The sequence below is a fragment of the Mesorhizobium sp. WSM4983 genome (assembly GCF_029625765.1).
Taxonomy (GTDB): domain Bacteria; phylum Pseudomonadota; class Alphaproteobacteria; order Rhizobiales; family Rhizobiaceae; genus Mesorhizobium.
On record NZ_JARTVM010000016.1, the window covers coordinates 1 to 57,671 of the forward strand.

A 57,671-nucleotide genomic window follows, 5' to 3' on the forward strand; every position below is an offset into this window, starting at 1 on the left:
GATGGATGCTGAAGCGTGGTAACTCCAGTCTCCTCGGTCCGGTCCGAATGGACAACCTCTCGAAAGCTCACACCTAGGATGGGTGCTGCCACGCGGCTCGGACTCAGCGTGCATTATCACGTAAATGTTGAGAGAATGAATGGCGCCGCGAAGGGCAATTCCAGCCGTCCAAAGCGACAGGCGTGTCGCGGCCTCGACATTGCAGTGGCGCTTACCTAACACGGCCTCACACTGCCCTCTAAACGGCCCCGAATTTGAACTGACGGCCCCTGGCCGGTTCATCGGGCAGGTCAAGGGCTAGGTGTAGTACACAGGGCTCATAACTTTCAGTTTCTAGTTGGTACGATGGGCCGTGGACGGTCGATGCAGACTTCAAGATGGCGAACGAAGCTCTCCATGCGTGCGTTGTCGAGGCAAGTGCCTTTGCCATGCTCGCGACTGGAGAGATTTCAAAATGAGCCTTGTAAGCGGAGAATGCCGCCGACGCTGTTCGGCTTGCTCGTGCCCTTGACGGCGGTAGGCTCGGCAGGGCCGAGGCCAGAGTTGCCGTAGTGGTCGTAATCGACCTCGGCTGTGACCGTGAAGCCGGGAACGACCATGTAGGCGACGTTTGCAGCCACACCAGCATCCTTGAGCTGATCACCCGAGACCTGAAGGTTGAACGAAGTTTTCTCGTCAAACTCGTAGGTGGCGCCCGCCCAGAAAGCCCACTGGCCGTTCCAGATTTTGTACGAGCCGCGCCCATGATTGGCAATTGCGCCGTTTGAGTCCTCGTTGAGACTGGCATTGGAACCGTAGCCGAAGAGTCCAAACAGCGACAGCTGGTTTGTGACAGCGACGTCGACGCGGATCTTGCCGGCAAAAGCTTCGTAATTGCTGTCATAAGCCGCGACGCCGATGATCGAGCCCCAGCCTTGCGTGTATTTCAAGCCGGCGACAACGTGCGGAATATAGCTGTCGATAGTACCGGCTGAGCCCGATCCTTGTTCGAGCGAAATCACAGTCGAAATGCCGTTGCCGGCGTCGAAGTGGTACTGAGCCACGTTGGTGTCGAAGCCGGCCGACGGAACGAGCATACTATCGAGAACGTTGCCAGCGTAGCTTGCAAACGTATCGAAGGCCGACCCCTCCTTGCCAACTCGCAGGCCTCCCAGCTCGACCCAGGCAGAAGCCAGTGCGAGGCCGCTGTTGAAATCATAGTTCTGAGGACTGTCATGCGAGTTAGCGCTGTTGCCAAAATTCACCTGGGTTTCGGTATAGGTCGTCAACGCGCCGAGCTCGGTCTGCTGGCCGGTCCAAGTTTTGAACGTGAAGCGTGTGCTGTTTCGCCAAGTGCCTTGGTCCTCGCCAGTTCTCACGTCCGAGGTTCTTGCGCTGTCATACGATCGGACGTCACCCAGGCCGATATCGTAACGGACATAGCCGCCGATGCGCAGGCAGGTCTCGGTGTTGGGAATATAGGAATATCCCGAGCCGAGGACGTCGCAGATCTTGATGTACTCGGCCGGTTCCCGCTCGGCGCCAGCTGCTCGACCGACGGAAATGGTCATCAGAGCAGTTAAGCCGAGAAGAGGACTCTTGATGTACATGTCTAGATCTCCATGAAGGAATAAAAAGGATAGAGGCGAAAGAGCAAGCTTTTCCTCTAAATTTTGTGCGTGTTGTCTCCAATATGTGGACGCCAAAGCGCTTGACACGAGAGGTGAGCCAGCGTAAAAGCCACATGTACTTATAATAGTGTTTTCTGCTAGGAGATTCATTATCGTTTACATGTGAAACACTCCGGTCGGACCGCTGCAGCTCTCCGAATAGAGCAGCAAGCGACATGCCAACCTGAAGCGTAGATGCGGCCGACACCAAAATCGGGCCGACGCGCCTTCGTCTCGCTGGAATCACTTTTTTTGAGGGTCACTGCGAAAAGAAATGTGCGACACGGTTCGCCATGTTCGATATGTGACAGTCTCGTTTAACAGCGACGGCTTCCCGTCTGACCGCAACGGAGGCCGCGCCATCCGCTACCGAGAAGGATCACTGCGCGTACGCTCCGCAAGGGCTGCGCCAGGAACAGAGGGCGTGCACGTCCGAGGCGTCGCATGGTGGCCGCAGCACCTTTTCGCCGCTGTAAGTTCGCCGTGCAGGTACATTGCGCGGCCGGAAGCGAGAGGGAGCGCACCCTGAAACGGCTGCCTACGGCTCGCCTCGAGTAATTGGCGATGAACAGTATTCTCGAGAACTTAGTCTCGACGGAAAGAGCAACGAAAGGAAGCCGCTTGGACGAGCACGATCCGAAGGAAGAACCGATCGAGACCATTTTCCGCAACGGCACAATCACTGCCGTGGGTATCCTGCTTGCCTTTTCCCTCGGCTTCCTCACTCATTGGGCCGCGAACCCCTTGCCATGGCAACTCTACGATCTGTTCGCCGTAGTGCCGATCCTGCTCGGCATCGCACTGCAGATGAGAGCGCTGTCCATGCTGCTCGACATGAGTTCCTTGCGGCGCCCCATCTACGAACGCGCCAATCGCATTTTCATGGTCGGCCTCATCCAGACCGCGTGTGGCGTCGGCATGGCCATCTTGGTCGATCTTTTCGGGATATCGGTAGGGGGCACGCTGCCCGGCGCTTGACGACAAGCCACACCGCTCTTCGCTCGAAGCGACGTCAAGCCGGGGAACCTTGTGCACCCCCTAGCGGCGTCCTCCTTTCATCAAATGAGCCGACGTCAGCTTTAGAGCGTCTCGGTGGCTAAAGCCGGTATGGTTTTTCGGCCGGCAGGGAAGGCCGCTGGCTGGACCTGGATGGCGTCTGAACGAGGCTTGACAGGTCCGTTGCGTCGGACATGAATTTCGCATTGCAAAGTTCTTCCGCAGACGCCTCAAGCACACTGCACTGGCGTCACGTACTCAGACGTTGAATGCGGCACCGCACCATCACCTCAGGCGCAACCATGGCACGCGCGCTCCCCGGCGTGGTTGACCCCATCCTGTCCAAACGAGACTGCGACATAAGCGGGACGCACTGACTTAGGTCAGAGACCAGGACGAGCGCGCAACGAAAGAATGATGGATGAGCGACGTGGGATGACAGCTCCTTGCACACCTCAATCCTGACAAAGTACCGGGACCCCCGGCCGCCTTGGTATACCATCTATCCGACTGTGCCAGACTTCTCTGCGGCAGTTGGTGCTGACGATTATGAGGAATGGCTGGGGGGCCTCCCGGCCGACGAATCGGTGTCGCTCTATTTCCACATTCCGTTTTGCCGATCCATGTGCTGGTATTGCGGCTTCCCTACCGCGGTCATCCGTCGCAACGGCCCGATCCTTAATTATTTAGCGGTGCTGCGTCAGGAGATCAGTTTGGTGTCGGAGCAAGTGCGGCAAGGGCTGCCGGTGAGCGATGTGCATTTCGGCGGCGGAACGCCTCACCTTATCGGGCCAGCCGAGCACTTGGCGCTGATGGAATTTCTACGCCGCCACTTCGCTTTCAGCAAAACTGCTGCGATCGCCGTGGAGATCGATCCCCGAACGTTCACACCGGAAATGGCCGAAGCCCTGGCAGCTAACGGTGTCAACCGCGCGAGCATCGGATGCAGAGCTTTGATCCCGATGTGCAAAGGCGATCAATCGGATCCAGAGTAAGGTGCAGACGGCCGCTGCAGTCCAAAATCTCCGCCGGCATGGCGTTGGCCATATCAACTTCGACCTCATCTTCGGTCTACCGAAACAGACTGTGCAGTCCTGCATCCAGACCGCGATGGCTGCGGTCGCCATGCGCCCCAACCGGCTTGCGGTGTTCGGATACGCGCATATTCCTTCCGTGATAAAGAATCAGCGCCTAATCGAGCAGGCAGGTCTACCGGACGGCGATCTTCGCGCCGAACAGGCTGCAACTGTCGCCGAGACACTGGTTGGCGCTGGCTACCGGGAGATCGGGCTCGATCATTTCGCTCCGCCGGACGACGAACTTGCGCTAGCGCCAGAAGACCGGGCGCCTACGGCGTAATTCGCTGGGATACTCGGCCGATACTTGCAAAACGTGATCGGCTTCGGCGCGTCGGCTATTGGCCGAGTCCGCGAGGGGTATGTTCAGAACGAAGTAACACGGGATTCTTACGCCCGGCACATCGCAAGTGGACGTCTGGCGACATCAAAGGGTCACCGTCTGACCGACGATGACCGGGTGCGCGCAGCGATCATCGAGCGACTGATGTGCGATTTGGAGGCCGACGTGCCGACCATCTGTGCCGCCCACGAAATCGAACCAGCTCGTTTTCTCGATTCAGTTGAGAGTTTGGTGACGCTGGCTGAGGAGGGGATCCTGGACGTCGAAAACGGCTTCATCCGCGTGCGGCCGGAGCACCGCTTTGTTGTTCGCGCCGTTGCTGCTGCATTCGATGCTTTTCTCGCGAATCGATGAGTTGAGGCCACGACGCCGAAAGGCATCAGACCTTGTTTGGCGCTCGTCGGCATGGGCTCTCGCAGAAGACTCCGCAAGCGTATGCAGGGGACTTCCACTTGACGCCGCGTTCACCATCATCTCGCCTGGGTGCGCGCGAAAGCGCACAACCCGGAGCACGCTGCTCTCGGTGTGAGGCTGTGCTCTGCAAAGCACCGGTGATCCACCCTGTCCCTGGACAGCAGCTTGATGGCGTCATCTTGGAGGACGAGAAAAGATTGTCGAGGTACGGGTACGAATTGCCTCGGTCGTCCGTTCAATCGAAAGCACTGTCTGCGGAGGCACCTCTCCTTCATGCAGTGACAGGAGATGCTGGGCGACTTCCTTATCTGCTGCGGTGAGTCGATGATTTAGGCGGAGAAAGTCCATCCAGGTGGGGGTGCGGAATGTCTCCGTCCAAAGTGACGGTGTTTGCAGATTTCGCTGGAGCGTCCAGTTTCGTGCACCGGCACGGCTCTGGACGTGTCGCCGCGTGCGCATGGAGCCCAGAAAGGCCTCGATATTTTCCTCCGATATCAAATACTCGACCTTGGCCACGATAGGGCCACTTCTGGGTTTCAGATCGAGAGCCACGTCCGGCGGATGAAAAACTGAACTTTCTTGATCGGTTTCTTCCCAGGGACGGACCGGCAACACGATCCCCGCTGCTGCAACCAGCAACAGAGCGCCTGCGGCGCCCTCCAATGCTGAGGTCAAGGAATAGTTTTGCGCGACAGAACCCCAGATCCAGCTGCCAGCAGCCATACCGCCTGCGCTCAAGGCGTAGTAAATGGAGAGCGTGCGGCCTACAACCCACCTTGGGCTTGCCAACTGCACCGACACGTCAATGCCCGTCCAGGTGATAAGCCAACCCGCTCCGCCGAGCGCCAGCGAAATGGCCGCCACAGGAAGCGACGATGTAAGGGCAAGGGAGAGGCAACAGACTGCACAAGCCACAGAGGCGAAGGCCACCAGCCTGTTTTGAGACGTGACCTTCCTCAAGAAGCCGTTGCCCATACCCGCGATGAAAGCACCCATGCCGAAGCCGGCCAATAAGATACCGTAGACAATTGGCCCACTCTTCAACTGATCCCGGACGACGAGGGGGAGCAACGCCAGAATGGAGATGCTTGCCAACCCGAAAAGAGCGGCTCGGGCGGTCGCTGCCCTGATCTCCAAAGACATCGCCGTAAAGCGCACTCCGTCATGAATTGCCGTCGTCATTCTCTCACGAGGGAGAGGCGAAGAGCGGACCTCCCATTTGGTGCGCCATATCGCGCTTATGGGCGCCAGATCACTCACCGCAGCCAAGGCGAAAGCGGCCAGCGGCCCAAAGACGGCCAGGATCACGCCCCCCAAGGCTGGACCAACGCTGCGCACAATGTTGTATCCGACGGACATAAGCGTCACTGCGGCCGGAATGTCGCGTTTGTGAAGGATATCGCCGACCGAAGCGTGCCAAGCCGGATCATTCAAGGCAAAGCCGCAGCCGGCCAGGAAACCTAACCCGAGAATCAGCCAAGGACTGACAAATCCCAGACCCACAGAAATCATCAGCGTCGTCGACGCCGATGCTATCAGGCAGTGTCCCGCAAACATCACCCACCGGCGGCTGAAGTTGTCGGCAATGGCTCCGGCGAAAACTGAGAGGAAGAACACCGGCAATGTGGATGCGGCCTGGACGAGTGCCACCATGAGGTCGGACGCTGAAATCGTTGCCATAAGCCAACTGATGGCGACCGTTTGCACTAGCCAACCGAGGCTGGAAATCTGGGTGGCCGCCCAAATTGAGCGAAACACCTTGTTTCGAAATGGGGCGAGCGTCTTTGAAACGGGCGGTTGGGGATTTTCGCTCTGCATGAGGTATTGCTGGCCTTCGATGAGCGCTGCGATTTGAGCAAGCGGGTCGATACTTAGACATCGCGGAGCACCGCACGGACCCCAGCTCTATGGAGCTTGCCGGCGACTATTTGCGTATTGAGCCATTCTCATAGTCTCATTCATGAGCAGTCCTGTGCGCAAGCATTGCTTTGCTAAATTCCCACCACAAGCGCGCCGCCGCTGAGACCCGCACCCGCTGCCGCCAAGAGGACTTTCTCGCCAGGCCGAAACGGCTGCGCCCGATGGGCCAGCGACAATGAGAGCGGGATCGTCGCGGCGGAAGAGTTGCCATATTCGGCGATCGTCTTGACGATCGAGTGATCAGCGATGCCGAGGTTCCTGCCGACCGCGTCGAAAATGCGCGCATTGGCCTGATGCGGCACGAAACGATCGAGGTCTTGCGGCCTCAGTCGGGCAGCAGTGAGCGCATCTCTCGAGCAGGCGGTCATCATCTCCACGGCCTTGCTGAATACTTCACGGCCGTCAGTGATCGTCATCCGTGTCTGCGCGAGGTCGAGGTCGGCATGGAACGGAGTGTTGCTTCCCCCGGCGGGAATCTGGATTAGCCCGTAGCGCGAGCCGTCGGAATCCACCGAAGCGCCGAGAATGCCTCGATCCGGGTCATCGCAAGGACTGATCACCATGGCGCCGGCGGCATCGGCAAACAGCACGGCGCTGGCGCGCTCGGCCAAATTGATGCGGTGGCTGAGGATGTTGGCGGCGATGACAAGGCTCGCTTTGCCGTGCAGGCGGGTGAACCCGTCGGCGAACATCAGCGCATAGATGAAGCCGGCGCAGGCGCCGGTCAGGTCGATCGCTCCGGCGCGGCCTAGCCCCAGCCGATGTGCGACCAGCGGCGCGCTTGGCGGCAGAAGGTGATCGGGCGTCGACGTGGCGAGCAAGAGTAGACCGACGTCGCCGCGGTCGATACCGGCATTGGTCAGCGCCATGTCGCCGGCAGAGGCGGCAAGGCCCGACAGCGTGTCTTCGTCTGTTGCCCAGAAGCGCGAGCGAATTCCGGTGCGCCGCTCGATCCAGCCGGGCTCAAGCCCGAGCCGGTCTTCGATTTCCGGGTTCTCGACCTTGCGCGTCGGCGCATGATGGCCGAAGCCGAGAACGCGCGACGATAGGTTCATGGCCGCGAGCCGAAGCGTTCGCCGGCCTCCTCTATCGCGTCATAGAGCCCGTCCAATTCGTCGCTGGTGATGCAATAGGGCGGCAGAAGATAGAGGACATTGCCGAGCGGGCGCACCAACAGGCCGCGCTCAAGGAAAAAAGCGCGCAGTTTTGGCCCGATCTCGGCCAGATAACCGGCTGAGCCGGTGCGTAGGTCGAGTGCCGCGATGGTGCCGGTTGTCCGGCAGTCGGTGAAATATGGATTGTCCCGGAAGCGTTGCAGCCCCGCGGCCTGCCTCGCGCTCAAGACCGCGATCCGCTCGGCCACCGGCTCGTCACGCCAGATCTCGACATTGGCAAGTGCTGCCGCGCAGGCGATCGGATTGGCGGTGTAGGAGCTCGAATGGAAAAACGTCTTCTTGCGATCCTCCGAAAAGTGAGCGTGGAAGATGGCATCGGTGGCGATCGTGGCGGCCAGCGGGATGGTACCACCGGTCAGACCTTTCGAGGTGCACAAGATGTCGGGCGAGACGGACGCCTGTTCGCAGGCAAACATGGTTCCGGTGCGCCCCCAGCCGGTCATCACTTCATCGGCGATCACGAGCGTGCCGGAGGCTTCGGCGATCCTCTTCAATTCGGCAAGAACCCAGGCCGGATACATCAGCATGCCGCCGGCGCCAAGCACCAGCGGCTCGACGATCAGCGCGGCTGCGCGCCGGTCGCGGCTAACGGCCTCGAACCGATCCAGCGTTTCCTGCTCGCGCCCGGCGGCCGGGAAGGGGATGGTGTCGACCTCGAACAGCAAAGGCTCATAGGCGGCGTTGAAGACGCCACGGGCGCCGACGCTCATCGTGCCGATGGTGTCGCCATGATAGCTGTGCTCCATGACGGCGATGCGCGAACGCGACGCGCCGATGTTACGGAAATAGCCGAGCGCCATCTTCAGCGCGACTTCGACTGAGGTCGAGCCACTGTCGGAATAGAACACCCGGTGGAGGCCGGCGGGTGCGATGCCTACAAGCGCCTCGGCCAGCCGTTCGGCCGGCTCGTGGGTGAAGCCCGCGAAGATGATCTGGTCGAGGCTCGAGGCGGTCGTCTCGATGGCCTTCATGATGCGGGGGTGGCGATGGCCATGGGTGACGACCCACCAGGAAGAAATCGCATCGAGGATGCGGAAGCCGTCGGCCTTGTGGAGATAGGCGCCTTCAGTCAGCACGATTTCAGGGAGCGAGGGCTCTAGCGCGTGCTGCGTGAACGGATGCCAGACTCGAGACTCCGCCATCAGTCGCCTCCGGCAATCATGGCCAGGTCGAAGCCGGAAATCATTGCATCTCTCAACGTTTCACCCGTCAGCGGACCGAGGTGCGGCAGCCTGCCCAGCTGCGGCACGCCGCCGAATTCCACGATTGTCCTTTGTGTATCGGCCACCTCTTCGCCAATGAAGGCAATGCCGATGAGCGGGATGGAGCGGGCTCTCAGGGCCTCGATCGACAACAGCGTATGATTGATGGTGCCAAGCGCGGTGCGGGCGCACAGTATGACCGGCAGCCGCCATTGTTCGAATATGTCAATGAACCTTGTCTGTCGATTGAGCGGCACCATCAGCCCGCCGGCGCCTTCGATGACGAGCGGTGTCGGCAGGACCGGAAATGAAAGATCGTCGGCCTCGATCGCGACGCCGTCGATTTCGGCTGATCGATGCGGCGACAGCGGCATCGTCAGTCGATAGACTTCGGGCAGCACGCGTCCGTCGGGCAAGCCGGAAAGCCGGGCGACGACCTCGCTGTCGGTCTCCTCGTTGAGGCCCGATTGCACCGGCTTCCAGTAGAAGCCGTCGAGCAGCCCGGCAAGTCCGGCCGAAAACACTGTCTTGCCAATTCCAGTGTCTGTTCCGGTGACGACGATGCGTTTGGTCATGCTGTGGCCAACACTCCGACGAGAGCCTCGACCATGGCGGAAATGTCGGCTTCGTCGACGTTGAGAGTCAGCGAAATGCGCAGGCGCGACGTACCCTCAGGCACTGTCGGCGGGCGAATGCCGCGTATGTCGAAGCCGCGTGCCTGCAGTCCTGCCGCCACCGCCATGGTGCGGCTGTTATCGCCGATCACAAGCGGCTGGATCTGCGAGCCGCTGGGCATCACGCCGCAGCGTTCGGCCAATTGCCGGCTCGCGAAAGCGACACGCTCGTGCAACTGAGCACGACGCATAGGCTCGTCAGACAGAATAGTCAGCGCCTCACGTGCCGCGACTGCCATCAGCGGCGATGGTGCGGTCGCATAGATGAATGGCCGGCACCGGTTGATAAGATAGTCGCACAGTGTTCGCGGTCCGGTAACGAGCGCGCCGGATGCGCCAAGCGCCTTGCCGCATGTGTGGAGCGTGACGATGTTGTCGCGGCCTTCATACGCGGCGGCCAGTCCCCGGCCGTCCGGTCCCCAGACGCCGGTGGCATGCGCTTCATCGACGACGATGAATGCCTGGTACCGATCAGCCAGCGCGACCAGGCTCTCCATCGGCGCACGGTCGCCATCCATGCTGTAAAGGCTTTCGAAGGCGATCCACACCCGCCCCATGCCGCCTTCGGCGCGCCAGCGGGTGATTGCGTCCTCGACAGCGTCGACGTCGTTGTGCGCGGCCAGCTTGAACTCAGCGCGCCCGGCCTGGGCACCCTCATGCATGCTGGCATGAGCGAGCTCGTCGAGGACCAGCAGGTCGCCTTTCTGCGGCAGGGCCGTCAGCAGAGCGAAGTTGGCGATATAGCCGCTGCCGAAGAACAGTGCACGCTCGGCTCCGAAAAATGCCGCTGCGTCCGCCTCCAGTTGCTCATGTTCCGGTGCATTGCCGCGCAACAGCCGCGATCCGGTGGCGCCCACTGGCGTGCCCCGCGCAATCGCCGTCGAAACCGCATCGCCCAGTCTTTTGGAGGCGGCAAGTCCGATATAGTCGTTCGACGAGAAGTCGAGCCCGGCGCGCGGTGCGAGCGTCCGCAACCGGTCCTTGCGCCCCAGTCCCCGCAAGGTTGCGTCATAGCGGGCAAGAATTGCCTCCTTCATTGCGTGGCGAGTTCCATAGGCTCAATGCCGAGGCGCCGGAACAGAAGGGTATCCTTGTCCTCGCCGGGATTTCCCGCCGTCAGCAGCGTGTCGCCGACAAAGATCGAATTGGCGCCGGCAAAGAAGCACAGCGCCTGCGTTTCGTCGCTCATCGCCGTCCTGCCGGCGGACAGCCTTACATAGGATTTCGGCATCATCACCCGCGCGAGCGCAACGATGCGGACGAAATCGATCGGATCGATGGCGTCGGCCGCGGCAAGCGGCGTGCCTTCGATGGGAATAAGCATGTTGATCGGCACGCTTTCCGGCGGCTCGGGCAGGTTCGCGAGCGTGACCAGCATGTCGATGCGATCGGTCTTTTCTTCTCCCATCCCGACAATGCCGCCGCAGCAGACTTTCATCCCAACCGCGCGCACGTGCCCAAGCGTTTTCAGCCGGTCGGCAAAAGTCCTGGTTGAAATAACCTCGCCATAGTAGCGCTCAGAGGTATCGATGTTGTGGTTATAGTAGTCGAGACCGGCCTGCTTCAGGCGAGCAGCTTGCTCAAGATCGAGCATGCCGAGCGTCATGCAGGTCTCCATGCCGAGGGCCTTGACGCCCTCAATCATGGCGACCACAACGTCCATGTCGCGCTCCTTGGGACTTCGCCACGCCGCGCCCATGCAATAGCGCGTTGCGCCGCCATCACGCGCCTTGGCCGCTTCGTCGATGACATGCTTGACGTCCACCAGCTTCGACGCCTTCACACCGGTTTCGTAATGCGCAGACTGGCTGCAATAGCCGCAATCTTCGGGGCACCCGCCGGTCTTGATGCTAAGGAGCCGCGACAGCTGCACTCGGTTTCGATCGAAGTTCTGGCGGTGGATCGTCTGAGCCAGGAACAGCAGATCGTTGAATGGCATGCCGTAGATGGCCTCGGCCTCTTTGCGGTTCCATCGCGGAGGCGTTCCGTCGACCGATTGCATGGTCTGGTTCACGTCGAACTCCGAGTTCATTCCAATCGTCATCGTCAAACCTTTGTTTGCTAGTCCGGTACGCCTTCTTGGCTTTGGGGCGCACTCGCTAAAGGCGAGCTGCGGCACGTCTTTCCAGCACCTCCTACGCCTGCCGAGCTGATGTTGCTCCTCACGCCGTAATCCTCAGTTCAAGTGCTTGCAGATGTTCTGGTGGTCCGGCATGTCCAGGCCGATGTCGAGGATCGGGGCGCTGTGCGTCAGCCAACCCATGGAGATGAGATCGACACCGGTCGCCGCAATCGCCGCCGCCGTTTTCGGCATCACCCGACCGGACGCCTCGGTGATCGTACGGCCATCCACTATAGAAACCGCGCGGGCAAGATCCTCGACCGACATATTGTCGAGCAGCACCGCGTCAACACCAATCGCGAGCGCTGCATCGAGCTGCTTCAGCGTGTCGACCTCGACCTCGACCTTCACCATATGCCCTGCTGCGGCGCGCGCCCGCTCTATTGCTGTGCGCATATCGCCGGCGATCGCGATGTGGTTGTCCTTTATGAGCACGCCGTCATCGAGGCCGAACCGGTGATTGGCACCGCCGCCGACGCGCACGGCGTATTTCTCCAATGCCCGCAGCCCGGGCGTCGTCTTTCGCGTCGATACAATCCTCGCCTTGTGACCGCGCACGGCCTCAACCATGGCCGCTGTGGCAGTGGCAATGCCGCTCAGCCGGCATAAGAAATTGAGGGCCGTGCGTTCGGCCGTGAGCAGGCCTCGTGCGGGTCCGGACAATCTTGCAATGGTTTCCCCGGCCCCAACCTCGCTGCCATCAGGGCGCCAGATCTGGATGTTGATCGCCGGTTCCACGAGAAGGAAGGCATACGAGACCAGATCGAGCCCGGCAACGACGCCCGCCTGCCTCGCTTTGAGCACCAACGTGGCAGTGCAATCATACGGGATAACCGCATCGGTGGTCAGGTCGCCGGATCTGCCCAGGTCTTCGAGGAGCGCAACGCGCACAATCGGTTCGATCAGGGTCGCGGGGAGGGGGGAGAATGAAGTCATATCAAGTGCTCCGTATGGTAGCCCGGCAATCGAGTGCGGCCGCGGCCCGCATTGCGCTGTGCAGTGTCAGCCGTGATGGGCGCACGTTGGCATCGTGGAGCGGGAAATCGGACCGACAGTGCGCGCCTCGACTCTCTTCCCGCCTCAGGGCCGCCGCGGCGATCATCAGTGAGACCAAAGCCGGACCAGAGGCAGCGACACTATTGGCTGCGATCGGCAGCAGGGTCGCCACCGCTTCGCGCATTGCCTCGCCGTCGCGGATGATACCCAGGGCGGCGGAGACAATCGGGCGGACCACGGAAGCGTCTGGTCGTGGAGGGACGAATGTGGAGCATCTGCGCGGTCGCCGGGTATACGACGTGCCGGCAACGCTTTCGGCAACCCAGCTCGCGGTGACCGCCGCTTCGGTGAGCGAGTTGCTGGCCAGGCGGTTGGCGCCGTGCAGGCCGGTACAGGCCACCTCACCGCAGGCCCACAATCCCTCGATGGAGCTGCGGCCGGCGCTGTCTACGGCGACGCCGCCCATGTGATAATGTGCCGCCGGGCGCACCGGGATCAGGTCGGTCGCTGGGTCGATTCCTGCGCTCCGGCACAATTCGGCGATGCCTGGAAAACGCTTGCCAAATCTCGGGCCGAGACTTTGCCGTGCGTCCAGGAATACGCGGCGTCCAACGGCAAGCTGGTGCCAAATGGCGCGCGCTACGACGTCGCGAGGCGCAAGTTCACCGCCAGGTGTGTCGGCGAGGAAGCGCTCTCCTCGCTCATCGATGAGCACCGCGCCTTCGCCACGCACGGCTTCGCTCACCAGCGGCATCGGCCGGCGCGGACCGTCGAGCGCAGTTGGATGGAACTGTATGAATTCCAAGTCGGCGAGTTCCGCCCCCGCCCATGCGGCGAGCGCCAGCCCGTGACCCCATGAGCCAGCGGGGTTTGTCGTGTCGCAAAACAGCCCGCCGACGCCGCCGGTCGCCAGCACCGCGCGACGCGTGGGCAGAGCGAGCGCGCCGGCTCGTCCTGCTGCGACCACGGCGATGACCGACCCGTCCTGCACGACCAGCCGGCGGACCTCCACATTTTCGATAATGGTGATCGAGGCTGTACGCCGAACCGCGGCGACGAGCGCGCGCACCAACTCGCGACCGGTGGCGTCGCCGGCTGCATGCACAATCCGCCGTCGCGAGTGTGCCGCCTCGAGCCCAAGTCGCAACGCGCGGTCAGGGTGCTGGTCGAAGTCGACGCCGAACCTTTGGATCGTCCTAATCGCTTCGGGTGCAGCTCGTACCACTCGCCGCACCGTGGCCTCATCGCAGAGTCCGTCGCCGGCAGCTATCGTGTCGCAAAGGTGAAAATCTGGGCCGTCGTCGCCCCCGAGACTTGCCGCAAGACCGCCCTGGGCAAGTTCACTGCAGGCTCCGGTTCCAAGCGGCGCGTTGGTCAAAAGCACGACCGGTTCCGGCGCCAGATGAAGCGCCGTCATCAGGCCGGCAATGCCGCCGCCGATGACGACCGGCGCCCCCGCGATTTCGCGAACCTCCAGACTCATAGGGAAAGCATGCGCTCGACCGCGCGGCGGGCGGGGCCGGCAATTTCGGGATCAATCCGGACCTCATGCCGGTTCTGCTCGAGTGCGGCGCGAATGTTGGCCAGGTTGATGCGCTTCATGTGCGGGCACAGATTGCATGGGCGAACGAACTCGACGTCGGGATGCGCGACCGCGACGTTGTCGCTCATCGAACATTCGGTCAGAAGGACGACACGCTTCGGTTTCTCACGCTCGACATAATCCGACATCGCCGCGGTCGAGCCGGAGAACTCCGCCTCCGCGACAACGTCTGGTGGGCATTCTGGATGGGCCAGCACGATGACGCCTGGATGGGCATCGCGCAGTTCCCGGATGTCTGCTGCGGTGAAGCGCTCATGCACCTCGCAATGGCCTTTCCAGGCGATGATCTCGACGTCTGTATCGGCTGCCACGTTCCTCGCCAGATATTCGTCCGGGAGCATCAGCACACGCGCCACGCCAAGCGATTCCACCACCGCCTTGGCGTTGCCGGACGTGCAGCAGATGTCGGACTCCGCTTTTACGGCGGCGGAAGTGTTGACGTAAGTAACAACGGGGACCCCCGGATACCGCAGCCGCATTAGCCGCACGTCGTTTGCCGTGATCGATTCGGCCAGCGAGCAGCCGGCGCGGAGATCCGGGATGAGCACGGTCTTGTTCGGATTGAGCAGTTTTGCCGTCTCGGCCATGAAATGAACGCCGGCAACCACGATGATGTCGGCGTCGACCGTCACCGCCTTGTGGGCCAACGCCAGGCTGTCGCCGACGATGTCTGCCACGCAATGAAAAATTTCGGGCGTCTGGTAATTGTGCGCCAGCACCACCGCATTGCGCTCACGCTTCAGCGCTAAGATGGCTTCAATATCGCCGGCGAACGCGGGCCATTCAACGGGTGGGATCACCCGCCGGACACGCTCATACAAGGACGCAGCCATAGGTAACGCCCCAGTCATTGGCGCCTCGATTATATTCGGTTTGACAATAAGGGAATATATCTACCTTGACTATAAGTATGTCAAGCCCGCGCCAGCGGTAATTTTGTCCCGGCGATAGCCCTGTCGTCGAGGACGGCATGCCGGAAGCGATAAAGCTTCGCCGGTCGGCCGCCCGTGTCGAGGGAGGTCTCCCCGGTCTCCTCAACAAGTTCCTGCTGCTCGACCAATCTCCGGAAGTTCGGCTTGTTGATCAGCCTGCCAGCCAAAGCTTCCACGGTTCGCTGCAGTTGCAGCAGCGTGAAGGAAGGCCGCATAAGCTCGAACACGACCGGCCGGTATTTGATCTTCGAACGCAGCCGCGCGATCCCGGTTGCCAGAATACGACGGTGGTCAGCGACCATTGGTTTGCCAGCCGCGGCCGCAATCGCGTCCCTGCCGCCACCGGCCTCCTCAATCAGAGCAGCTTCATAGAGCAACTCGTAGCGTTGGAGCGTGAGTTCCTCGTTCCAATGGCGGTCGTCGAAGCCGAAGGCTATCGCAGCGCGCTGCCGGCGCTCGCGTTGAGTGGTCGGCTCGCTGGCGCCGCCGGCCCACTCAATCAGGCGGGGCCGCAATCTATCGAGCAGCACAGGCGGCGTGCCGAAGCGGTGGTCCTCCCAGGGAAAATATTCGTACCAACTTTGCCAGCCGCACGCGGCCGAGTTCGTTGCCTGTTCCTTCCTGGTCAATGCGAGATAGCTGATTGAGATGACGCGCTGGTGGCGCTCAGTGCCGATGCGATCGCGATCGGCGAAGGTGTAGAGTTGCTCGATGTATCCAAGTGCATGGCCGGTCTGCTGCTCCACCCACCCCCTCAAACCCGACTGCAGTGATCGATGCTCAAGGGCAAAAGGTCCAGAAGGGAGGGTGTCCGCATGACCGACTGTGAGGACACAGGGCTCACTGTCGTTTACGGCGACCACGACGGCAGTCAGGTCCACTTTGGCTTCGTCAGCTTTGACGGCGGCTTTGCCTTTCTTGGTTCTTCTTGTCTGAGGATCCATGTTTGCGAAAGCGGGTTGGCCCAACGGAGCGCCTTAATCGATTGAATGTAACCTTGGAAGCCAGCACGTCAACACCGGAGTACTCAAGCGCTGTTTTTAGCTCTTCGCAGTCGCACAAAAATATGCCAAACGCGACACCCGCTGTTGGTAACGTAAGGGAAGGGGCCTCGGTTGAGCGCGGCTGGTGAGATAAAAGGGATGACTCCTCCAGATATTCGATCGCGAAAAGGCCAGACGCCACTTGTATGCTTGACGGCCTACACCACGCCGGTCGCGAGGCTGCTCGATCGCCACTGCGACATCGTTCTTGTCGGCGACAGCGTCGGCATGGTGCTGCACGGCCTGTCGTCGACGCTGGGGGTCACGCTCGACATGATGATCATGCACGGACAGGCCGTTCGCCGCGGCCTTGAACACGCGCTGATGGTCGTCGACCTGCCCTTCGGTTCCTACGAGGAAAGCCCAGAGCACGCTTTCGGCAACGCTGCGCGCGTGATGGGTGAGACCGGTTGTTCAGCGGTAAAGATCGAGGGCGGCGAGACCATCGCGGAAACCATCCGCTTCCTTACCGCGCGCGGCGTACCTGTCATGGCCCATGTGGGCCTGACGCCGCAGGCGGTAAACACGTTTGGAGGCTATCGTGTGCAGGGCCGGGGAGCCGATGCAGAGCGGATCAGGCGCGACGCCAGGGCGGTAACTGAAGCTGGCGCCTTCTCCTTGGTGCTGGAAAAGATACCGGAGCAGCTTGCACGGCAGATAACCGCCGATATCGACATACCCACCATCGGCATCGGTGCCTCGCCAGCTTGCGACGGCCAGATTCTGGTGAGCCACGATATGCTCGGGCTCTTCACCTCATTTCGGCCGAAGTTCGTCAAACGCTATGCCGAGCTCGGTGAGCAGGCTGAGGCGGCAATCGCCGCTTACGCCACCGATATGCGGAACCGGCACTTTCCGGCGGTCGAACATCTCTATGTCAACGCCTTGAAGGCCGGTGACTTCACATGAGCGTGCCGATCGCTCGAACCGTGAGCGAGCTGCGCGGCGTCGTTGCGCAATGGCGTCGCTCGGGTGCCACGATCGGTATTGTGCCGACCATGGGAGCCTTGCACGACGGGCATCTGAGCCTCGTGCGGAAGGCGCTCGAAAGGGCCGAGCGGGTGATCGTGACGCTGTTCGTAAACCCCAAGCAGTTCAACAGCCCCGCCGACCTGATTGCCTACCCTCGGACGGAAAGCGACGATGCTGCCAAGCTCGCTCTGCTGGGCACGCATCTGCTCTATGTGCCGGACACAGAGGAAATGTACCAGGTGGGCTTCGCCACGGCCGTTTCAGTGTCCGGCATCAGCGAATGCCTTTGCGGCGCATTCCGGCTCGGCCATTTCAATGGCGTGGCGACGGTCGTGGCCAAGCTCTTCCTGCAGGCCGGCGCTGACTTCGCCTTTTTTGGCGAAAAGGATTTTCAGCAACTTCAGCTTGTCAGGCGCTTGGTCCGGGATCTCGACATTCCGATCACTATTGTGCCCTGTCCGACAGTCCGCGAAGCCGATGGTCTTGCGCTATCGTCGCGTAACGTGCGGCTCTCCCCAGCCCAACGCGCCATTGCCCCAAAACTAGCATCGGTCCTGCTCGATACGGCCGAGCGGCTTGCACGCGGCTCCCCCATCCTGCCTACGCTTGATGAAGCGCGTGCAGCAATTCTGGCTGCCGGCTATCGCGAGCTCGAATACCTGGAGCTTCGCGGAGAAACAGACCTGCAATCGTTAGCAAGCCTTGACCGACCGGCACGCTTGCTTGCTGCGGCTTGGCTTGGCGACACGCGGCTCATCGATAACGTCGCAATATCACCCATCGGTAGTTGGTCAGGTGGGCGGAGCTCTCTCCAATCGGAAGCAGCACAGCAATTGCGGTGATGACGGCGGCGCGTCGTATGCCCTGCAGGGACAGGCCATCATTTAGAACCACGTCTCCGTCGGCTTCCAGCAACCTCCGCGAGGTACGCTAAGCGCAGATGCATCGCGTATTTGAAACCTTGGTCGAGCAACTCTCTGCAAGCGTCGATGCCGTCGATCTCCATGAGGCAATGGCGTCCGCCGCAGCCGGGTTCGACTTTCCGCTCTTCGCTTATTTCACCTACCCATCCGCTTCCGGCGACAGGCCGCGATTGATCTCGAATTATCCATCATCATGGACATCACATTACCTGCAACAGCGCTACCACAGCGTGGATCCCGTGATCCTGCGGGGACTGCGGGGCTGGGATACCTTCGACTGGGGTGTGGACCGCGATCACCGTTATTTGCCGACCTCTCAGCAGGAAGTCCTGGAAAAAGCAGCTGAGTTCGGCATTCGCGGCGGACTGACCATGTCGATGCATGATCATCGCGGCCGGTTCGCCGCACTGACCTTCGCCTCCAACGAGGCGCATCCGCCATTTCTGAGGTCGCTGACGCGCTACGAAAAAGCAATGCAACTGGTTGCGATCAACGTTCATATCCATGCCCGGCGCAGGCTCGCCGAAGATTGCGTGGTAGATGGCATAATGCTCACCCGGCGGGAGTTCGAGTGCCTGAAATGGGCGGCGTGCGGCAAGTCGGCCTGGGATATCAGCCAGATTCTCGGTGTCTCGAAACGCACCGTGACCTTCCATCAGGAAAACGCCAAGGCGAAGCTTGGCGTGCGAACCATCAACCAGGCCGTAGTGCGGATGGCTGCTCGGGCGAGATCCTGATCCTCTCCAAGTCTAGCTGTAAAGGTCTACAGGCTGCATTCATGACGGCTTTGCCCTTCGATTGCGTGGACACATCCCGCACGGAGACGACAATGATGCAGCTGATAACACCCGACTGCTACGCCGAGTTTGCGAGCGAACTCAAGGAAATGCACGGACTTAGGTATCGGGTTTTCAAGAAGCGGCTCGATTGGGAAGTGCAGACCGAAGGCGAAATGGAAACGGACTCGTTTGACAGCCTGAACCCCGTCTACCTGCTTCTCAAGGGGTCCGATTGGCGAACTTGCGGCTGCGTCCGCCTTTTGCCGACCACCGGACCGACAATGTTGCGCGATACGTTTCCGACGCTGCTGGATGAGATGGTGGTCCCTGCGAGTGCCGATATCTGGGAGAGTAGTCGTTTCGCGCTCGATCTCCCTGCGACAGCGCCGAAGGCAGCTGGCGGCCTGGCCCAAGCAACCTACGAGCTCTTCGCGGGGATCATCGAATTCGGCTTGGCCAACAATCTCTCCGGGATCGTAACGGTGACAGATACGCGCATCGAAAGGATCCTTCGTCTCGCGACCTGGCCGTTGTCACGTATCGGACAGCCCAAGCAGGTCGGCAACACCGAGGCAGTCGCCGGCTTCCTCGATATTTCCTACGCCAGTCTCTTGCGCATCCGCTGGAGGGGACGCCTCAACGGGCCGGTGTTGTGGCAACCAGTTCTCATCCAATCGGCATAGCGCCTGCGGATGCTCAGCCGTGACTTGAGTTAAGTCTGCTCACGGCCGCCACCGCCGCCGTGAGGGTGAGCGGACCCGCCCCACGAGCTTTCGACTGTTCCGGTCGATTGGCTCGCGCGGCCGGACTTTGGATTTCCGTAGGCGCAACCCGCAGTCCAGCGTGAGCACGCCAAAATGGCGCCCCTCCGCTTCGTCCAAAGAAGCCAACGTGGCTTCTGAGGTCGTCTTAGAATATTGGACCGGCCGCCGTGAGCGATCGCAACCTCAAAGCTTTGCCGGTATGCCGGTTTGGCCGGACCGTCGGCCAGTCGGAGCAGTCCCCCGATAAGGACCCGAGCTGACGCGCGGTCCAACAGCGCCCGAGCCTATGCTTTGTGCATTACCGTTCGGTTGGCCATGTCGTCCAAGACCGCATGAAGAAGGCTTCCAACCTCCTGCGCAGCGAGCTCTGGCGCAATTCCTACATCGGACAATTGAATGAGCATTTTCTTGGCGGCACAGCGCCAGAACGCGCTCGCCGCCTCGCCGTTCTTGGTCTCGAGGGCCTGGGCGATACTTTCGACCAATATACGTCGCCGATGCAGCGGAAATACGCAAATGTTTGATTCATGCATCAATCACCTCACAGATTCAGTTCCACAAAGAAAAACACCGGCGTCTTCAAAAGAGCCCCGCTAGCGCGGTGACGGTTCGCGGCGACATGACGAGTTCCACTTCCCCATCGACAAGCCATTGGGAGATGAGCCGCCGGACCGCATATCCGGGACCGCACATAAGGTGAACCACCATTGCTCATCCGGCTGCATTTTCCTGGGCCGTTCGACGAGGCGTTCCAGCCGAATTGACGTCCAATGACTTGATCTCTGAAAGGGCAGGGCGGTACGAATCACCCGACTGTTCCGCTGCTTACATTCCTGCGAGCTTGTGTATGAACGATTAAAGCGTGCCCGAGCCGTTCTTGGTGGCCGCCGCAGAAGGGAATCATGTCATCCGCTGCCTATCGTAGGCGGCGCGACTTCTAGCATGACTGCACTGCCCCGACAGGGCTTTGCAATCGCGCGTTTCGAAGCCTATGCTTTGGCATCGGCCGGCATTTACTTCGGTGCAGCCGACAGTAAGACGTACGCGCTCTTGCCCCGTTGGAAGAGAGCCTTGCCCGATCCCTCTTTCGCGACCAGGTGCTGAAGCCCTCACCCCGCAGGACTTCGCGCTTTTGCGACCATCGCTGCATCACGTCGAACCGGGCATCAAGGACAAGTTGGAGGTCGCGCATCAGCCGATCAAGAACGTATATTTTCCCGAGAGGGGCATCGCGTCGGTGGTCGCCACCATGACCGGCGGGCGGCAAGGTGAAGTCGGCATTGTCGGCTATGACGGGATGAAAGGAATTGCCGTCATTCTCGGAAAGGAAAGCACTACCTGGCGCCTGCCGGTTGAAAACCTTCGCCCTGCGATTAGCCCGTCGCTTCGCACCTCAGTGCTGGACTATGCCCACGCGTTCCTCGTCCAATCATGCCGGACGGCACTGGTCAATGGCCACTCCAAGGTCGAAGAACGGCTGGCCCGCTGGCAGCTGATGGTCCACGACCGTGCGGAAGGAGATAAGATCCTCCCGACGCATGAATTTCTGGCGACCATGCTCGCGCCCACCGCCCGGGGTCACCACGGCCCTGCAAATGCTTGAGTATCGAGGACTGGTGCACGCCAAGCGCGGCGAGATCACGATCATCGACCGTGCCGGATTGATAAAGCTCACACATGGCGCTTATGACAAGGAGGAGCAGCGTTATTTCGGCCTGGCCGCTGCCTGAAGCATGTCGGTTGAAACGGGTTCAGCCGACGTCTCCTTGCCCCTCACCAGGTCGCCCAAAAGCATCAGCGGTTTTGAACGAATCGCAGCGATTGTCCGCAATCGGACATAGGCTTGAAGGCGGTCGAATTCGTGCCATAAGTCGGGTTGGTCAGGGTTCAGGGAGGAATTCGTCATGACCAATTCGTTTCACACCGTCACCGTCGAAAAAGCCGCAGAAGCCTATGTCCTTTCCAGGGGAAGGGTCCGCTTTCTCTCCATGGCGCAGGCGATCCGCGCCATCCGAACACTAATGCCGGCATGCAAGGCCACCGACCGCGAGTTGGAGGAACTGTTGGCGGCCGCTTCCTTCGTTCATGGCGTGCCCGTCGCCTTCGACACAAAAACAGCCGATGGTGTAGAACCACGGCTGCATTCCTAAGAGGGCATGCCGCGCCATGCAGACTGTCAGAGGGCATTCGTCAGATGGTAGTCCGCTAACTTAACTGCAGAGTCTAAAGGACGTGTTCCAGCATTGCGAACTCACCGATCGCTTTGTTGCCAAAGCTGCCAGCAAGCGATCGCCTCATCCAGCCGTTTGCACCATCTCATCACAGACATCATCGCGATGCTACCTGTCCAGCATATGTCCAGCATTTCGCAAGGCGGCCAGAAGGAGCCTCGCATAGCCTGTGACATCGATCTGGGCCTGCATCGAAAGGGGCATGCTGGTCCAGTTCTCCAACGGTGCAATGAAAGGTGAGAAGGTGCCATTGACAAGGCAACAACAGCTAACAAGGCCCTCTCGGTCCAATGCCACCACACCGATCTTGTCGCCTGGATATCCAATGGCTGCGACTCGCTGGACCTCCAGGTCACCGTCCACCCGCACGTCAAAAAGAAGGCTACCACGGCTCCTCGTGGCTATCTCAGCCGCCTTCTCATCAAAGCTTGAAGAGAGCAAGCGGACGCTTTCCACCGCCATCTGGAAAATCACCAAATCCAGTTCATTCACGGCCATATGGGCATTTCCGCGCAACGGGTGGTGATTGCAATGACACATACTGCTTGTTCACAGATGTCGGTCACGAACGATCATTCGTCGGGTTCCGGTTCCGACCAACGGTGTCGCCACCTGATCGTGCTGCGGTTCGAACCTTCCGAACGCGAGCCGAGCGCGCTATGAGGTTGGAGTCTAGGTCTCGGACCCTGCCTCGCGGCCTGCTCATCTTTGGCAGACCCGTTGCAACGCCGCCGCGATGGCGCAAACGCCAGATGACGCTGATCCATCGCTTGATCGTGAACTGAGCTTCTGAACACCATTGGGACAGCAGGGTGGAAGGGCTTGACCAACGCTGCCCCCGTTTTCCAAGAGGACCCGTCCTCGATTGAATCTTTCGAGCCCCGTGCAGCGCGCAGCCAAATGATGACCATCTGGACCCAGCTCGCAGACCGCAAGGCAAAGAGGGAACCTTCCAGGCAGCCAAGCTGCGTCGACGCAAAGAGCGGCCTTTGGAGTTCCCAGAATCGACCCTTCCATAGTTGCGACAGGCAACCACTGCACGAGTGTGGGAGAGCGAATCGCAAGCATTGCGTGAGGTCCTGCGCGTTTTCCCCTCTTGCTATTTGGCACATCGTTTGCGCCGAAGTGGGCGCAGCGTTCGACCGGAGCACTGCATGGGAGAGGGAGGAGCCCCACCCCGATCCGGTCAAGGAGAGAGACGGTGTTGGTTCCAAGAGTTCCCCGCGCGATCTTAGCGCCCCGCAAGCGCCATTTTGCCCGGACCTACGTGCAGGTACTTGCCGCCATAATCCTGGGTGCCGCAATCGGCTATTTCCATTTGGAGACCGGCCACAGCCTGAAGCCGCTCTGCGATGCCTTCGTCGATGTCGTCAAGATAATCACCGTACCTGTCATCTTCCTGACAATGGCGACCGGCATTGCCGGCATGAGCGATCTGCAGAAGGTCGGCCGAGTTGCCGCCAAGGCGATGGTTTATTTCCTTACCTTCTCGACGCTAGCACTCCTTGTCGGGCTGATTGTCGCGAATATCGTTCAGCCTGGCGCCGGCCTCAACATCGATCCGGCCTCGCTCGATGTCGAAGCCGTTAAGGGCTATGTGGCCACGGCTCACGAGCAGTCCGTGACCAGCTTCCTGATGAACATCATCCCGTCAACGATTGCCAGTGCCTTCGCGGAAGGCGACATCCTGCAAGTCTTGTTCCTCTCGGTCCTGTTCCTCTCGATCCTGTTCGGCGCGGTCTGCCGCTACAACGGCCGCTCGCTCTTCTCTCTCGTCCGATACATCAAGGACGAGCTGCTGCTCGCAATGTCCTCCTCAGAGGCCGCGCTGGCCTCGCTCATGGAGAAGATGGAAAAGGCCGGCGCCACGCATTCGGTCGTGGGTCTCATTCCATTCAATCTGGACGGCACGAATATGATGCTCGCCGCCCTTTTCATCGCCCAAGCGACGAAAACTGATCTCCCGATCGGCTGCCGGATCCTCATGCTGTTTGTCGCATTGTTCCCTTCGAACGGAACAACCCGCATTACCGGTGCAGGCCTCGTCACAATGGCTGCAACGCTCTTTCTTGTTCCGGCCGCACCGGTCACCTCCGTGGGGCTTATTCTTGGCGTCGATCAGCTTATGTCCGAATGCCACGCGCTGACGGTTTTTCTCCGCAGCGTAGCGGCAACGCTGGCTGTCACCCGGTCCGGGGCGAGCGGGATAAACGACGATTCGGGGAGCGCCTCACTAGCGGACCGTTCAGCGCTCTGGCGGTGGACGGTCAAGTCGCCCGGCGTGGTGAACACAATTCCCCGTGCGAACGACGCTCAGCTATTGGGGTGGACCCGATGGCGCAAAGCCGTATTTGAGAAACCGCCAGATCGCACCGGCACCTGTGCGCCTGTAGCAACTGCGGGGCACGATCAAAACTGACCCATTTTACACCAAAAAGGCGGCCGTTGCTGCCACGCCGTCCATGGATTGGAGACTCATGTCTAAGCCGACTGCCATCACTGTCGCAGCTCTTCTTTTACTCCTCGCCTTGCTGGCGAGCCAATATAGCGCGAACCTGCACCGGCAGGCGTGGTCGACCGACAGGCAAAAGTGGAGCGGCGCATTCGACAACGATCTCCTTCGCCAATCGCCGGCAACCCGCAAGGCGATGCCGTTCTGGTCATATTCAATGACTACCACAACTGTCCGCATTGCAGACTGGCTGATATCAACTACCAAAAAGCCTTCAAGCATGAGCCCAATCTGAAGCTTGTGATCAAACAGTTCCCGGTCCTGGGACCGGATTCCCAATTCCCAGCCTTCGCCGCACTCGCCTCGAGAAAACAGGGAAAGTTCGACGAATTCCACCGCGCCCTTATGATTTCCCCCAGTTGAAGGGTCACTCTCAAGATCGCAGCGCGTGTAGGCCTTGACGTTGAGCAGCTCAAGCGGGAATGCAAGATCCGGCCATCGCAGATGAAATGCGCGCGTCCGCGCACTCGCGAAAGGTCTGCACTTAGACGGTACGCCCGCGTTGGTGGTCGGCGATATAGTGGTCGCCGACCTTGTGGACATGGCCAGCTTGCAACGCTTGCATCGCCGATGCGCGCTCAAAGCGTGCTGGCTCTCGTGCGGGGCAGCATCTGTAGACCGGCCACGCTGTTGTTGCCGGAGCGTGCCGTTTGTGGCAGCTGGCTTTGCTGTCGCTCCTCGTAATCTTGTTGCGGTCATCCAGCTGCCGTGGGCGCCAACAACAATCCTGAGCGCCCGCGCCTGAAGTCGCTGGCCGGGTGCTCGTGAACCGAGCCCGCTTTTCTTCGGCAAGCTCAGGCGGTCTTGGCCCTGCGGCATCGCCCCCTGGCGCGGGGCAGCCTTCGGCTGCTGACGGTCGCCGGCCTGTCGGCCGGCGTCTTTCTATTGTGGCCTTCCCCCTGGCGCAGGGTGGGCAGCACTCCCTTCTAGGCCCGCCGCGGCGTCCCGCAACCCTTCGCTTGTCGCTTTCGGGTCCTCCACTCCGTTCCGGTCCTGCTGATGCAGTCCGCCTCCGACGGCGGGCCTTTCCGGTCGCTTTTGCCGCCCACCCCGCTTCCGGGGAGGGCGCGCGATTGTAGAGCGGAGGACATCACGATGCGTGCAAACAACAAACGTTGCGGCAGCCGACAGGCTGGCGCAGACAGCGGCGGGCGCACCGGCGCCAGCCTTTATCAGGAAATCACCGACCGCATCATTGCCGAACTGGAGCGCGGCACCGTGCCATGGGTCAAGCCGTGGGGCAGGGCAAGGACAGGCCTCGGCCTGCCGCGGAATGCGGCCACCCAGCGCCGATATTCCGGCATCAATATCCTGATCCTGTGGGGCGCGGTCATCGAGCGCGGTTTCCCCAGCCAGAACTGGCTCACCTTCCGGCAGGCGCTTTCGCTTGGCGGCAATGTCAGGAAGGGCGAGCACGGCACCACCATCGTTCACGCTGACCGCTTTGTTCCCAAGAACGAAAAGCAACGCGCCGACACCGATGGCGACGAACCGCAGGCGGTGCCCTTCCTGAAGCGCTTCACCGTCTTCAATGTCGCGCAGTGCGATAATCTGCCCGAACATCTTTACGCCGCCGGCGAGCCTCTGCCTGAGCGCGAGATGGTCCCGCAGGCCGAGGCGCTCATTCATGCAACCGGCGCTGATTTTCGCGTCGGCGGCGAGCGCGCCTTCTACATGCCCGGCAGCGACACCATACAGGTGCCGCCGCAGCCGGCTTTCTTCCACCAGATCGACTATTACCGGACCTGCTTTCACGAGCTTGGCCACTGGACCGGCCACCCGAGGCGACTCGCGCGCGACCTGTCCGGCTCCTTCGGGTCCAACACCTATGCGCGCGAGGAACTGGTCGCCGAAATCGCATCAGCCTTCATCTGCAGCAGTCTCGGCATCGAGCCGACCGTGCGCCATGCCGACTACATCGGCTCATGGCTGACGGTTTTGCGCGAGGACAACCGCGCCATCTTCCGCGCCGCAAGCCATGCCTCGAAAGCCGCCGATTTCCTGCTTGGCCGCAATGTCGATGTCGAAGGCGAGGCACATGCCGAAACCGCCTATGGGAGCGCGCAATCCTCACACGCGACCGCCTTGCGCCTCTGATGACGCAAAGCCGCGCGCAACCAACTCGACAGTTCTTTTGAGGTTGCCCTAACGCCGATGGCCGGCGTTGGCGTCGATCGTTCATCGGACCGAGGTTCGCAAAAAAAGAGGGCGGCATTGATGCCGCCCTCTCGTTGCGAAAGCTGCCAGAGCTGGATTAGAAATCCATGCCGCCCATGCCGCCCATGCCGCCGCCGCCCATGCCGCCAGGCATGCCGCCGCCAGCCGACTCCTTCTTCGGAGCCTCCGCGATCATGGCTTCGGTGGTGACCAGCAGGCCGGCGACCGAGGCCGCGTCCTGAAGAGCCGTACGGACAACCTTGACCGGATCGACGATACCCATGGCGATCATGTCGCCATACTCGCCGGTCTGGGCGTTGTAGCCGAAGGTCGCGCCCTTGTTCTCAAGGATCTTGCCGGCAACGATCGATGCTTCCGCACCGGCGTTGGCCGCGATCTGGCGGGCCGGAGCCTGCAGCGCACGACGCACGATGTTGATGCCGGCGGCCTGGTCGGCATTGACGCCGGTGGCCTTGATGTTGGCCGAAGCGCGCAGCAGCGCGACGCCACCACCAGCAACGATGCCTTCTTCGACGGCCGCGCGGGTCGCGTTGAGGGCGTCATCGACGCGGTCCTTCTTTTCCTTGACTTCGACTTCCGTCGCACCGCCGACGCGGATCACCGCAACGCCGCCGGCGAGCTTCGCCAGACGTTCCTGCAGCTTCTCCTTGTCGTAGTCCGAAGTGGTCTTTTCGATCTGCTGCTTGATCTGGGCAACGCGGCCCTGGATCTCGGCCTTCTTGCCGGCGCCGTCGACGATGGTGGTGTTCTCCTTGGAGATCGACACCTTCTTGGCGCGGCCGAGCATGTTGAGGCCGACGTTCTCGAGCTTGATGCCGAGGTCTTCCGAGATGACCTGGCCACCGGTGAGGATGGCGATGTCTTCCAGCATGGCCTTGCGGCGATCACCGAAGCCCGGCGCCTTGACGGCGGCGATCTTCAGGCCGCCACGCAGCTTGTTGACGACCAGCGTGGCCAGAGCCTCGCCTTCGACGTCTTCCGAGATGATGAGCAGCGGCTTCGAGGTCTGCACGACGGCTTCGAGAACCGGCAGCATGGCCTGGAGGTTGGACAGCTTCTTCTCGTGCAGGAGGATGTAGACGTCCTCGAGTTCGGCAACCATCTTGTCGGCGTTGGTGACGAAGTAGGGCGAGAGGTAGCCGCGGTCGAACTGCATGCCTTCGACGACTTCGAGTTCGGTCTCGGCGGTCTTGGCTTCCTCAACCGTGATGACGCCTTCGTTGCCGACCTTCTGCATCGCTTCGGCGATCATCTTGCCGACCGAAGCATCGCCGTTGCCGGCGATGGTGCCGACCTGGGCAACCTCTTCGGAGGTCTTGATCTTCTTGGCGTTCTTGATCAGGGTCGCAACGACGTCGGTTACCGCGAGGTCGATGCCGCGCTTCAGGTCCATCGGGTTCATGCCGGCGGCAACGGCCTTGTGGCCTTCCTGGACGATCGACTGCGCCAGAACGGTCGCGGTCGTGGTGCCGTCGCCAGCGATGTCGTTGGTCTTCGAAGCAACTTCGCGGACCATCTGCGCGCCCATGTTTTCGAACTTGTCCTCAAGCTCGATTTCCTTGGCGACGGTGACGCCGTCCTTGGTGATGCGCGGGGCGCCGAACGACTTGTCGATGACCACGTTGCGGCCCTTGGGGCCGAGCGTGACCTTCACCGCGTCAGCGAGGATGTTGACACCGCGCAGCATGCGCTCGCGGGCATCGCGGGAGAATTTTACGTCTTTGGCAGCCATTTTTAGCTCCTGGCAGGGGCTTCAATCGAGCCCGGGAATTCAGTTGACGAAAGGGCCTGATATGAGCCGATGATGCCCATGATGTCGGATTCCTTCATGATCAGAAGGTCTTCGCCATTGAGCTTGACTTCCGTGCCCGACCACTTGCTGAACAGGATGCGGTCGCCGGCCTTGACGTCCAGCGGGACCAGCTTGCCAGCTTCGTCACGAGCGCCGAAGCCGACAGCGATGATCTCGCCTTCCTGCGGCTTTTCCTTTGCCGTGTCGGGGATGATGATCCCGCCAGCGGTCTTGGATTCGGATTCGACCCGGCGAACGACCACGCGGTCATGCAGCGGGCGGAACTTCGACTTTGCCATTTTCGGATTTTTCCCTGGTGCGCTGTTGAGGGGTTTTTGTTAGCACTCGCGATGGACGAGTGCTAACGCGATAGTGAGGTAGGCTGTAAGCGGGCACTCGTCAAGACGGACGAGGGCAGGCGAGGAGCTCTGGCCCCCTCCCCGGTGGAACCCAACGCATACGCGGCATCCGCGTTGATGGCTGCGAGCCCCACATTTCCATTGAATTCGGCGTCATGACGCCAACTTGCTCGCGCCGCTTCCAAGTCGTCAGTCGTGCTGCCGTCAGCACGAACATAGGGCTGCGCTTCACTTCCCGTCGAAGCCGCGGCAAGCAGCGTCGCCGTCAGCACGCTCCTTTGCAGATGCTTGCCAAAGGTGGACAGTGAGCGCACCTGCGCCGGGCTGTTGGTGCGAACGTAAGACGTCATTGACAACTCCTTTTTGCAAGTCGAGCCCCTTCTCCACCTTCGGCCGCCGTCGACGCGAAGAAGTCCGCATCGCGTTGAAGACGAGCTGCGAAAAAGAGAAAGATGTGTTTGATGGCTGCGGCCCCAACGGTGCCTTCAGATTTGAGATCACTTCCGCCGCGAGCGGCTGAAGCTCCTCGCAACGTCAAATCGAATCTGCTGCCAAGCCTCCAGGAAAGGAGAGCATTGCTCATCTCGCGCTTGTGCATGCAGTCAACCTTCGATCCGTGTTGCCACATCAAGAGCAAATGCCGTGCCAAAGCTCACTGGGAAGTGAACGCATGGCTCTCCCTGAAAACCTCACAAATCCAGCATGGTCAATTGTGCGGAACCCGACATGCGTCTTCTGCCACTGTCAGCTTTCGGACAGGCATGACGCGTTTCGCGCCGACCACCGGTCGATCGGTTTTGGGGCCGGTCTGTTCGCCTCATAAGAGCGCGTTACATTGCGTAGCGGTTTCCCGAGCGCCGCCACATGACACTGGACCTGCAGGTAGCACCGGCTTCTCATCCAGCCTTACTTTGGCCCCCTCGCGTATCAAATTCCCGCTGGCGAGCCCTGCTTTCATAGATCGCACCATGCCGGATGTCTGCTCTGGCGCCCGACCCGCTGGCACGATCTCGATCCGGCATAAGGGCGCAGCATCTTTGCAGGCCGTTTCATCCCGGCGTCCTGCTTGGCTGACAGACCGCACTTGGCGAGCGGTCTCCATGCTCTCTCCAAGGACCATCCCTGCGGCTGGCTTGTCGACCTATGGGCGGGTCCGGCCGCCCGAAACCCTCGCGCCATCAGCTTTTTTCCCCGCCGCCTGCGGCGGCTTCCTCGCGCCGCTTCGCTCACAAAAAAGCTGCCCGCTCGGGTCCTTCACTGTCGCTGCGGCCCTGTCGGATTCAGGCGGTCCTGACGCGCCCATTACGGTGCGCCATCGCAGGGGATGGTCCCCGGCGAAACCACAAAAGGAGACTTCGAAATGACCGCGATCGGTTACGTCAACAAGCAGGAAAACGGCGCCTACAAGGGCCAGTTCAAGACGCTCAGCGTCCGCGCCGACATCGATATCGTCCCCAACCAGGCCAAGAGCGCCGATAACCATCCCGACTTCCGGGTGCTTACGCAAGGGGTCGAAGTCGGCGCTGGCTGGATCCGCACCGGCGAGACTTCCGGCAAGGATTATGTGAGCCTGTCGATTGCAGCGCCGGAGTTCGGACCGCGCAAGCTCTACGCCAATCTCGGCCGAGCCGCCGGCCAGGACGATCACGACACCTACGCCATCATCTGGAACCCGGCCGACTGACCGGCCGAGATAAGAGCCTCGCGCCGCAGCCCCGGCGCGGGGCTCATTCCCAGGAGTTCCACCCAAACCCCGTCCGCCCTAAAGGGCGGCGAAAACTCTCCCCCGACTCTTCGCCCGTCCCCGAGACGATCTCCCTCGCCCATCCTCGCCCTCGCTTGTCCGAAGCGAAACGAGGATCATCATGGACGACGAAAACGAACGCGCGGCCCGCGCGAAAAAGGGCAGCCCGTTTCTCAGCACAGCCCAAGCCGCCTTCTATATCGGGCTCTCCCAGCGCACGCTCGAAAAGATGCGGCTCAAGGGCGGCGGCCCGAAATTCCGCAAGCACGGCCGCTATGTCCGCTATCACATCGACGAACTCGACCATTGGTCGAAAGGACACCCGCAGCACTCCATCGCCGGCGATGGCAAGGCCGGTTCCGGCCAGGGCGGCACGGGAGGCCGTTCATGAGGCGGCGCCCTTCCATCCATCTGATCGGCAGCCGCCTGAGGCGTGTTCGAGCCCGTAAGACGGTCGCCTTGGCCGCGGCCGGTCTCGGTCTTTTGGGCTTCACGGCGCTGGGAAAGCCCGCCCCTTGGCTGGTCTGGAACGCCTCGGCCAGCGCGCCGATCGGCCTTTACCGCATCGCTGCGGGAGCGCTGGCGCGTGGCGATCTCGTGCTCGTGCGCCCGCCTGAATACGCGGCGTATCTCGCCGCCGAGCGCAGCTATCTGCCTCGCAATGTGCCGCTGGCAAAACGTCTTGCAGCGCTGCCGGACGATAATGTCTGCGCCTTCAATGACGCCATCATCATCGGCGGCGACATCGTCGCGCGCCGGCTCAAAATCGACGCCGAAGGCCGACCTTTGCCATGGTGGAACGGCTGCCGAGCGCTCGGGGATAACGAGGTTTTCCTGCTCGGCAGCGACAAAAACCGCTCCTTCGACAGCCGCTATTTCGGGCCTGTTCCCACTCAAAATGTCATCGGGAGGCTCGTACCACTATGGACCGAGTGACCCTCCTCTTGTTGGGCATGATCGCCATTGCGCCATGCGCCTGTTCCGCCTCGACCGGCGCTGAGCCGGTCGCCATCTCCCAAAGTCCGCAGCTGCGAAAGTGGCAGACGTTGGTATCGGAAGCAAGCCGGCGCTTCCATATTCCCCAAGCCTGGATCTATGCCGTCATGGCTGCCGAAAGCGGCGGCAAGACAATGCGCGGCGGCCGCCCCATCACCTCCCCCGCTGGCGCCATGGGCCTCATGCAGGTGATGCCCGGCACCTATGAAGAGATGCGGGTCGAACACGGCCTTGGGCCTAACCCCCACGATCCGCGCGACAATATCCTGGCCGGCACGGCCTATCTCAGTGCCATGTATGACCGCTTCGGATTTCCTGGCCTGTTTGGCGCCTACAATGCCGGTCCCGAGCGCTACGACGAGCATTTGAAGCGTGGCAAACCGCTGCCAGAAGAGACCGTCGAGTACCTCGACCAACTCAAGGCGGCCGGAGTTTCGGCGGCCGACATCGAGGCGTTCGAAAGCCAATCTGTCGCTCCAAAGGCGCAAATCGCTCCTCTCGGACGGTCGCTGTTCTTCATTCATGACGGTGTTCACTCAGGCGTGCGAAACGGCGATCTCTTCGTGCCGCTCGGCAAGGACGGCGCGCAGCCGAAGGAGCCGGTGCGTTAGCCATGGCGGACGGGGGCGCGTCTGGCGGGGCTGGGCGCGGAAGGCAAGATAAAGGTACCGCCTCCAGGAGGCGGTTAAATCTTTGTCTGCACATCGTTTTTCCGGGAGGCTGCCGCCGGTGCCAAGAGGGTTTGACGTGTAAGTGTCTGATTTTGCTTGATATGTCTGGGAGGCTCGCATTAAGGATGACGAGTTCAGGCCGAAGCTCGGCAAAATCGGGTCGCGCGGCTCGAAGGCCGGCAAACGCTATGCCGGCCAGGTTCGTGCGGCGATCAACCGGGCTGGCGGCCGGCCGCAACGCGGTGGTCGCTTCACAGGAAGCCGGACAGGGCGCGGCGGGGCGGCCGCCGCACTGCTGAAATCGCGCGACCGGTATGCCGCCTTCCGCCAGCGCCGGGTGATCGTCAAGGCGCGGGTCGTCAAGCTCGCCGGCAAGGGCGCGGACGGGGCGCGTGCCCATCTACGCTATCTTCAGCGCGACGGGGTCACCCGCGAAGGTGAACCTGGCGAGCTCTACGGCGCCGACAGCGGCCGCGTCGACGGCAAGGCGTTCATCGATCGCGCGGACGGCGACCGCCATCAGTTCCGCTTCATCGTCGCTGCCGAAGACGGCATCGAGTACGACGACCTCAAGGCGCTGACGCGGCGGCTCATGGCGCAGATGCAGGAAGACCTCGGCACGAAGCTCGACTGGGTCGCGGTCGATCATTTCAACACCGGCCACCCGCACAGCCACATCATCGTCCGTGGCAGGGACGACCGTGGCGAGAACCTGGTCATCGCGCGCGAATATATCTCATCTGGCATCCGCGAGCGGGCGGCCGAGCTGGTCAGCCTCGATCTCGGTCCGCGAACCGACCGCGAGATTGAGCTTCGCCTGCGCCGGGAAATGGAGCAGGAACGCTTCACCAGCATCGACCGTCGGCTGCTCAGCATGCGTGATGATGACGGCCTGGTCTCGCCGGGCGGTCCCGACGCCATTCGCCAGACGCTGCACCAGGGACGGCTGCGCAAGCTCGAGCGGATGGGTCTGGCCGCGGAGGTCGGCGCTGGCTCCTGGCGCCTCGACGATGAGCTCGAAGCCACGCTGCGCCGCACCGGCGAACGCGGCGACATCATCAAGACCATGCACCGCGAACTGACCGGCAAGGGGCTTGCCCGCAGGGCCGCCGACTGGGTGATCCACGATCGATCCGGCGAGCCCGTCCAGTCTCTCGTCGGTCGCGTTGTCGCGCGTGGACTGGCCGACGAGATCAATGACCGCCATTACATGATCGTCGACGCCGTCGACGGTAAGAGCCATTGGATCAACATCGGTAGAGGCGAGGCGATGGAAACGATGCCTAATGGCTGCATCGTGCGTGTCGCGCCAAGGAACACCGAGCCGAGGCAGGTCGATCGTACCATCGCCGAAATCGCCGCCGCGCATGGCGGCCGTTACGACGTCGATATGCACCTGAAGCATGACCCATCCGCCACCGAGAGCTTTGCGCGAACGCATGTGCGGCGGCTGGAGGCGATCCGCCGCGCGACCGGCGGCGTTGAGCGAGAGCCGAACGGCACCTGGCTCATCGCGCCGGACCATCTCGATCGCGTCGCGAATTATGAGGGCCAGCGGGCCAGGGCCGAGCCTGTCGTTGCCGACAAGCTCTCCTCAATGGCGCTGGAGCGACAGGTCAGCTTCAACGGCGCCACCTGGCTCGACCGGGAGCTGGTTGCCGATAGACCCGAGCCTTTGCACGGATCCGGCTTCGGCCGCGACGTGAGAGAGGCGCAAGCTCGCCGGCGGCAGTGGCTGATCGCGCAAGGCCTCGCGCATAAAGAACAGGATGGGATCGTCTATCGAGCCAACATGCTTTCGATCCTGCGCCAGCGAGAACTGAACCGTGTTGCTGGCCAACTGTCGGAGGAACTTGGCCTGCCCTATGCCGAAGCGCGATTCGGAGGACGAGTAGAGGGTACGCTCCGCCGCTCCGTCGAGCTTGCCAGCGGAAAATATGCCGTCGTTGAAAAGTCGCGCGAGTTCACGCTGGTGCCATGGCGGCCGGTGCTTGAGCGCCATGTGGGCAAGGAGGTCTCCGGTGTCGTGAGTGGGGAGGGGATTTCATGGACCGTCGGCCGGCAAAGGAGCGGACCTGGTGTTTCGTGAGATGGTGTACAGCTTTTTAGCCAGCGGCGCGGGCAGCCATGCGAGCCCGCGTAGACCTTATGGCCGCACGCCCGCAATCGGTCGCATGGACCTGCCAGGCGGGGCGGCTTTGGAGCGTTCGGACCCGACACGCTGCGTGAGTGGCCAGACTTCGAGCGCTCGAAGATGCGGACTGTTGTCTGCTGGCCGGCGTTATTCCGGCTGGCCTATGACCGCGGCGCAACAGTTCACCGCTGAAGTTGCCACGGGCGAACATCGACAAGAGAAAAAACACCATTGCGCGTTACAAATCGCCGTTGAAAGCGTTTAGGTTGCATGCGCTTCGCCAAGTAAACGGATACCCCAGAAGAGAGCCATGACCACGGCCCGCCATATCGTGACGCTGCTTAAAAGCCACATTGCCGGCGACGAGGATCGTTTCCTCTCTATCGCGATGCAGCTTGCTGCGCATGAGGCACGTCAAGGCCATGGCAAGCTTGCTCAGGAGCTCAAGGATCTGGTCGACGCAGCCAAGAGCAGGGACGCCCGGATTGCCAAGAGCAGTCGGCCGGTTCCCCTTTTTCAGCCAAAGGGCGAACTCGCAGGCCTCCTGCATGTGCGCTATCCGGACCTGCGACTGACGGACATGATTTTGCCGGACAGTCTGCGCTCGCGCCTGCACCGCGTGCTGGGAGAGCAGCGCCAACAAGCAAGCTTGCGCGAGCACGGGCTTGTTCCCCGTCGCAAACTGCTTCTGGTCGGCCCGCCAGGATCAGGCAAGACGATGACCGCATCGGCATTGGCCGGGGAGCTTCATCTGCCCCTTTTCATGATCGTCCTCGATGGTTTGATCACCAAGTTCATGGGAGAGACTGCCGGAAAGCTGCGGCTTGTTTTTGATGCAATGCAGGCGACGCGGGGCGTCTACTTCTTTGACGAATTCGATGCCATCGGCGCGCGTCGAGGCGAACGCCAGGATGTTGGCGAGATTCGGCGCGTGCTGAATTCGTTTCTGCAGTTTCTCGAGCAAGACGACAGCCACAGCCTGATTATTGCGGCAACAAATCATCCCGAGCTGCTCGACAGAGCTTTGTTCCGCCGTTTCGACGATGTCATCGAATACGCCGTGCCCGATCGGCCGATTATCGAGGCGCTGCTTCGGGCTCGACTCGACCGCTTCGACACCAGAGGGCTTGCCTGGAACGAGGCGATCTCTCAGGCAGAGAGACTGTCGCAGGCCGAGATCACCCGCGCGGCCGACGACGCTGCAAAAACCATCATATTGCGGGGGGGGAAGCGGATCACCTCGGAAGCGCTCATCGACGCTCTGAAGGAACGCCGGCAGGCTTCGCTGTCTGAGTAGCGACAGCACAGATCATAATGGCAGACGATTTTCCGCGCGACCGCGCCCATATCCACCTTCGCAACAACGGCATTCGGGAAGCCTATCGGCGGCCCAACCAACTTATACATGCACCGCCGCTGCCGGCGCGTGATCGGGCGTCGCATGCTGCGGCCTTGACGCAATCCATCGAACAAGCGGTCGAAAGTGCACGCCAGCAGATTGCGGCGCGTGACCCCCAGCTGTCGGTCGGCACGCCTGGCTTTTACCTCGAGATCGATCTGCCCATGTCCGGACGGGCGGCCCTCGACCAGTTGGCCGATCGTCGCCAGCACATGGAGCTGGTCGCCGTCCATGAGCCAACTCAACCCGGTGCTCCCATCACAGCGTCGGTGTTCCTGCCGCAAAGCGCGCAAGCCTATTATTTGCGGAAAGTCGAGGCGTATCGAGACGTTGACACTGACCGCGGCAGACCGCGCAACGAGCCGCTCGTCTCCCGCATGGAGACAGTCAGGCTGGCGACTGCACGATCGTTGTTTACCGACCACGACGACCTCTTCCCCCAGGCCGCTGACGAGCAGGTGTGGTGGGAAGTCTGGCTGCGCGACGGTCGCCGCGAGAACTTCGAGCACATTGCCGAAGCCCTGAACATCACTTTGCGCACGCATGCGGTCAGGTTTCCGGAGCGGGTGGTCATGCTGGCACTCGCCAGCACGGCAATGCTCGACCGCATGATTGCGCACAGCGATGTCGTCGCCGAGCTGCGGCGCGCGAAGGATACGCCGTCCTTCTTCATGGGCCTTGGCGGCGCGGAGCAAAGGGACTGGAGCGACGAGCTTCTCGGGCGCGTCAGACCGCCTCAATCCGATATTGCGGTCTGCATTCTCGACAGCGGCGTACGTCGCACCCACCCGTTGATCGAACCCGCACTTGCCGTTGAAGACTGGCACACCGTCAAACCGGCATGGGGCAGCGACGACACACCTGCGTGGAGCGGCCACGGGACGCGAATGGCAGGTGTCGGCCTGTACGGTGATCTGGTCCCGCTCCTGGTCGGAGGCGATCCAGTTCCATTGCCCTTTCGGCTGGAGAGTGTCCGTATCCTTCCGCCAGAAGACGAGGCAAACGATCCAGAACTCTATGGCTCGATCACCGCGGAAGCGATCGCCCGCGCCGAGGTGCAGGCGCCGGAGCGCCGCCGCGCGATCGCAATGGCTGTGACAAGCGCCAGTCCGGCGCGTGGAAGGCCCACATCGTGGTCTGCCGCTATCGACCAACTCTGTTTCGAAGAGGAGCAGCGACGCTTGATCGTTCTCTCTGCCGGCAACATCGGCGATGACCTCATGCCGGCCGAGCATTTGACGCGCAACGATCTGGAAGCAGTCGATGATCCTTCTCAGGCCTGGAATGCGCTGACGGTCGGCGCTTTCACAGAAAAGGTCGATATCATTGACACCGACTTTGCGGGCTACGCTCCGATCGCGCCGGTCGGCGAGCTCTCGCCGCGCAGTCGCACTTCGGTCGTTTGGGACAGGCAGTGGCCGGTGAAGCCCGAGGTCGTCTTCGAAGGCGGCAATCTCGCCCATGACGGTGTGTTGCCTGGCGAGCCGATCGACGATCTGCAGATATTGACCACTTTCTATCGACCCGAACTGCGCCACTTCACCACCCTCGGAGATACGAGCGCGGCAACGGCCCATGCCGCACGGATGGCGGGACTAATTCTATCAGCGCGCCCCGAGCTGTGGCCTGAAACGGTTCGCGCCCTGATCGTCCACTCGGCCGAATGGACTCCGGCGATGCGCGCACGCATCGATGCGTGCAACGGAGCGAAGGGCGAGATCCAGGCGCTCGTGCGGCGCTATGGTTACGGCGTGCCAGATCTTGGGCGCGCGCTTCTGTCAACGGTGAACGACCTCACGCTTATCGTTGAAGATGAGCTTCAGCCTTTCCAGCGCGAGGGCGGCGCGGCTGCCAAAACGCGTGACATGAAGCTGCATCGCCTGCCTTGGCCGAAGGAGCAGCTCGCGGCGCTCGGCGCTGCCCAGGTCGAGCTCCGCGTCACGCTGTCCTATTTCATCGAACCCAACCCCGGTGAACGCGGATGGACCCGCCGGCATCGTTACGCGTCCCATGGTCTTCGGTTCAGAGTAAAGTCAGCGACCGAGACAGTCGACGAATTCCGAGCCCGCATCAATCAGGCCGCTCGGGACGAGGAGGAAGGGGCGCCTGCTGGAGGCGGAGAAGAGTGGCTGCTCGGCACCTTCCGCGATCGCGGCTCGTTGCACGCCGATTTCTGGTCGGGCAGCGCCGCCGATCTCGCCGAGCGTGATGCGATCGGCGTGTTCCCGGTCGGGGGCTGGTGGAAGGAGAAGCCTTACCTGGAACGCGTCGACGCTCTGGCTCGGTACGCCCTGATTGTGACGATGCGGGCGCCTGGGGTCGATGTTGACATCTTCACACCCGTCGAAGCAGCCCTGACTGTCGAGACGTCGGTCGAGACCTGATGCAGCACTGTCCAAATCGGCCAACAACGGAGGTTTGACCAGCCTCTGGTGCCATGGCGGCTGGTGCTGGATCATCACGTCGGCAACAGGGATCATGCGCGGAGGACGATAGGCCGGCAAAGGAGCGGGCCAAGCGTGTGATAATGGCGCCCATGGTCACGCCCACAAGCCGCGCCCCCTGCGTCTACGGAGAGGTGCGCGTCTGTTTAGGCGGCCGAGACATCGCTTACCTGATCAACGCGCTCGCCGTATTTGCGCCTGTAAGCGGCAATGAAATCGTCGTCGCTACAGATGCAGCGGCCGCTGGAGTCCTTGGCCTTCGGATCGTGCAAGTGAGAGCCAAGGGGGCGCAGAAGATTCACCCGAGTGCTCGTCGTCGGGCTCATGGGAAACCCCGCACTATGTTTGACCAAATCCGCGGCAAGCATAATCCCGGCAAGCACCGACTGAAAGGCCATCGGAACCACAGTTCGAACGCGGCGACTTCCTTCGCTAAGCTGGAACACCAGACCGCCGCAGATAGCCTGCTGATAAAAGGAGCGCAGGGGCTGGCCGACAAACGGGGCTAGCGGTTCAAACGGCACAGCCATCGCTGTAGCCACGCGAACTACAAAGTCGTTGGGAACTCCGGCATTGGTCTGCAGGAGCGTTTTCACCTGCTCGTGTGCTTCCGGTATTCCGAGTTCCTCGGCAATCAGCTGGTGCTCGTCCTTGGATTTTCCGGATGGCAGGTACATGCAACAAAGGCAAGCCTGGCCGTCATCGAAACCATGCCGGGAGATACCGAGATCGTGCTCCTGCGTCCAAGCGTTTGCGATCCATCGCGGCAGTGCACCTTGGACAGCCAGACGGTCGGCGGCGGTGTCAAGCGCCACACCCACTTGGTCGAAGACCCAATTGCCCCGGCGCGCAACATATTCTGCCCACGTCAGAGGGTGCGCCTCGACCTCAAGGGCAGTCGATCTAAGGGCGGTGGCTGCAAGAACCGCTTTGGACATACCAATCTCCGCCTGGCCAGCCAATGCGTAGCGCTGCAGGTTTGAGAGTTCGATCGCTTCGTGATCGATTACATGCAGACGACCTTTGAGATCGGGTTGTCTCGCTAGCGCCCAAAGCGAGCCATGGCCTATCGCACCGAGCCCAACGAGGTGGGTTTCGCCAAGGTCGACTGGGAAGTCGATCGGGCCAGGCTCTCCGGCTTTGGTCTTGTCGTAGCTGCATAGCGAGAGGTCGATGGTTTCGTCCAACTCGGCGCCGGTCAACTGGGCAGCGAAGATAGTTCGAAAGACGTTGGCGGCGCCGAAGCAACTGGCGGCGCCAGCTCCATAAGGCAGCAGACTTGGGCCAGAGCCCACCGGGTCCGTACGCGACAGCTTTGCCGCCCAACCGTCCGATCCCACGAAAAAGATCGGGCACCGGAGTGATGGGCGCGTTACCCCTGCAACGACGCAGACGGTGGCAGACTTGCCGGAACGCCGGATGCCGACTTTTGGATTGATCGACTTTGCCAAGCGCTCCAGCGCTTGGGCTTGAGAGCTCGCCGCGCTGTCCAGCGGGAGTATCGCCAGAACCGGGTAGAGCCTAGCGAGCAATCTCACCGCAAGATCTAGTGTCGCCTGGCCTTCGGCGCAGGAAGCGGCCTGATGGTCGAAGGCGACTGCCACGACCTGCTTTTCAAGAGCTGCTTTGAAGTCTCCCAGATGAAAATCGGCCAGGACCTGAGATGCCGCCGTGGCGGCGCGATCGATGAAGTTAGCGAATGCCATTGTTCAACTCGATATCATGATCATTCGCGACAGTGCCGCGGGAGGGAGCGCATTCCATTTGGCCTTTTCGTCAAGCCGATAGGCGGCGACCCGAGCAAAATCGAAAGGCTCGCGGGCGAAATTCGGCACTACCAGCGACAGACACCCAACCGTGGTAGCAACCGCATAAGCGTCGTCCGTCGTCGAATGGTAGGCGCGGCCCGGATGGCTGTGAATCTGGGCCAAGAGTTTCAGGCCGCTTTTGTAGAGCCAGACATTGAGCCGGTGCAGTTCTTCGGCCGCAACGATCACGCAAACGCCATCGTTTGTCCGAATGTGACGCTGCGCCGGGATAACCGTCTCTGTTACGGCAAAGTGCCGCTCTTGCTGAACGCCGACCCAGAGCGCCATCCCCTCATTGCCCTCGCGACCAACTGAGCGCAGATGCCCATGCGTGGTCGAGATGCAGCCGCGCGGGAGAGTCACGATCGTTACATCTCTCAAACCAGTCATTCTTGTATCGCCTGAGGGGATACCACCATTCCTACGATTGTCGGTTGGAGTTGAATCTGCAACTGCTCTATAGGAACGATTCCGTACTTGATGATCTTGTCCAGGATGAAGGCCAAACAGCCTTCGCCAGAACCCCGATGAAGCAGCCATGGATCACCTGAATGGGCTGGATTGTCGTGGTATTCCCGGACGCCCGCCATGCACAGGAATGGTTCGTCCTCGGGACTGTTGGCCTGGATGAAGTCCGTCAGCGGCACGGCGTTCTGCTGGATGAGAGCTCCTATCATCTCCGGCGGCGTTCCGGGCAGCGGCGGACGTCTAAGCATTTTCAGGTATAGATCTTTCCGGGCAATCGGATGACGCGTAAACGGATCGACGAAGACCACGGACGGTGGTCTTAAGTCGTAGTCGGTGAAGTCGACCTCGCTCGCTGCGCTGACCACCCGTGGCTTTAACTTGGGGCTGGCGAAAATGAAGAAAGCGCGCGGAAAGGTCGCCTCGATCAAGAAGCAGCCCTGAGCCCGATAGACATCAGCATATGGCCGGAACCGGCCGATCTCCCGATCAAACTTCGCTCGGGAGACCTCCGGATCCACACTTTGGTGTTTAGGCACCTGCGACGCCCGCCTTCAGGCTGAGGAACAGGGTCACAGTATTCGGGAAACCGAAGTCGCCAAGCTTCTTGTCGACATCGAGCAAGTTGCCGGCCTCATCCTTGAATTCCCAATTCTCGGCTGGTTGGGCGACATTCTGCGTGTTCTCAAGGGCTTTGGTACGAATGACGTGAAGCGGCTGGTTGGGATTGGCTTCGACCTGCGTGGGCTGGCCGTTCACCACCACCGTGATCTCGATCTTGCCCGGTCCGCCGCCGTGATTATCGCCCTTACCCGAATCCTTCGACATTGTCCTACTCCTGTGGCTTGCCAACCGCCCCACGCCCTGGCGCCCACCTGCGAGTGAGACCGGCGGTCTTCAATCGTTCACCCGGCGCCACGGCCGCGAGTACGCGAAAGACAGGGGATAAGCTACCGAATCGGTGCTTGCCTTCTTTTATGGGTGACTTGAGCCGCAAGTAAATGGTCTCAAATTGCTCCTCACAACTATAATCGATTAGAGCAATGCAAAAATATTGGCGACACGCCTATTCATCTGCTCTCTCACTCGCCTGCTCCGTGCTTGGCAAGGGGAGCTTTGACTGCGTCACGCGTCCCCCAAGCAGCCGATTGCGCCGGCAGCGCCGTAGGAACCGTCGTTCAGAGTCTTCACCACTCAAGCAGCCGCATGGATGCAGCCGACGCTCGTCTCCACAAACAGCGCAAGTGGTGCCTTGTTGGATAAGGTCGCCTCGTCCCTGGTGCAGCATCTGTCGGAACGGGTCCGCTGCGAGACCATGCCTCATCATCGCGCATGCGCAGCAGCCGGCGGTCGATGCTCGTAAGGCGTTCTGCTCATTTCGTGGCGAAGGCGCTGCTCGACTCGCGGACATATGCGGGCACCGAGGCGGAGGCTGACCAGTCGGCGCCGCGTTCGCGGATGTCGCTTGCAATGTGCTCGCGTGCGTTTGCCGCCGGCGACCTTGCCGTCCTCGCCTGCTATGGCGAGCCGGCGCAAGCGGATTGCTCGATACTGCCGGCGAGGCTGCGGGCCGGTCCTAACGGCCGTTCACAAGAGCTTGCATCAGCAACTGGCAATCGGATCGATAACTTCGCGATCGCCGTTATGGCGCGGAGATGCGGTCTCGCCGGGTTGTGGCTGGCGCTTCGTTGTGGGCGGCGCGTCGTAGCCGAGGGAGCAGGGGCGGCGCCATGATCCAGACCGAACGCGCGCTGCAGCAGGTGCTTGAGTGGGGGCGTGCCCTGACCGGTTTCGCGGATGAGCATGCTGAGGAAGCGGTAAGGGGCGGCCAGTATATCCTGCAACGCATTCACCCGAGCCTGCGCGACACCAGCGCCCGCACCGGCCGCGATCCGCAGGACGAAACGCTGATCGTGGCGTTCTATCGCGAACTGGCGCTGCTGTTCTGGCTAGACGATTGCAACGACGTTGGCCTGATCGCGCCGGAGCAGCTCGCCGCCCTGGAGCAGGCGCTGGGGCACGGCGTACCGTGCGTGCTCTCCGGATTCGAGGGCTGCGCTCAGCTGCGCGCTTCGCTGGCTGCGCTCGCTTACGATCGTCACGACTATGCTCGGCTTCTCGACTATACCCGGTGCTACTGCGCGGCGCTGCGCGCCGGACACGCGCAGGCGGCAGGGGCGCGACGCTGGTCTTACGCCGAGTACCTGCACAACGGCATCGATTCGATCGCTTACGGGACCGTGTTCTGTTGCCTGTCGCTGCTGTGGGGGCTGGACATGGCGACCTTGCGCGCGCGTCCAGCGTTTCGCCAGGTCCTGCGGCTCATCTCAGTGATAGGGCGCCTGCAGAACGATCTGCATGGACGCGACAAGGACAGGTCGGCCGGCGATAACGCGGCGATCCTGCTTCTGCAGCGCTATCCGGCTATGCCTGTGGTTGAGTTCCTCAACGACGAGTTGGCCGGCCATACGCGCATGCTGCACCGGGTGATGGCGGAAGAATGCTTTCCCGCGCCGTGGGGACCGTTGATCGAGGCGATGGCGGCGATCCGCGCGCAGTACTACCAGACTTCGACCAGCCGCTATCGCAGCGACGCTGCAGGGGGAGGCCAGCGTGCGTCGGCCTGGACGCGCCGGAGGCGGCGGCTTGGGCGCGCTGCCGTCGGTTCGATCCGACGCAACGCCGTCGCCCGCTGCTACGGATGGAGCGAGCATGAGCGACACCGCCCTGAGCCGGGGAAGGACGAACATCTGGACATCGTGCTGGATCGGCGAACGGCGCCGGCCACGGTGGCCGCTGGCTGGGAGTACATCCATCTCGAACACTGCGCACTGCCCGAGTTGGACCTGACGCAGATCGACCTGCGCGCCTCGCTGCTGGGCAAGGCTATGCGCGCGCCGCTGCTGATCAGCTCTATGGCCGGCGGCATGCCACGGGCCGAGGCCATCAACCGGCATTTGAGCGAGGCAGCGCAAGCCTTGGGGATCGCCATGTGCGGTTCGCAGCGTGTGAGCCTGCAATCCCGCAACTCCCAGGGGCTAACGCGCGCGCTGCGCCGCCTGGCGCCAGACATTCCCTTGCTGGCCAATATCGGCGCCGCGCAACTGCGGGAGGCCGACGGCCTGGACCTGGCGCGTCGCGCGGTGGACGCGCTGGAGGCCGATGGGCTCATCGTCCATCTCAATCCGCTGCAGGAAGCGGTACAGCCGGAGGGCGACCGCGAACTGGCGCGGCGTCCTGGCGCTGATCGCTGGCGCCGCGCGCATCGTGGGCGTGCCGATGGTGGCCAAGGAAGTGGGGGCGGGCCTGTCCGCCTCGGTGCCTGTGCGCTCGTCGAGGCGGGCGTGGCGGTAATCGATGTCGCCGGCGCCGGCGGCACCAGTTGGGCCGCAGTGGAGGGCGAGCGCGCCCGCAATGCCGCCGACCGTGCAGTGGCGATGTCATTCGCCGATTGGGGGATTCCACCCTGACCAGCGTGCAGGCGGTGCGTCGGGCGCTGCCAACGGTGAAGCTGATCGCGTCGGGCGGGATCCGCGATGGCGTCGACGTGGCCAAGGCCATCCGCCTGGGCGCGGACATCGCCGGGCAGGCGGCCAGCGTGCTGGGCGCGGCGACAGTGTCCACCGGGGCCGTTGTCGCGCATTTCGAGATCGTCATCCGCCAGTTGGCCGTCGCCTGCTTCTGCACGGGCTCGGCTGATCTGGCGGCGTTGCGTCAGGCGCGCTTGTTGCCCTCGTCGCATTTGTCCGCCGGTTGATGTCGGCGTCGTCCGCACGCTAACAGCAGGCTGCTGAAATACCTACGCCAAAGACAGACTATTGATCCCCCTGGCGAGACGGCTCGATTGACGGGAGCGATGTGTTCATGGAGCAGCTGTTCACGATGAAGCGGTTGGAAGATTTCGTTCCAGCCGGTCATCCTGGTGCCCGCACCGGCTGATGATCAATGGAGCGCTGGTGCGGCTAGACGGCATCCTTTCCGGCATGTACGCCTGCAGTGCCAAAGGCGGTCGCCCCAGCGTTGCGCCGGAGAAATTGCTGCGGGCCGTGTGTTGCAGGTGTTCTACAGCGTCCGTCGGAATTGATGCAGCAGGTGCTGCTGTGGCAAGGCCAAGACCCGGGAATGCCGTCAGCTTTGATCAGGCGCTTCGGGCCGTCGGAAACGCGCGAAGAGTCCGGCTTTCGAAAAAGGCCGAACGCCTCAGATAAAGCCAGAACTCCTTGGGTCACCATCAAACCAATTTGACGCCCCGGGACAATTTCGTCCGGCATTGTCCGGTGTGCGACGATGTTGGGGATGCGACATAGGCGGATTGCCGTGTATTTAAACCGCTTTTCCTTTGGCACGCATATTGCGCCCTATCGGTAAACCTCGTCATGGGCCGGCGGCAATCGCTCGGAGATTGTCGAAATAGCACAATGATTTCTGCCGGGGTGACATCCGGCCCGACTAGAGCAGGACCTTTCAGATGATGCAGAAAAGCAAGCGGCCATACTCGCGGGGAAATAGTCGCGTCAGGGCTGCATGGACGCTCTTTCCTGGTTGTTTCGGCGGCGGACGCCAACTCTTCAATCGGCACCCGAACCAGTGCCTGGATGTCCAAGGAGCGCCCCTGTTGCGCGTGCCTGGCTGCACCCGCGTGCTGGCTCTCCTCCAAGGCGACGCTTCGGCGCTGCTGCAGACCGGCGACGAGAACCCAACTTCAAAATTAGCATTCCGAAAACCGAAAGAAGTGAACAGGTATGTCCAGGATCGGCGCTTTGACGCGCGCCGCATGGCGATCGGCAACTCAGACGCTGGCCAAGGGTTCGAAAAGTTTACACCCGACGCTAGCGCCGGCCGATTTCAAGCGCGCACTTACGATCAACGATCGATATGGCGGGCTCACTGTCAATGTCCCCAAAATGCCTTTCTGGCTGACCGGGGGTGAAGCCTTCGTCTACCGCCGGACTAGCCACGGCGAGCAGCAGTTCATGCAGGTCGATGCTGCCACGGGTTTCAAGCGGCCCGCTTTCGATCAGGCGCGTCTGGCGGCAGCGCTAAACAAGGTGAGCCATGAGAGCTATCAAGCCGGCAATCTTCCGTTCGACCGTTTCGAACTGAGTGAGGATGGTCGCAGGCTCGACTTCCAGATTGAAGACACCCGGTGGAGCTGCGACCTTGCAAGCTATGACTGTACCAGCACCACATTCGATGCAAGGAAAGGGGACCGTAGGGAGCTCAGCCACCGCTACACGCCGCCAGCGGAGAACAACCCCGACAAGAGCAACGCGTCGCCCGACGGCAAATGGATCGCCTATATCAAGAACTGCAACGTTTTCCTGCGCAGCGAGGACGGATTGCAGGATGTTCCTCTGAGCCGGGACGGAGCCGAAGGCAATTGCTACGTCTTTTCGACGCTGAGCTGGTCGCCGGACTCGCGCCACCTCGCCGCTTACCTTGTTCGCCCCGGCTATAGGCGAGAGGTCCGCTACCTCAATTCTTCGACGGACCAGTTGGAGCGGGAATATTCAACAAAATTCTATCCCAGGCCGGGCGATGTCCTTCCGCTGCCCCAGCCAGTCCTGTTCGACATTGCCGGCCGGCGCCAGATCGTGATTGACGGTGCCCTCTTCTCGAACGTCTTCGAACTTTCCCCTCTCCGGTGGTGGGCGGACAGCCGCGGCTTCACTTTCGAATATAACCAGCGCGGGCATCAGCTTTATCGCCTGGTCGAGGTAGACGCCGCCTCGGGCCGCGGGCGCTCCCTGATCGATGAGACCAGCGAGACATTCGTTGATTATTTGCCGCTGGGGCATGGCCAGGAGGATGCCGGAAAAATCTTCCGTTACGATGTCGATGACGGGAAGGAGATCATCTGGGCATCAGAGCGCGACGGGTATGAGCATTTGTATCTTTTCAACGGCCGGACAGGCGCGCTCGAAAACCAGATCACGCGAGGTGAGTGGGTCGTCCGGAGGGTCAACCATGTCGATCCGGTCAAGCGTCAGATCTGGTTCGAGGCGAGCGGGATGAACTCGCAGGAGGACCCCTATTGGGTCCATGCTTACCGCATCGGCTTTGACGGCAAGGGACTGACTGCACTGACGCCCGAACCGGCCAACCACCATATCGAGTTCTCGCCTGACAGGCGCTATTATGTCGATCTCTGGTCACGCATCGATCTGCCCCCGCGCATGGCACTCTACCGCGCCAGCGACAATGCCAAGCTCCAGCAGATCGAGACGGCCGACATTTCTGAGCTCGTCGCCGCAGGCTGGCAGCCGCCGCTCAGTTTCCATTCCAAGGGGCGCGACGGCAAAACTGACATCTGGGGCGTGCTCCACCTGCCAGCCAACTTCGACCCGACGAAGAAATACCCGGTTGTGGAGAATATCTATGCTGGACCCCACGGCTCCTTCGTCCCAAAATCCTTCTCGCGGTGGACAGAGCCGCTCACGCAGCTGGGCTTCGTCGTTGCTCAGATCGACGGCATGGGCACCAACAACCGCTCCCGCGCCTTCCATGATGTTGCTTGGAAGAATCTGAAGGACGCAGGATTTCCCGATCGCATTCTGTGGCACAAGGCGGCGGCCGCGCAATATCCATGGTACGACATATCCAACGTCGGCATTTTTGGCGCATCCGCCGGCGGCCAGAGTGCAGTCAGCGCGCTGCTCTTTCACCCCGATTTCTACAAGGTCGCCGTCGCCAAAAACGGCTGCTTCGACAACAGGATAGACAAGACCTGGTGGAACGAACTTTGGATGGGGTGGCCGGTCGGCATTGAATATTCGCAATCCTCCGCCGTTGACAATGCTCACAGGCTGCAGGGCAAGCTGATGATCGCGGTCGGCGAAATGGATGATAATGTCGATCCGTTTTGCTCGTTCCAGCTTGCCGATCGACTCATCAAGGCAGGAAAAGATTTTGACATGGTCTACGTTCCTGGTGCCAATCACCATACTCTAGGCACCTACACCGAGCGCAAACTCCTAGACTTCTTCGTTCGCAACATTCTCGGTCAGACCCCGCCCGACTGGAACACCAAACCGATCGAGCTGGAATAGCTTGTGGCTCTTGCAATTGTTAGCTCGCCTTATCAGCTGTAATCAGGGCGAGGCGCGAGCAAATCTGCACCGAAGGACGATCGTGGAGTCTAGGACTTGCGCTGCGTATTGAGGATCGGCTCGCCGCGACGTTGGTCTGAGCAAACTGCTTGATAGGCACGCCTGCAGACCGCGTGTGTGCGATTGCAAGATCCCCTATCAGCCTGGTGTGAAGCGTTCAGGGGAAAAGCCGCACCCAACGCCGCTTCCGCTCGCCGTAACGCTACGGCGGTGCGGCCCACCGATCCGCTCGACGAGCATTGGAACACATAGGTCCCCGAACGGACGATTGCCTTGGCAATAGAAGACCCTCGTCGGTCATCGCCGCTGTGGGTGGCAGCCCGTCGGTCTGGAGCTGCCACGATTCTCATCCTCGCGTCACATATGAGCTGAAGCTTTCCGGATCGGGTATCCAATCGGCATCCAGTTGCTCGGCGATATGGTTGAATTCTGCCCTCAGGACAAGAGTGAGTAGAGCAGCCCCGCTACGAAAATCCCATCCTGGTTCGTTTGACGCATCGACTATTCAGATTGATTGGCGTGATACCCGGCGCGGCCGCAACACGCGAGGCCGTCAACCGCTGAGCAGAAAACCAGCCTTCGCCTTCCGCGGCGGCGGACCTCGTCAGCCTCTCGAAAGCTTGCCTGAGTAGGTTGCTCATGTGATCTGTGGAAGTGAGGATAGCGTGCACCCGTACAAACTAGACATTCATCGTGGCAGCTTGGCTGCAGGTGCAGCACGCCGTACCGCACGAGCAAGCGGACAGGCCGGCCAAGCCGGTTTTGAGCAGCACTTGGGCGAACTGCAGGCGGCGGACGAGTTGATGGGTGCGCTAGGCGAGGAGGTCCTCGTCAATGGCTCGCATGGTAAAGGTGAGTTGAGACCAACGAAGAGGCAGAGGATCCAAAGCAATCTGCAGCATGCTGTCACTGAGCGGCAACCAGGTGAGGTTGGCAACTCAGGCGCTCGCGTGATGATGCAACTCCCCACCGATCAGGTGGGTACATCGGAACGGGAGGCGCAACTTGTGATGCAGGGGGACGAGCACGAATACACCCCAGCACCGCATCTCGACGGGTCGATGCCCTCGACAGTGCAGCCGGATCGTCCAATTGTGGTCCCCGACGGTGCCGACAAGCGTCCTGTTTATTCCAACGATGCCACCGCCATCGAAGGGCTGAAGTCAGCACTCCTTGCGGGTAAAGCCAGGCCGGACACGGTCACTCGCAGCACAAATTCTCTTTTCGGCTTTAGTCGTTGGCTCTTTCAAAACAACAAGCCAGGGCTTGCTGCTCGGCTTTACCATCCGTCGCTGAGCCAGGATCTCGAGGAGTACGAGAGTAGGGGTGGTTCCTCCACCGTGGCTGGCGCACTGCGTCAATTGATGAAGTCGATGGGCGGAGCCGGCCCGATTGTGGGTCGCGCTGTCCTGAACCCCCATCCTGACGACGCCGCGCTCACCAGACATTTCAGATCCGCGAGCGGCTACGCAACTGCTCTTAACCATTTCAGTCATTACCTACGTCAAAATGACAAGCTCGGAATTGCGGGTCGCATTTACGATAAATCGCTGGATAAAGATGTTGAGAGCTACAAGGCCGCCTCCTCTAATGGTGGAGCTCCGATCGAATCTGCGCTGGTTTATCTCCGCAAGAACCCGCCGCGCGTTATACTCGGGAATCATCTGGAAAACGCGGTCAGCATGGAGGCTCGTCCCCGTGGCGACGCTGCTCAGCATACCGCACCACAGCAGGGATTCGATTGGCCAGAGGAGCTCCTGCCGGTAGGTTATAAGGAGGGCACCGATCTACCATTGTCTCTCGCCCCAACCGCGCACCAACACCAAGCGCCCGACTTTGGAGAGGCCGTCCCTCACTTGAACTGGCGCCACGGCGACCAGGGCGCCCCGGAGGAGCTGGTAGCTGCACGGGACAGGAGCAGCCCGCTGCCAAGCGAGGCGGTGCCACATAAATCTGGACGGGGACTCGCTACGCAGCCCAGATTGTGGGCGGAGAAATCCGCCTCGCCAGAGCTCTTTCGACGGCGGGCGGAGCAGGCTCTGCCGGCGTCCGCCAGAGGTGTGGAGACATCCTCCGCGGTTGATGAAGCCGCGCAGGCCGCTCGCCAAGCTTTGGCTTGGTTGCAGCAGGAGATGGAGGGGATCGAACCGATGCAGGATCCTCATGAGGTGGCTACACCGGAATGTGAGGCGCAGCTCGTCAGGCAGAGGGATGAGCACGAATCCACCCCAGCACCGCATCCCGGAGGTGGTGGGTCGATGCCCTCGACAGTGCAGCCGGATCGTCCAATTGTAGTCCCCGACGGTGCCGACAAGCGTCCTGTCTATTCCAACGATGCGACCGCTATCGAAGGGCTGAGGGCAGCATTCCACGCGGGTAAGGCCAAAGCGAACACGGTCACTTACAATGTAAATTCTCTTTTCGGCTTTAGTCGGTGGCTCCTTCAAAACAACAAGCCAGGGTTTGCTGCTCGGCTTTACCATTCGTCGCTGGATCAGGATCTCAAGGAGTACGAGAGTACGGGTGGTTCCTCCACCGTGGCTGGCGCACTGCGTTACCTCAAGAAGTCGACAGGCGGAGCCCCGATTATGGCTCGCCCTGTCGTGATCCCCTATCCTGACGATGCCGAGCTCATTAGAAATTACAGAGCCGCTTCGACCAAGGAGTACCTGGCAGCGCCTGCGACCGGACGGAATCCAGATACCGTGGGCGGCTATACAAATTTTCTTAGACATTTTAGTCAGTACCTGCGTCAAAATAACAAGCTTGGGATTGCGGCTCGGATTCACGACAAATCGCTGGATAAAGATGTTGAGAGCTTCAAGGCTGTCTCCTATGGTAATAGGCTAAGTATCAGTTCTGCATTGGCTCACCTCCGGGATATCCTGCCGCGCATTGTGCTCGGGCGCGAAACTGTCCTTTCTGCTCATCCGGCAGACGCAGTCACCAGGCGCGTTGGGGCCGCTGCTGAAGCTGGGCCAGCGGCACCGGCAAGAGCTCCCCAACCCGCCTCGCCAGCAACCGCTAGGCTGCCAGGCACCTACCGCGGCCTTCCACTGGTTGATGTGACCACACTGACTACCAGTTCCTCTGGGGCTCAGATCGGGGCGCTCGATCCGACAGCCCCGTCCAACGTTGCAACGGGGCGGGTGCTCGGCGCCGCCGAATGGCTGAGCGACGCCCATATCCAGAGAGATTACAATTTGCTGGAGGGGCAACTGCAGGGGATCAATCCGGCGCTCGCTGCCCGGACTCGGCTGGTGGATCCTTCCGTATCCCATCTACTGCGACACACGTCGCCGCAAGACGCTCGAGGCATATTGCAGTCCATCTATAATCAAAACAACGCCACAGCCGACTTCCTGTTCTTGCCAGTGAATAATGGCACGGCTACTAGCCCCGGCACCCATTGGTCGCTGCTGCTCGTTGATCGCCGCGACCCGGAAAGGCGGTTCGCCTATCACTACGACTCCCTCCAGCGAGAGGGATATAACGACGTGCCTGCAAAACAGCTCGCAGGACTGCTGAATGCCACCTTGGCGCCAGCCCCCATGGCCAGACAGACGAACCATTATGATTGCGGCGTATTTGTCCTGGAGGGCACGTGGGCGCTGGTTGAACGATTGGTGAAAGGGCAGCGGCCAGACCACGAGCCGCTGCCCCTCGACAACCTCGTTGCCGATCGGCAGGCGCTGCAAGACCGGCTAAGGAGGCGCTTGCCGCACGAGGAAGAGCCGCGGCAGCTGCTGGAGGATGAACCCGCCTCCCCACCGATGATGGCATTCGAGCCAGGGGAACTGCGGCAACTGTTGGAAGACGAGCCTGCCTCCCCACCAATGATGGCGTTCGAGCCAGGGGAACTGCGGCAACTGTTGGAGGACGAACCTGCCTCCCCACCAATGATGGCGTTCGAGCCAGGGGAACTGCGGCAACTGTTGGAGGACGAGCCTGCCTCCCCACCAATGATGGCGTTCGAGCCAGGGGAACTGCGGCAGCTGTTGGAGGATGAACCCGCTTCCCCACCGATGATGGCGTTCGAGCCAGGGGAACTGCGGCAACTGTTGGAGGATGAACCCGCTTCCCCACCGATGATGGCGTTCGAGCCAGGGGAACTGCGGCAACTGTTGGAAGACGAGCCTGCCTCCACTTGGGCACAAATCAATTCGACCCCACATGCGCGAGCGGACGGTGTTCATCAGCCAGCCCAGGCGCCGTGGCTCCCTGAACGCAGAAGATAACTTTGCGGAGGAGCGGTCACGCAACTGTCGGCGGCGCCGGGCCTCAGGGTGAATGGAAAGGATGGAGTGGCGGATGGTGTCGCGTGAAGGCGCAACACGCGTGCTGACCGACCTGCATACGTAGGAAGTCGTTCATTGCTCCCAAATCGTATGTGAGGAACATTCCTGTCCCGGCTGCGCCGCGCGATGCTAGGTCGCGTTGTTCAGCGGGCCAAGCCGATGACACCTACGAAGCTACTGATCGGGCAGATCGCCGTTGTGTGCGCAATTGTCATTATCGGCGTATGGACGGCAACCCAATGGTGCGCTCAAATGCTGACCTACCAGACGCCTCTCGGCGCACCATGGTTTCTCTTCGCCGGCTGGCCAATCTACAAGCCGTGGAAGCTGTTTGAATGGTGGTTCCACTTCGATGCTTATGCGCCGGAGGTCTTCGACAAAGCCGGTACGCTTGCAGGCGCCAGCGGATTCCTGGGTTGTGCCGCCGCAATCGCTGGCTCGCTTTTGCGCGCGCGACAGCGCGGGTCGGTTACGACCTATGGGTCTTCACGGTGGGCCACGACTCATGAGGTCGAGACGGCAGGGTTGTTACGGCCGGCGGGCGTTTTCCTCGGTAGGCTGAACGATCGCTATCTGCGCCATGACGGCCCGGAGCACGTCATGGCATTTGCGCCGACGCGTTCGGGCAAGGGCGTGGGGCTGGTTGTTCCAACGCTACTTTCCTGGACCGGGTCTGCCATCATTCATGATATAAAAGGCGAAAATTGGCAGTTGACCTCCGGCTGGCGGTCGAAATTCTCGTACTGCCTTCTGTTCAATCCGACCGACCCGAGATCGGCACGCTACAACCCGCTGCTGGAGGTGCGCAAAGGCCCAGATGAGATCCGGGACGTTCAAAACATCGCCGACATCCTCGTCGATCCCGAGGGCGCGCTGGAGCGACGGAACCACTGGGAGAAGACCAGCCATTCACTCCTAGTTGGCGCCATTTTGCACGTGCTCTACGCTGAAGAGGACAAGACGCTGGCCCGCGTCGCCACCTTCCTGTCGGACCCGCAACGCTCGTTTGCCGCAACGCTACGGCGGATGATGACGACAAACCATCTCGGGACGGGGCATAACCCTCAGGTCCATCCCGTAGTGGCCTCGGCGGCTCGCGAACTCCTGAACAAGTCGGAAAACGAGCGCTCAGGCGTCCTCTCGACCGCCATGTCCTTTCTCGGGCTTTATCGTGATCCAACGGTCGCGGCGGCCACTTCGTCCTGCGACTGGCGCATCGCTGACCTAGTGGATGGAGAGCGACCGCTGTCGCTCTATCTGGTCGTGCCGCCTTCGGATATCTCGCGCACCAAGCCTTTTGTGCGACTGATCTTGAACCAGATCGGCAGGCGGTTGACGGAGCGTCTGGAGGGGGACCCGAAGAAGAGCCGTAAGCATCAGCTGCTCATGATGCTGGACGAGTTTCCGGCGCTCGGTCGCCTCGACTTCTTCGAAACGGCGCTCGCCTTCATGGCAGGTTATGGCATTCGCTCCTATCTGATCGCACAATCTTTGAACCAGGTTTCAAAGGCCTATGGCGAGAACAATGCTATTCTCGACAATTGCCACGTGCGAATTGCCTTTTCCTCCAATGACGAACGCACGGCCAAGCGCATCTCGGATGCCCTCGGCACCGCAACCGAACTTAGGTCGATGCGCAACTATGCGGGCCATCGGCTTGCGCCCTGGCTTTCACATGTCATGGTGAGCCGCCAGGAAACCGCGCGCCCGCTCCTGACGCCAGGCGAGGTGATGCAATTGCCGCCGTCAGACGAATTGGTCCTGGTTTCTGGGTTGCCGCCGATCCGCGCCAAGAAGCTGCGCTATTATCAGGATCAGAATTTCACAGATCGGGTGCTGCCTGCGCCGGTGCTGCACGACGGACCCTATGCGGACTGCCCTGCATCACGCCCGGACGGCTGGACTGGACAAGTGTGCAGCGTCGATAGCCGACTTGCTGCGGACGAGGAAAGCGCCGACGCGCCAGTTGAAGACGAGGGAGGCGTTCAGCAGCAACGCCATCCAAGCCTGCCCGAAGAAGACGTTGTTGTCTCTCAAGAGCCCGATCAGGCCGATCTGTACAAGCCCGCAGACGATGACAGCGAAGCGCTCGCGGACAAGCGTGTCATGGATCGGATTTCCACTGCGGCCCGCGTCTACGGTATCAACGAGGGCAGGGGCGACGATGTCATTCCCGGCTTCTGAAGTCCGCTGAGTTGCAGAGCGCACCTCAGCGTAGATAACGGCCATAAGCAATTTTGAGCGTCTGGCCGATGCTTCTCCCGTCGCCGGCGCAACGCCGGGCCGTCGGAACGATCCGCATGAAGCCGCACCGCATTCGCCATCAGTTTCTGCTTGAGCCGGAGCTCAGCGAGAAACTGGACAACCTCAGTCGCGATCCGTCAACGACCAAATCAGCGATCGTGGGGAAGGCGATCGAGGCGTTCATCGAGCGGCGTGGCGAGAGCGAGTTCGATCGGCGCTACGGCGTAAGGCTTGACCGGCTCTCCCGCGATCTTGCCCACGTCAGGCGCGATTCCGAGGTGATCCTGGAGAGCCTGGCGCTCTTCATCCGCTTTTCGATCACCCTTCACGCCCACACGCCGGTCCCGGATCGGGCAACGCAGGCTATTGCCCAAGAGCGTTTCGAGAAATTCGTTGAGAAGGTCGGCCGCCAGATCGCTTCCGGCAAAAAGTCGCTTAGCAAAGACAATGGTGGGGGAGGGGAAGGATGAGCTCTCATCCCGAGGCCGACCACCGGCGGCGTGTCATGCTGCGCACCGCCATGGGTCCGGCAATCACCGAAGCCCTGGCCGATCCGTCCGTCATCGAGGTGATGGTCAATCCCGACGGCGCGCTGCGACTCGACCGGTTAGGCGAAGGTCGGGTCGATACCGACGTTCACATGCACCCGTCCGAGGCAGAACGTATCATCCGCCTGGTTGCTTCGCACGTGCGCGCCGAGGCGCACGCCGACAACCCGATCGTCAGTGCCGAATTGCCGTCTGGCGAACGCTTCGAAGGCCTGCTGCCACCTGTGGTGTTGGCGCCATGTTTTGCCATCCGCAAGCCCGCCGCGAAAGTCTACACCCTGGCCGACTATGTTGCCGAACGCATCATGCTGCCGCTGCAGGCCGATGCGCTGAAAAAGGCCGTCCGCGAGCGGCGCAACATGCTGATCGCCGGCGGCACTTCCTCGGGGAAGACAACACTCGCCAACGCTCTGCTGGCTGAAGTCGCCGAATGCGACGATCGGGTGATCCTGATCGAGGACACACGCGAACTGCAGTGCGCGGCCAGGGACTGCGTTGCCCTGAGAACAAGGCGGGGCTCGGTCACCCTTGCCGATCTCGTGCGCTCGACGCTGAGGCTCAGGCCGGACCGCATCATCGTGGGCGAGGTGAGGGGCGCGGAAGCGCTCGACATGCTGAAGGCATGGAACACCGGGCACCCAGGCGGCATCGCTACCGTACACGCCAATTCCGCGCGCTCGGCTCTCTATCGCATTGAGCAACTCGCCCAGGAAGCGGTGGTCACCGTTCCCCGCCGGCTCATCGCTGAGGCGATAGATCTGATCGTCTTCATAGCGGGACGCGGCTCGTCGCGCCACATCGACGCAATCGCCGAGGTCACCGGTCTCGACGGCAGCGGCGATTACGCCGTTGCCCCGCTCACGCTTTCGCAACTCCAGCAGCTTTGAAAGGCCTTCCTCATGCGCAAGAAGCTTCGCTTTCTTTCGTCCACAGCGCTCGCGTTTCTTATCACGGCCCCGGTTTATGCCGCCGGCTCCGGCATGCCGTGGGAGCAGCCGCTGCAGCAGATCCTGGAGTCCGTGCAGGGACCGGTCGCCAAGATCGTTGCGGTGATCATCATTATCACCACCGGCCTGACGCTTGCCTTCGGCGACACCGCCGGTGGTTTTCGGCGCCTGATTCAGATCGTCTTCGGTCTGTCGATCGCCTTCGCGGCATCGAGCTTCTTCCTCTCCTTCTTCTCCTTCGGTGGTGGGGCGCTCGTCTGATGGCCGCCGGGGAGCAGCATATCGAGGGCTTCGCAGTACCGGTCCACCGGGCGCTGACCGAGCCGATCCTGCTCGGCGGGGCTCCGCGCGCGGTGGCGATCCTCAACGGTACAGTGGCCGCGGCCATTGGCTTCGGCTTGCAGCAATGGATTGCTGGTCTGGTGCTTTGGATCGCAGGCCACTCGTTAGCGGTGTTTGCCGCAAGACGCGATCCGGACTTCGCCAGCGTGCTTGTGCGCCACCTACGTCTGAAGGGGTGGCTTGCATGCTGAACCTTTCGGAATATCGAAGCAAAGCCGACCGGCTTGCCGACCATCTACCCTGGGCTGCCTTGGTGGCGCCCGGCATCGTGCTCAACAAGGACGGCAGCTTTCAGCGGACGTTGCGGTTCCGCGGCCCGGATCTCGAAAGTGCGACGGAGGCTGAACTCGTCGGCATTTGCGCCCGGGCGAACAATGCTCTCAGACGCCTTGGCTCTGGCTGGGCATTGTTCTTTGAGGCCGAGCGCACAGAAGCGCTGGGCTATCCGAACTCGCATTTTCCTGACGCCGCGTCGTGGCTGGTCGACGAAGAACGCCGCGCTGCTTTCGAGGGGAAGGTAGCGCACTACGAGAGCCGCTATCATCTGACCTTGGTGTTTATGCCACCGCCGGACGCCCAGGCGCGCGCAGAAAGCACGCTCGTCGACTCTCATTATTCCCGAGGAGAAAGAGACTGGCGCCAGGATCTGGCGAGGTTCCGTGACGAGACCAACCGCGTGCTCGATCTCTTCTCGGGTTTCATGTCCGAAGTACGCGTCCTCGATGATGCTCAGACGTTGACCTACCTCCACGGCACGATTTCGCCTCGTCGCCATCCTATCATGGCCCCGGAAACGCCGATATATCTGGATGCAATCCTGGTCGATGCGCCGCTTACCGGTGGCCTGGAGCCGATGCTGGGTGAGCAGCATCTTCGCACACTGACCATCCTCGGCTTTCCGAACCTCACCCGGCCCGGAATCCTCGATACCCTCAATCATCAGGATTTCGCCTATCGCTGGATGACGCGCTTCATTCCGCTCGAGAAAACGGAAGCCACGAAGACGCTGACGCGATTGCGCCGGCAGTGGTTTGCCAAGCGCAAATCGATCGTGGCAATCCTACGCGAGGTCATTACCAACGAGCCGGTCCCGCTTGTCGATAGCGATGCCGACAACAAGGCGCTCGATGCCGACGAAGCCCTTCAGGCATTGGGCGGTGATCATGTGAGTTTCGGCTATCTCACCACCACCGTGACGGTGTGGGGCGAGGATCGCCAAGCCGCTGCAGAGAAGCTTCGCGCGGTCGAGCGCATCATCAATGGGCTCGGCTTCACCACGATCCGAGAAGGCGTCAATGCGGTCGAGGCTTGGCTCGGCTCATTGCCTGGCCATGTCTACGCTAACGTTCGCCAACCGCTCGTTCATACATTGAACCTTGCCCATCTCATGCCGCTGTCGTCGGTTTGGGCCGGTCCTGCGACAAACGAGCATCTCGCGAAAGTCACCCAAACCGAAGCGCCACCGCTTTTCGTTGCCGAGACCAGTGGGTCGACACCGTTTCGGCTTTCCACCCACGTCGAAGATGTCGGCCACATGCTGGTTGTTGGTCCGACCGGCGCCGGCAAGTCGGTTCTGCTTGCTCTGATTGCTCTGCAGTTCAGGCGCTACGCCGGCGCCCAGGTTTATGTCTTCGACAAAGGCAATTCGGCCCGTGCTGCAACACTTGCCATGGGTGGAGAACACCACGCGCTAGGAGCGGACGGTTCCCTTGCCTTTCAGCCACTGCGCAGCATCAACGACCAGGCTAGCCGAAGCTGGGCGGCCGAATGGATCGCCAGCCTTGTTGCCCACGAGAACGTCACCGTCACGCCGGAGGTGAAGGAGGCTATTTGGTCAGCGCTGGCCAGCCTTGCCACCGCGCCGGCG

Annotated in this window: 45 protein-coding genes and 5 pseudogenes (1 of these 50 running past the window's edge); 29 read left to right on the forward strand and 21 right to left on the reverse strand. The window is 61.4% G+C overall.

Going from position 1 to position 57,671, the window contains the following annotated elements; all coding sequences use genetic code 11:
• Positions 1–449: 449 nt before the first annotated feature.
• The gene (locus tag P9254_RS27555) at positions 450–1,589 is read right to left on the reverse strand and encodes a porin (RefSeq protein ID WP_063169258.1); all 1,140 of its coding nucleotides are present in this window, start codon (positions 1,587–1,589) and stop codon (positions 450–452) included.
• A 681-nt stretch (positions 1,590–2,270) separates the two neighbouring features.
• Between P9254_RS27555 and P9254_RS27560 the strand changes: the two genes are divergently transcribed.
• On the forward strand, positions 2,271–2,627 hold the full coding sequence (locus tag P9254_RS27560) for a hypothetical protein (RefSeq protein WP_024505577.1): 357 nt from the start codon (positions 2,271–2,273) through the stop codon (positions 2,625–2,627).
• A 464-nt stretch (positions 2,628–3,091) separates the two neighbouring features.
• Positions 3,092–4,418 (forward strand): annotated as a pseudogene (hemN, locus tag P9254_RS27565) (oxygen-independent coproporphyrinogen III oxidase).
• Between the two features lie 234 nt (positions 4,419–4,652).
• Here the strand turns inward: hemN and P9254_RS27570 are convergent.
• The 10 genes from P9254_RS27570 to P9254_RS27615 form a co-directional block, all read right to left on the reverse strand.
• Complete coding sequence (locus P9254_RS27570; RefSeq protein ID WP_063169257.1) at positions 4,653–6,296, reverse strand: MFS transporter; 1,644 nt, start codon at positions 6,294–6,296, stop codon at positions 4,653–4,655.
• A gap of 173 nt (positions 6,297–6,469) precedes the next feature.
• Positions 6,470–7,453, reverse strand: a complete 984-nt coding sequence (locus tag P9254_RS27575; RefSeq protein WP_063169256.1) for a beta-ketoacyl-ACP synthase III — start codon at positions 7,451–7,453, stop codon at positions 6,470–6,472.
• Complete coding sequence (locus P9254_RS27580) at positions 7,450–8,715, reverse strand: adenosylmethionine--8-amino-7-oxononanoate transaminase (protein WP_063169255.1); 1,266 nt, start codon at positions 8,713–8,715, stop codon at positions 7,450–7,452. The genes P9254_RS27575 and P9254_RS27580 overlap by 4 nt, the downstream gene beginning before the upstream one ends.
• Complete coding sequence (gene bioD / locus P9254_RS27585) at positions 8,715–9,350, reverse strand: dethiobiotin synthase (RefSeq protein WP_063169254.1); 636 nt, start codon at positions 9,348–9,350, stop codon at positions 8,715–8,717. Before bioD ends, P9254_RS27580 begins: the two co-directional genes overlap by 1 nt.
• Positions 9,347–10,486, reverse strand: coding sequence for an 8-amino-7-oxononanoate synthase (locus tag P9254_RS27590; RefSeq protein WP_024505572.1), 1,140 nt, complete (start codon positions 10,484–10,486; stop codon positions 9,347–9,349). Before P9254_RS27590 ends, bioD begins: the two co-directional genes overlap by 4 nt.
• The gene (gene bioB / locus P9254_RS27595; RefSeq protein ID WP_224570943.1) at positions 10,483–11,451 is read right to left on the reverse strand and encodes a biotin synthase BioB; all 969 of its coding nucleotides are present in this window, start codon (positions 11,449–11,451) and stop codon (positions 10,483–10,485) included. The genes P9254_RS27590 and bioB overlap by 4 nt, the downstream gene beginning before the upstream one ends.
• 174 nt (positions 11,452–11,625) lie before the next feature.
• Positions 11,626–12,507, reverse strand: a complete 882-nt coding sequence (nadC, locus tag P9254_RS27600; RefSeq protein ID WP_063169252.1) for a carboxylating nicotinate-nucleotide diphosphorylase — start codon at positions 12,505–12,507, stop codon at positions 11,626–11,628.
• Between the two features lies 1 nt (position 12,508).
• Positions 12,509–14,050 carry an L-aspartate oxidase gene (locus P9254_RS27605; protein ID WP_063169251.1) on the reverse strand — a complete coding sequence of 514 codons (1,542 nt, stop codon included), beginning with the start codon at positions 14,048–14,050 and terminating at the stop codon, positions 12,509–12,511.
• Complete coding sequence (gene nadA, locus P9254_RS27610; RefSeq protein WP_063169250.1) at positions 14,047–15,021, reverse strand: quinolinate synthase NadA; 975 nt, start codon at positions 15,019–15,021, stop codon at positions 14,047–14,049. Before nadA ends, P9254_RS27605 begins: the two co-directional genes overlap by 4 nt.
• Before the next feature lie 62 nt (positions 15,022–15,083).
• A complete protein-coding gene (locus P9254_RS27615) occupies positions 15,084–16,046 on the reverse strand; it encodes an NUDIX hydrolase (protein WP_024505567.1) in 963 nt (320 codons plus the stop codon).
• 171 nt (positions 16,047–16,217) lie between these two features.
• Here P9254_RS27615 and panB point away from each other — a divergent pair, with 171 nt between their 5' ends.
• The 4 genes from panB to P9254_RS27635 all read left to right on the forward strand — a co-directional run bounded on the left by panB (position 16,218) and on the right by P9254_RS27635 (position 19,502).
• Positions 16,218–17,054: a 3-methyl-2-oxobutanoate hydroxymethyltransferase gene (panB, locus tag P9254_RS27620; RefSeq protein WP_063169249.1), complete on the forward strand. Its 837-nt coding sequence runs from the start codon at positions 16,218–16,220 to the stop codon at positions 17,052–17,054.
• Complete coding sequence (panC, locus tag P9254_RS27625; RefSeq protein WP_063169248.1) at positions 17,051–17,959, forward strand: pantoate--beta-alanine ligase; 909 nt, start codon at positions 17,051–17,053, stop codon at positions 17,957–17,959. The genes panB and panC overlap by 4 nt, the downstream gene beginning before the upstream one ends.
• A 98-nt stretch (positions 17,960–18,057) precedes the next feature.
• On the forward strand, positions 18,058–18,777 hold the full coding sequence (locus tag P9254_RS27630) for a LuxR family transcriptional regulator (RefSeq protein WP_063169247.1): 720 nt from the start codon (positions 18,058–18,060) through the stop codon (positions 18,775–18,777).
• A 92-nt stretch (positions 18,778–18,869) separates the two neighbouring features.
• Positions 18,870–19,502 (forward strand): acyl-homoserine-lactone synthase, encoded by a 633-nt coding sequence (locus P9254_RS27635; protein WP_063169246.1) that lies wholly within the window; start codon positions 18,870–18,872, stop codon positions 19,500–19,502.
• Positions 19,503–19,867: 365 nt separating this feature from the next.
• Here P9254_RS27635 and P9254_RS27640 read toward each other — a convergent pair whose 3' ends face one another.
• Positions 19,868–20,116, reverse strand: a complete 249-nt coding sequence (locus tag P9254_RS27640; protein ID WP_063169245.1) for a DUF6074 family protein — start codon at positions 20,114–20,116, stop codon at positions 19,868–19,870.
• A 599-nt stretch (positions 20,117–20,715) separates the two neighbouring features.
• Here P9254_RS27640 and P9254_RS27645 point away from each other — a divergent pair.
• The 3 genes from P9254_RS27645 (at position 20,716) to P9254_RS27655 (ending at position 21,733) form a co-directional block, all read left to right on the forward strand.
• Positions 20,716–21,186 carry a Crp/Fnr family transcriptional regulator gene (locus P9254_RS27645; RefSeq protein ID WP_224570941.1) on the forward strand — a complete coding sequence of 157 codons (471 nt, stop codon included), beginning with the start codon at positions 20,716–20,718 and terminating at the stop codon, positions 21,184–21,186.
• Positions 21,179–21,313, forward strand: a complete 135-nt coding sequence (locus tag P9254_RS27650; RefSeq protein WP_256754986.1) for a hypothetical protein — start codon at positions 21,179–21,181, stop codon at positions 21,311–21,313. Before P9254_RS27645 ends, P9254_RS27650 begins: the two co-directional genes overlap by 8 nt.
• Positions 21,314–21,487: 174 nt before the next feature.
• The gene (locus tag P9254_RS27655; RefSeq protein ID WP_063169243.1) at positions 21,488–21,733 is read left to right on the forward strand and encodes a hypothetical protein; all 246 of its coding nucleotides are present in this window, start codon (positions 21,488–21,490) and stop codon (positions 21,731–21,733) included.
• A gap of 189 nt (positions 21,734–21,922) precedes the next feature.
• On the opposite strand, the gene P9254_RS27660 is transcribed toward P9254_RS27655, so the two are convergent.
• On the reverse strand, positions 21,923–22,312 hold the full coding sequence (locus tag P9254_RS27660) for a hypothetical protein (RefSeq protein WP_024505560.1): 390 nt from the start codon (positions 22,310–22,312) through the stop codon (positions 21,923–21,925).
• Positions 22,313–23,015: 703 nt separating this feature from the next.
• Here P9254_RS27660 and P9254_RS27665 point away from each other — a divergent pair.
• Positions 23,016–24,233 (forward strand): cation:dicarboxylate symporter family transporter, encoded by a 1,218-nt coding sequence (locus P9254_RS27665; RefSeq protein WP_082826565.1) that lies wholly within the window; start codon positions 23,016–23,018, stop codon positions 24,231–24,233.
• A 6-nt stretch (positions 24,234–24,239) separates the two neighbouring features.
• Here P9254_RS27665 and P9254_RS29170 read toward each other — a convergent pair whose 3' ends face one another.
• Positions 24,240–24,662, reverse strand: coding sequence for a hypothetical protein (locus P9254_RS29170; RefSeq protein ID WP_063169242.1), 423 nt, complete (start codon positions 24,660–24,662; stop codon positions 24,240–24,242).
• 759 nt (positions 24,663–25,421) lie between these two features.
• On the opposite strand from P9254_RS29170, the gene P9254_RS27675 reads away from it, so the two are divergent.
• Complete coding sequence (locus tag P9254_RS27675) at positions 25,422–26,423, forward strand: ArdC family protein (RefSeq protein WP_063169241.1); 1,002 nt, start codon at positions 25,422–25,424, stop codon at positions 26,421–26,423.
• A 157-nt stretch (positions 26,424–26,580) separates the two neighbouring features.
• Here P9254_RS27675 and groL read toward each other — a convergent pair whose 3' ends face one another.
• From groL to P9254_RS27690, 3 genes and pseudogenes are all read right to left on the reverse strand, one after another.
• A complete protein-coding gene (gene groL / locus P9254_RS27680) occupies positions 26,581–28,236 on the reverse strand; it encodes a chaperonin GroEL (RefSeq protein ID WP_063169240.1) in 1,656 nt (551 codons plus the stop codon).
• Positions 28,237–28,301: 65 nt separating this feature from the next.
• Positions 28,302–28,595, reverse strand: a pseudogene (gene groES, locus P9254_RS27685) (co-chaperone GroES); the annotation flags it as partial.
• Positions 28,596–28,657: 62 nt separating this feature from the next.
• Positions 28,658–29,005: a hypothetical protein gene (locus P9254_RS27690; RefSeq protein ID WP_063169239.1), complete on the reverse strand. Its 348-nt coding sequence runs from the start codon at positions 29,003–29,005 to the stop codon at positions 28,658–28,660.
• Positions 29,006–30,015: 1,010 nt separating this feature from the next.
• Between P9254_RS27690 and P9254_RS27695 the strand changes: the two genes are divergently transcribed.
• From P9254_RS27695 to P9254_RS27725, 7 genes are all read left to right on the forward strand, one after another.
• Entirely contained in the window at positions 30,016–30,339 is a 324-nt protein-coding gene (locus P9254_RS27695; RefSeq protein WP_024505644.1) for a DUF736 domain-containing protein, read from the forward strand.
• 181 nt (positions 30,340–30,520) lie between these two features.
• On the forward strand, positions 30,521–30,790 hold the full coding sequence (locus P9254_RS27700; protein WP_024505645.1) for a helix-turn-helix transcriptional regulator: 270 nt from the start codon (positions 30,521–30,523) through the stop codon (positions 30,788–30,790).
• Positions 30,787–31,335, forward strand: coding sequence for a S26 family signal peptidase (locus P9254_RS27705; protein ID WP_024505646.1), 549 nt, complete (start codon positions 30,787–30,789; stop codon positions 31,333–31,335). Before P9254_RS27700 ends, P9254_RS27705 begins: the two co-directional genes overlap by 4 nt.
• A complete protein-coding gene (locus tag P9254_RS27710; protein ID WP_024505647.1) occupies positions 31,323–32,006 on the forward strand; it encodes a lytic transglycosylase domain-containing protein in 684 nt (227 codons plus the stop codon). The genes P9254_RS27705 and P9254_RS27710 overlap by 13 nt, the downstream gene beginning before the upstream one ends.
• Positions 32,007–32,184: 178 nt before the next feature.
• Complete coding sequence (gene rlxS / locus P9254_RS27715) at positions 32,185–34,155, forward strand: relaxase/mobilization nuclease RlxS (RefSeq protein ID WP_063169238.1); 1,971 nt, start codon at positions 32,185–32,187, stop codon at positions 34,153–34,155.
• A 355-nt stretch (positions 34,156–34,510) separates the two neighbouring features.
• Positions 34,511–35,497, forward strand: a complete 987-nt coding sequence (locus tag P9254_RS27720; RefSeq protein ID WP_024505649.1) for an AAA family ATPase — start codon at positions 34,511–34,513, stop codon at positions 35,495–35,497.
• Between the two features lie 17 nt (positions 35,498–35,514).
• Positions 35,515–37,983: a S8 family peptidase gene (locus P9254_RS27725; RefSeq protein WP_063169237.1), complete on the forward strand. Its 2,469-nt coding sequence runs from the start codon at positions 35,515–35,517 to the stop codon at positions 37,981–37,983.
• A gap of 206 nt (positions 37,984–38,189) precedes the next feature.
• Here the strand turns inward: P9254_RS27725 and P9254_RS27730 are convergent, their stop codons facing one another.
• From P9254_RS27730 to P9254_RS27745, 4 genes are read right to left on the reverse strand one after another with little or no spacing between them, the layout of a single operon-like run.
• Positions 38,190–39,749, reverse strand: coding sequence for an E2 ligase fold family C protein (locus tag P9254_RS27730; RefSeq protein ID WP_024505651.1), 1,560 nt, complete (start codon positions 39,747–39,749; stop codon positions 38,190–38,192).
• A 3-nt stretch (positions 39,750–39,752) separates the two neighbouring features.
• Positions 39,753–40,241, reverse strand: a complete 489-nt coding sequence (locus P9254_RS27735) for a Mov34/MPN/PAD-1 family protein (protein WP_024505652.1) — start codon at positions 40,239–40,241, stop codon at positions 39,753–39,755.
• Positions 40,238–40,855, reverse strand: a complete 618-nt coding sequence (locus P9254_RS27740; protein ID WP_024505653.1) for a putative metal-binding protein — start codon at positions 40,853–40,855, stop codon at positions 40,238–40,240. Before P9254_RS27740 ends, P9254_RS27735 begins: the two co-directional genes overlap by 4 nt.
• On the reverse strand, positions 40,848–41,144 hold the full coding sequence (locus P9254_RS27745; protein ID WP_024505654.1) for a DUF2604 domain-containing protein: 297 nt from the start codon (positions 41,142–41,144) through the stop codon (positions 40,848–40,850). Before P9254_RS27745 ends, P9254_RS27740 begins: the two co-directional genes overlap by 8 nt.
• A 902-nt stretch (positions 41,145–42,046) precedes the next feature.
• On the opposite strand from P9254_RS27745, the pseudogene P9254_RS27750 reads away from it, so the two are divergent.
• The 11 genes and pseudogenes from P9254_RS27750 to trbE all read left to right on the forward strand — a co-directional run.
• Positions 42,047–42,940, forward strand: a pseudogene (locus P9254_RS27750) (terpene synthase family protein); the annotation flags it as partial.
• Positions 42,941–43,028: 88 nt separating this feature from the next.
• Positions 43,029–44,073: pseudogene (gene fni, locus P9254_RS27755) on the forward strand (type 2 isopentenyl-diphosphate Delta-isomerase).
• Between the two features lie 86 nt (positions 44,074–44,159).
• Positions 44,160–44,391: pseudogene (locus P9254_RS27760) on the forward strand (IS5/IS1182 family transposase); the annotation flags it as partial.
• 667 nt (positions 44,392–45,058) lie between these two features.
• Complete coding sequence (locus tag P9254_RS27765; RefSeq protein WP_063169235.1) at positions 45,059–47,365, forward strand: S9 family peptidase; 2,307 nt, start codon at positions 45,059–45,061, stop codon at positions 47,363–47,365.
• An 833-nt stretch (positions 47,366–48,198) separates the two neighbouring features.
• Complete coding sequence (locus P9254_RS27770) at positions 48,199–51,663, forward strand: Ulp1 family isopeptidase (protein WP_063169234.1); 3,465 nt, start codon at positions 48,199–48,201, stop codon at positions 51,661–51,663.
• Positions 51,664–51,882: 219 nt separating this feature from the next.
• The gene (locus tag P9254_RS27775) at positions 51,883–53,907 is read left to right on the forward strand and encodes a conjugal transfer protein TraG (RefSeq protein ID WP_063169233.1); all 2,025 of its coding nucleotides are present in this window, start codon (positions 51,883–51,885) and stop codon (positions 53,905–53,907) included.
• A gap of 116 nt (positions 53,908–54,023) precedes the next feature.
• Positions 54,024–54,437 (forward strand): CopG family transcriptional regulator, encoded by a 414-nt coding sequence (locus tag P9254_RS27780; protein ID WP_063170364.1) that lies wholly within the window; start codon positions 54,024–54,026, stop codon positions 54,435–54,437.
• Positions 54,434–55,402, forward strand: a complete 969-nt coding sequence (gene trbB / locus P9254_RS27785) for a P-type conjugative transfer ATPase TrbB (protein ID WP_024502850.1) — start codon at positions 54,434–54,436, stop codon at positions 55,400–55,402. Before P9254_RS27780 ends, trbB begins: the two co-directional genes overlap by 4 nt.
• Positions 55,403–55,414: 12 nt before the next feature.
• Positions 55,415–55,723: a TrbC/VirB2 family protein gene (locus P9254_RS27790; RefSeq protein WP_024502851.1), complete on the forward strand. Its 309-nt coding sequence runs from the start codon at positions 55,415–55,417 to the stop codon at positions 55,721–55,723.
• Positions 55,723–55,995, forward strand: a complete 273-nt coding sequence (locus tag P9254_RS27795) for a VirB3 family type IV secretion system protein (RefSeq protein WP_024502852.1) — start codon at positions 55,723–55,725, stop codon at positions 55,993–55,995. Before P9254_RS27790 ends, P9254_RS27795 begins: the two co-directional genes overlap by 1 nt.
• Positions 55,989–57,671 carry the 5' portion of a conjugal transfer protein TrbE gene (gene trbE, locus P9254_RS27800; RefSeq protein ID WP_063169232.1) on the forward strand. The gene runs 768 nt beyond the window's last position, so the window shows 1,683 of its 2,451 coding nt (coding positions 1–1,683); it begins with the start codon at positions 55,989–55,991; the stop codon falls past the right edge of the window. The genes P9254_RS27795 and trbE overlap by 7 nt, the downstream gene beginning before the upstream one ends.

Excerpts from the sequence above, each read along its gene's own strand:
- P9254_RS27780 (WP_063170364.1), top strand. The coding sequence starts at position 54,024 with ATGAAGCCGCACCGCATTCGCCATCAGTTTCTGCTTGAGCCGGAGCTC.
- P9254_RS27700 (WP_024505645.1), top strand. The coding sequence starts at position 30,521 with ATGGACGACGAAAACGAACGCGCGGCCCGCGCGAAAAAGGGCAGCCCG.
- groL (WP_063169240.1), bottom strand. The coding sequence starts at position 28,236 with ATGGCTGCCAAAGACGTAAAATTCTCCCGCGATGCCCGCGAGCGCATG.
- P9254_RS27555 (WP_063169258.1), bottom strand. The coding sequence starts at position 1,589 with ATGTACATCAAGAGTCCTCTTCTCGGCTTAACTGCTCTGATGACCATT.
- panC (WP_063169248.1), top strand. The coding sequence starts at position 17,051 with ATGAGCGTGCCGATCGCTCGAACCGTGAGCGAGCTGCGCGGCGTCGTT.
- P9254_RS27745 (WP_024505654.1), bottom strand. The coding sequence starts at position 41,144 with ATGTCGAAGGATTCGGGTAAGGGCGATAATCACGGCGGCGGACCGGGC.
- P9254_RS27795 (WP_024502852.1), top strand. The coding sequence starts at position 55,723 with ATGGCCGCCGGGGAGCAGCATATCGAGGGCTTCGCAGTACCGGTCCAC.
- P9254_RS27590 (WP_024505572.1), bottom strand. The coding sequence starts at position 10,486 with ATGAAGGAGGCAATTCTTGCCCGCTATGACGCAACCTTGCGGGGACTG.
- nadC (WP_063169252.1), bottom strand. The coding sequence starts at position 12,507 with ATGACTTCATTCTCCCCCCTCCCCGCGACCCTGATCGAACCGATTGTG.
- P9254_RS27775 (WP_063169233.1), top strand. The coding sequence starts at position 51,883 with ATGACACCTACGAAGCTACTGATCGGGCAGATCGCCGTTGTGTGCGCA.
- P9254_RS27605 (WP_063169251.1), bottom strand. The coding sequence starts at position 14,050 with ATGAGTCTGGAGGTTCGCGAAATCGCGGGGGCGCCGGTCGTCATCGGC.
- P9254_RS27790 (WP_024502851.1), top strand. The coding sequence starts at position 55,415 with ATGCGCAAGAAGCTTCGCTTTCTTTCGTCCACAGCGCTCGCGTTTCTT.
- P9254_RS27580 (WP_063169255.1), bottom strand. The coding sequence starts at position 8,715 with ATGGCGGAGTCTCGAGTCTGGCATCCGTTCACGCAGCACGCGCTAGAG.
- P9254_RS27640 (WP_063169245.1), bottom strand. The coding sequence starts at position 20,116 with ATGCATGAATCAAACATTTGCGTATTTCCGCTGCATCGGCGACGTATA.
- P9254_RS27650 (WP_256754986.1), top strand. The coding sequence starts at position 21,179 with ATGCTTGAGTATCGAGGACTGGTGCACGCCAAGCGCGGCGAGATCACG.
- bioD (WP_063169254.1), bottom strand. The coding sequence starts at position 9,350 with ATGACCAAACGCATCGTCGTCACCGGAACAGACACTGGAATTGGCAAG.
- P9254_RS27720 (WP_024505649.1), top strand. The coding sequence starts at position 34,511 with ATGACCACGGCCCGCCATATCGTGACGCTGCTTAAAAGCCACATTGCC.
- P9254_RS27735 (WP_024505652.1), bottom strand. The coding sequence starts at position 40,241 with ATGACTGGTTTGAGAGATGTAACGATCGTGACTCTCCCGCGCGGCTGC.
- P9254_RS27695 (WP_024505644.1), top strand. The coding sequence starts at position 30,016 with ATGACCGCGATCGGTTACGTCAACAAGCAGGAAAACGGCGCCTACAAG.
- trbB (WP_024502850.1), top strand. The coding sequence starts at position 54,434 with ATGAGCTCTCATCCCGAGGCCGACCACCGGCGGCGTGTCATGCTGCGC.
- P9254_RS27705 (WP_024505646.1), top strand. The coding sequence starts at position 30,787 with ATGAGGCGGCGCCCTTCCATCCATCTGATCGGCAGCCGCCTGAGGCGT.
- P9254_RS27660 (WP_024505560.1), bottom strand. The coding sequence starts at position 22,312 with ATGGCCGTGAATGAACTGGATTTGGTGATTTTCCAGATGGCGGTGGAA.
- P9254_RS27655 (WP_063169243.1), top strand. The coding sequence starts at position 21,488 with ATGACCAATTCGTTTCACACCGTCACCGTCGAAAAAGCCGCAGAAGCC.
- P9254_RS27730 (WP_024505651.1), bottom strand. The coding sequence starts at position 39,749 with ATGGCATTCGCTAACTTCATCGATCGCGCCGCCACGGCGGCATCTCAG.
- nadA (WP_063169250.1), bottom strand. The coding sequence starts at position 15,021 with ATGACTGGGGCGTTACCTATGGCTGCGTCCTTGTATGAGCGTGTCCGG.
- P9254_RS27570 (WP_063169257.1), bottom strand. The coding sequence starts at position 6,296 with ATGCAGAGCGAAAATCCCCAACCGCCCGTTTCAAAGACGCTCGCCCCA.
- P9254_RS27675 (WP_063169241.1), top strand. The coding sequence starts at position 25,422 with ATGCGTGCAAACAACAAACGTTGCGGCAGCCGACAGGCTGGCGCAGAC.
- P9254_RS27765 (WP_063169235.1), top strand. The coding sequence starts at position 45,059 with ATGTCCAGGATCGGCGCTTTGACGCGCGCCGCATGGCGATCGGCAACT.
- P9254_RS27725 (WP_063169237.1), top strand. The coding sequence starts at position 35,515 with ATGGCAGACGATTTTCCGCGCGACCGCGCCCATATCCACCTTCGCAAC.
- P9254_RS27710 (WP_024505647.1), top strand. The coding sequence starts at position 31,323 with ATGGACCGAGTGACCCTCCTCTTGTTGGGCATGATCGCCATTGCGCCA.
- bioB (WP_224570943.1), bottom strand. The coding sequence starts at position 11,451 with ATGCAATCGGTCGACGGAACGCCTCCGCGATGGAACCGCAAAGAGGCC.
- P9254_RS27630 (WP_063169247.1), top strand. The coding sequence starts at position 18,058 with ATGCATCGCGTATTTGAAACCTTGGTCGAGCAACTCTCTGCAAGCGTC.
- P9254_RS27615 (WP_024505567.1), bottom strand. The coding sequence starts at position 16,046 with ATGGATCCTCAGACAAGAAGAACCAAGAAAGGCAAAGCCGCCGTCAAA.
- P9254_RS27635 (WP_063169246.1), top strand. The coding sequence starts at position 18,870 with ATGATGCAGCTGATAACACCCGACTGCTACGCCGAGTTTGCGAGCGAA.
- P9254_RS27575 (WP_063169256.1), bottom strand. The coding sequence starts at position 7,453 with ATGAACCTATCGTCGCGCGTTCTCGGCTTCGGCCATCATGCGCCGACG.
- P9254_RS27690 (WP_063169239.1), bottom strand. The coding sequence starts at position 29,005 with ATGACGTCTTACGTTCGCACCAACAGCCCGGCGCAGGTGCGCTCACTG.